The sequence below is a fragment of the Roseococcus sp. GW821-FHT12F05 genome (assembly GCF_058806835.1).
In genome coordinates this window covers 1-54,396 of record NZ_JBXAQB010000010.1, presented here as the reverse complement: position 1 = coordinate 54,396, position 54,396 = coordinate 1, and the positions used below count along the sequence as shown (strand labels likewise).

53 protein-coding genes (1 of these 53 only partly in view) are annotated in these 54,396 nt (G+C 70.5%); 22 read left to right on the top strand and 31 right to left on the bottom strand.

Features of this window, described 5'->3' with window-relative positions; all coding sequences use genetic code 11:
- Positions 1–938 carry the 5' portion of a Zn-dependent hydrolase gene (locus AC1ROY_RS22000; RefSeq protein WP_493151033.1) on the bottom strand. Its footprint begins 325 nt before the window's first position, so the window shows 938 of its 1,263 coding nt (coding positions 1–938); it begins with the start codon at positions 936–938; the stop codon falls past the left edge of the window.
- Positions 939–1,033: 95 nt separating this feature from the next.
- On the opposite strand from AC1ROY_RS22000, the gene AC1ROY_RS21995 reads away from it, so the two are divergent.
- Positions 1,034–2,611: an ABC transporter substrate-binding protein gene (locus AC1ROY_RS21995; protein WP_493151032.1), complete on the top strand. Its 1,578-nt coding sequence runs from the start codon at positions 1,034–1,036 to the stop codon at positions 2,609–2,611.
- Positions 2,611–3,585 (top strand): Bug family tripartite tricarboxylate transporter substrate binding protein, encoded by a 975-nt coding sequence (locus AC1ROY_RS21990; RefSeq protein ID WP_493151031.1) that lies wholly within the window; start codon positions 2,611–2,613, stop codon positions 3,583–3,585. Before AC1ROY_RS21995 ends, AC1ROY_RS21990 begins: the two co-directional genes overlap by 1 nt.
- 63 nt (positions 3,586–3,648) lie before the next feature.
- Here AC1ROY_RS21990 and AC1ROY_RS21985 read toward each other — a convergent pair whose 3' ends face one another.
- From AC1ROY_RS21985 to AC1ROY_RS21965, 5 genes are all read right to left on the bottom strand, one after another.
- Positions 3,649–5,250, bottom strand: coding sequence for a zinc-binding metallopeptidase family protein (locus tag AC1ROY_RS21985; RefSeq protein ID WP_493151030.1), 1,602 nt, complete (start codon positions 5,248–5,250; stop codon positions 3,649–3,651).
- Positions 5,251–5,279: 29 nt separating this feature from the next.
- Positions 5,280–6,860 (bottom strand): ABC transporter substrate-binding protein, encoded by a 1,581-nt coding sequence (locus tag AC1ROY_RS21980; RefSeq protein WP_493151029.1) that lies wholly within the window; start codon positions 6,858–6,860, stop codon positions 5,280–5,282.
- A gap of 208 nt (positions 6,861–7,068) precedes the next feature.
- A complete protein-coding gene (locus tag AC1ROY_RS21975; RefSeq protein WP_493151028.1) occupies positions 7,069–7,542 on the bottom strand; it encodes a VOC family protein in 474 nt (157 codons plus the stop codon).
- Positions 7,543–7,564: 22 nt separating this feature from the next.
- The gene (locus tag AC1ROY_RS21970) at positions 7,565–7,996 is read right to left on the bottom strand and encodes a VOC family protein (RefSeq protein WP_493151027.1); all 432 of its coding nucleotides are present in this window, start codon (positions 7,994–7,996) and stop codon (positions 7,565–7,567) included.
- A gap of 116 nt (positions 7,997–8,112) precedes the next feature.
- Positions 8,113–8,337, bottom strand: coding sequence for a DUF1127 domain-containing protein (locus AC1ROY_RS21965; RefSeq protein WP_493151026.1), 225 nt, complete (start codon positions 8,335–8,337; stop codon positions 8,113–8,115).
- 111 nt (positions 8,338–8,448) lie between these two features.
- Between AC1ROY_RS21965 and AC1ROY_RS21960 the strand changes: the two genes are divergently transcribed.
- Both AC1ROY_RS21960 and AC1ROY_RS21955 read left to right on the top strand, forming a co-directional pair.
- A complete protein-coding gene (locus tag AC1ROY_RS21960) occupies positions 8,449–9,126 on the top strand; it encodes a Crp/Fnr family transcriptional regulator (protein WP_493151025.1) in 678 nt (225 codons plus the stop codon).
- Positions 9,123–10,889 (top strand): CHASE2 domain-containing protein, encoded by a 1,767-nt coding sequence (locus tag AC1ROY_RS21955; protein ID WP_493151024.1) that lies wholly within the window; start codon positions 9,123–9,125, stop codon positions 10,887–10,889. Before AC1ROY_RS21960 ends, AC1ROY_RS21955 begins: the two co-directional genes overlap by 4 nt.
- On the opposite strand, the gene AC1ROY_RS21950 is transcribed toward AC1ROY_RS21955, so the two are convergent.
- Positions 10,882–11,496: a FecR domain-containing protein gene (locus AC1ROY_RS21950; RefSeq protein ID WP_493151023.1), complete on the bottom strand. Its 615-nt coding sequence runs from the start codon at positions 11,494–11,496 to the stop codon at positions 10,882–10,884. The two genes, AC1ROY_RS21955 and AC1ROY_RS21950, sit on opposite strands and share 8 nt — an antisense overlap.
- 249 nt (positions 11,497–11,745) lie before the next feature.
- Between AC1ROY_RS21950 and AC1ROY_RS21945 the strand changes: the two genes are divergently transcribed.
- Entirely contained in the window at positions 11,746–12,021 is a 276-nt protein-coding gene (locus AC1ROY_RS21945) for a hypothetical protein (protein ID WP_493151022.1), read from the top strand.
- Positions 12,022–12,028: 7 nt separating this feature from the next.
- On the opposite strand, the gene AC1ROY_RS21940 is transcribed toward AC1ROY_RS21945, so the two are convergent.
- Positions 12,029–13,420, bottom strand: coding sequence for an amidase (locus tag AC1ROY_RS21940; RefSeq protein ID WP_493151021.1), 1,392 nt, complete (start codon positions 13,418–13,420; stop codon positions 12,029–12,031).
- Positions 13,421–13,536: 116 nt separating this feature from the next.
- Here AC1ROY_RS21940 and AC1ROY_RS21935 point away from each other — a divergent pair, with 116 nt between their 5' ends.
- Together AC1ROY_RS21935 and AC1ROY_RS21930 are read left to right on the top strand one after the other, a co-directional pair.
- Complete coding sequence (locus AC1ROY_RS21935; protein WP_493151020.1) at positions 13,537–14,427, top strand: polysaccharide deacetylase family protein; 891 nt, start codon at positions 13,537–13,539, stop codon at positions 14,425–14,427.
- A 10-nt stretch (positions 14,428–14,437) separates the two neighbouring features.
- Complete coding sequence (locus AC1ROY_RS21930; protein ID WP_493151019.1) at positions 14,438–15,367, top strand: polysaccharide deacetylase family protein; 930 nt, start codon at positions 14,438–14,440, stop codon at positions 15,365–15,367.
- Between the two features lie 156 nt (positions 15,368–15,523).
- Here AC1ROY_RS21930 and AC1ROY_RS21925 read toward each other — a convergent pair whose 3' ends face one another.
- From AC1ROY_RS21925 to AC1ROY_RS21915, 3 genes are read right to left on the bottom strand one after another with little or no spacing between them, the layout of a single operon-like run.
- Positions 15,524–16,300: an SDR family NAD(P)-dependent oxidoreductase gene (locus AC1ROY_RS21925; RefSeq protein ID WP_493151018.1), complete on the bottom strand. Its 777-nt coding sequence runs from the start codon at positions 16,298–16,300 to the stop codon at positions 15,524–15,526.
- Positions 16,300–17,877 carry an ABC transporter substrate-binding protein gene (locus AC1ROY_RS21920; protein WP_493151017.1) on the bottom strand — a complete coding sequence of 526 codons (1,578 nt, stop codon included), beginning with the start codon at positions 17,875–17,877 and terminating at the stop codon, positions 16,300–16,302. Before AC1ROY_RS21920 ends, AC1ROY_RS21925 begins: the two co-directional genes overlap by 1 nt.
- A 14-nt stretch (positions 17,878–17,891) precedes the next feature.
- Entirely contained in the window at positions 17,892–18,638 is a 747-nt protein-coding gene (locus AC1ROY_RS21915; protein ID WP_493151016.1) for an SDR family NAD(P)-dependent oxidoreductase, read from the bottom strand.
- 185 nt (positions 18,639–18,823) lie between these two features.
- On the opposite strand from AC1ROY_RS21915, the gene AC1ROY_RS21910 reads away from it, so the two are divergent.
- The gene (locus tag AC1ROY_RS21910) at positions 18,824–19,660 is read left to right on the top strand and encodes a TauD/TfdA dioxygenase family protein (protein ID WP_493151015.1); all 837 of its coding nucleotides are present in this window, start codon (positions 18,824–18,826) and stop codon (positions 19,658–19,660) included.
- Here the strand turns inward: AC1ROY_RS21910 and AC1ROY_RS21905 are convergent.
- Genes AC1ROY_RS21905 through AC1ROY_RS21895 form a run of 3 tightly spaced genes read right to left on the bottom strand, consistent with a single transcriptional unit; the run spans position 19,657 to position 21,258 of the window.
- The gene (locus AC1ROY_RS21905) at positions 19,657–20,409 is read right to left on the bottom strand and encodes an alpha/beta fold hydrolase (protein WP_493151014.1); all 753 of its coding nucleotides are present in this window, start codon (positions 20,407–20,409) and stop codon (positions 19,657–19,659) included. The genes AC1ROY_RS21910 and AC1ROY_RS21905 overlap by 4 nt on opposite strands.
- 37 nt (positions 20,410–20,446) lie before the next feature.
- Positions 20,447–20,947, bottom strand: a complete 501-nt coding sequence (locus tag AC1ROY_RS21900; protein ID WP_493151013.1) for a cupin — start codon at positions 20,945–20,947, stop codon at positions 20,447–20,449.
- Positions 20,948–20,988: 41 nt separating this feature from the next.
- Positions 20,989–21,258 (bottom strand): hypothetical protein, encoded by a 270-nt coding sequence (locus AC1ROY_RS21895; RefSeq protein WP_493151012.1) that lies wholly within the window; start codon positions 21,256–21,258, stop codon positions 20,989–20,991.
- A 67-nt stretch (positions 21,259–21,325) separates the two neighbouring features.
- On the opposite strand from AC1ROY_RS21895, the gene AC1ROY_RS21890 reads away from it, so the two are divergent.
- Positions 21,326–21,859: a DUF5943 domain-containing protein gene (locus tag AC1ROY_RS21890; protein WP_493151011.1), complete on the top strand. Its 534-nt coding sequence runs from the start codon at positions 21,326–21,328 to the stop codon at positions 21,857–21,859.
- 206 nt (positions 21,860–22,065) lie between these two features.
- On the opposite strand, the gene htpG is transcribed toward AC1ROY_RS21890, so the two are convergent.
- The 3 genes from htpG to AC1ROY_RS21875 form a co-directional block, all read right to left on the bottom strand.
- Positions 22,066–23,895 carry a molecular chaperone HtpG gene (gene htpG, locus AC1ROY_RS21885; RefSeq protein ID WP_493151010.1) on the bottom strand — a complete coding sequence of 610 codons (1,830 nt, stop codon included), beginning with the start codon at positions 23,893–23,895 and terminating at the stop codon, positions 22,066–22,068.
- Between the two features lie 78 nt (positions 23,896–23,973).
- On the bottom strand, positions 23,974–24,555 hold the full coding sequence (locus AC1ROY_RS21880) for a transposase (protein WP_493151009.1): 582 nt from the start codon (positions 24,553–24,555) through the stop codon (positions 23,974–23,976).
- A gap of 129 nt (positions 24,556–24,684) precedes the next feature.
- Complete coding sequence (locus tag AC1ROY_RS21875; protein WP_493151008.1) at positions 24,685–25,521, bottom strand: serine hydrolase; 837 nt, start codon at positions 25,519–25,521, stop codon at positions 24,685–24,687.
- 169 nt (positions 25,522–25,690) lie between these two features.
- Between AC1ROY_RS21875 and AC1ROY_RS21870 the strand changes: the two genes are divergently transcribed.
- The gene (locus tag AC1ROY_RS21870) at positions 25,691–26,341 is read left to right on the top strand and encodes an LbetaH domain-containing protein (protein ID WP_493151007.1); all 651 of its coding nucleotides are present in this window, start codon (positions 25,691–25,693) and stop codon (positions 26,339–26,341) included.
- 17 nt (positions 26,342–26,358) lie between these two features.
- Here AC1ROY_RS21870 and hflX read toward each other — a convergent pair whose 3' ends face one another.
- From hflX to AC1ROY_RS21845, 5 genes are all read right to left on the bottom strand, one after another.
- The gene (hflX, locus tag AC1ROY_RS21865; RefSeq protein ID WP_493151006.1) at positions 26,359–27,711 is read right to left on the bottom strand and encodes a GTPase HflX; all 1,353 of its coding nucleotides are present in this window, start codon (positions 27,709–27,711) and stop codon (positions 26,359–26,361) included.
- A gap of 48 nt (positions 27,712–27,759) precedes the next feature.
- The gene (locus AC1ROY_RS21860) at positions 27,760–28,461 is read right to left on the bottom strand and encodes an SDR family oxidoreductase (protein ID WP_493151005.1); all 702 of its coding nucleotides are present in this window, start codon (positions 28,459–28,461) and stop codon (positions 27,760–27,762) included.
- A 129-nt stretch (positions 28,462–28,590) separates the two neighbouring features.
- A complete protein-coding gene (locus AC1ROY_RS21855) occupies positions 28,591–29,550 on the bottom strand; it encodes a tripartite tricarboxylate transporter substrate-binding protein (RefSeq protein WP_493151004.1) in 960 nt (319 codons plus the stop codon).
- On the bottom strand, positions 29,547–30,554 hold the full coding sequence (locus AC1ROY_RS21850; protein WP_493151003.1) for a Gfo/Idh/MocA family protein: 1,008 nt from the start codon (positions 30,552–30,554) through the stop codon (positions 29,547–29,549). Before AC1ROY_RS21850 ends, AC1ROY_RS21855 begins: the two co-directional genes overlap by 4 nt.
- 109 nt (positions 30,555–30,663) lie before the next feature.
- Positions 30,664–31,035 (bottom strand): hypothetical protein, encoded by a 372-nt coding sequence (locus AC1ROY_RS21845; RefSeq protein ID WP_493151002.1) that lies wholly within the window; start codon positions 31,033–31,035, stop codon positions 30,664–30,666.
- A 191-nt stretch (positions 31,036–31,226) separates the two neighbouring features.
- Between AC1ROY_RS21845 and AC1ROY_RS21840 the strand changes: the two genes are divergently transcribed.
- Positions 31,227–32,429 (top strand): MFS transporter, encoded by a 1,203-nt coding sequence (locus AC1ROY_RS21840; RefSeq protein ID WP_493151001.1) that lies wholly within the window; start codon positions 31,227–31,229, stop codon positions 32,427–32,429.
- Positions 32,430–32,576: 147 nt separating this feature from the next.
- On the opposite strand, the gene AC1ROY_RS21835 is transcribed toward AC1ROY_RS21840, so the two are convergent.
- The 3 genes from AC1ROY_RS21835 to AC1ROY_RS21825 form a co-directional block, all read right to left on the bottom strand.
- Positions 32,577–33,884, bottom strand: a complete 1,308-nt coding sequence (locus tag AC1ROY_RS21835; protein WP_493151000.1) for a hypothetical protein — start codon at positions 33,882–33,884, stop codon at positions 32,577–32,579.
- On the bottom strand, positions 33,871–34,959 hold the full coding sequence (locus AC1ROY_RS21830; RefSeq protein WP_493150999.1) for a nucleoid-associated protein: 1,089 nt from the start codon (positions 34,957–34,959) through the stop codon (positions 33,871–33,873). Before AC1ROY_RS21830 ends, AC1ROY_RS21835 begins: the two co-directional genes overlap by 14 nt.
- A 231-nt stretch (positions 34,960–35,190) precedes the next feature.
- Positions 35,191–36,180, bottom strand: a complete 990-nt coding sequence (locus AC1ROY_RS21825; RefSeq protein ID WP_493150998.1) for a Bug family tripartite tricarboxylate transporter substrate binding protein — start codon at positions 36,178–36,180, stop codon at positions 35,191–35,193.
- A 746-nt stretch (positions 36,181–36,926) separates the two neighbouring features.
- Between AC1ROY_RS21825 and AC1ROY_RS21820 the strand changes: the two genes are divergently transcribed.
- From AC1ROY_RS21820 to AC1ROY_RS21800, 5 genes are read left to right on the top strand one after another with little or no spacing between them, the layout of a single operon-like run.
- The gene (locus tag AC1ROY_RS21820; protein WP_493150997.1) at positions 36,927–37,139 is read left to right on the top strand and encodes a hypothetical protein; all 213 of its coding nucleotides are present in this window, start codon (positions 36,927–36,929) and stop codon (positions 37,137–37,139) included.
- 8 nt (positions 37,140–37,147) lie between these two features.
- Positions 37,148–38,320 (top strand): acyl-CoA dehydrogenase family protein, encoded by a 1,173-nt coding sequence (locus AC1ROY_RS21815; protein WP_493150996.1) that lies wholly within the window; start codon positions 37,148–37,150, stop codon positions 38,318–38,320.
- Positions 38,317–39,264, top strand: coding sequence for a Bug family tripartite tricarboxylate transporter substrate binding protein (locus AC1ROY_RS21810; protein WP_493150995.1), 948 nt, complete (start codon positions 38,317–38,319; stop codon positions 39,262–39,264). The genes AC1ROY_RS21815 and AC1ROY_RS21810 overlap by 4 nt, the downstream gene beginning before the upstream one ends.
- Positions 39,265–39,281: 17 nt before the next feature.
- Positions 39,282–40,400, top strand: coding sequence for an LLM class flavin-dependent oxidoreductase (locus tag AC1ROY_RS21805; protein ID WP_493150994.1), 1,119 nt, complete (start codon positions 39,282–39,284; stop codon positions 40,398–40,400).
- Positions 40,393–41,217, top strand: coding sequence for a CmcJ/NvfI family oxidoreductase (locus AC1ROY_RS21800; protein ID WP_493150993.1), 825 nt, complete (start codon positions 40,393–40,395; stop codon positions 41,215–41,217). The genes AC1ROY_RS21805 and AC1ROY_RS21800 overlap by 8 nt, the downstream gene beginning before the upstream one ends.
- A 22-nt stretch (positions 41,218–41,239) precedes the next feature.
- Here the strand turns inward: AC1ROY_RS21800 and AC1ROY_RS21795 are convergent, their stop codons facing one another.
- The gene (locus AC1ROY_RS21795; RefSeq protein ID WP_493150992.1) at positions 41,240–41,410 is read right to left on the bottom strand and encodes a hypothetical protein; all 171 of its coding nucleotides are present in this window, start codon (positions 41,408–41,410) and stop codon (positions 41,240–41,242) included.
- 100 nt (positions 41,411–41,510) lie between these two features.
- Positions 41,511–42,761, bottom strand: coding sequence for an aminopeptidase (locus AC1ROY_RS21790; protein WP_493150991.1), 1,251 nt, complete (start codon positions 42,759–42,761; stop codon positions 41,511–41,513).
- 211 nt (positions 42,762–42,972) lie between these two features.
- On the opposite strand from AC1ROY_RS21790, the gene AC1ROY_RS21785 reads away from it, so the two are divergent.
- The 5 genes from AC1ROY_RS21785 to AC1ROY_RS21765 all read left to right on the top strand — a co-directional run bounded on the left by AC1ROY_RS21785 (position 42,973) and on the right by AC1ROY_RS21765 (position 49,401).
- Positions 42,973–44,169: an efflux RND transporter periplasmic adaptor subunit gene (locus AC1ROY_RS21785; RefSeq protein ID WP_493150990.1), complete on the top strand. Its 1,197-nt coding sequence runs from the start codon at positions 42,973–42,975 to the stop codon at positions 44,167–44,169.
- Positions 44,166–47,294 (top strand): efflux RND transporter permease subunit, encoded by a 3,129-nt coding sequence (locus AC1ROY_RS21780; protein ID WP_493150989.1) that lies wholly within the window; start codon positions 44,166–44,168, stop codon positions 47,292–47,294. Before AC1ROY_RS21785 ends, AC1ROY_RS21780 begins: the two co-directional genes overlap by 4 nt.
- 17 nt (positions 47,295–47,311) lie before the next feature.
- Positions 47,312–47,452: a hypothetical protein gene (locus AC1ROY_RS21775; RefSeq protein ID WP_493150988.1), complete on the top strand. Its 141-nt coding sequence runs from the start codon at positions 47,312–47,314 to the stop codon at positions 47,450–47,452.
- A 337-nt stretch (positions 47,453–47,789) separates the two neighbouring features.
- A complete protein-coding gene (locus tag AC1ROY_RS21770; protein ID WP_493150987.1) occupies positions 47,790–48,728 on the top strand; it encodes a helix-turn-helix domain-containing protein in 939 nt (312 codons plus the stop codon).
- A 148-nt stretch (positions 48,729–48,876) separates the two neighbouring features.
- The gene (locus AC1ROY_RS21765; RefSeq protein WP_493150986.1) at positions 48,877–49,401 is read left to right on the top strand and encodes a Dps family protein; all 525 of its coding nucleotides are present in this window, start codon (positions 48,877–48,879) and stop codon (positions 49,399–49,401) included.
- A gap of 99 nt (positions 49,402–49,500) precedes the next feature.
- On the opposite strand, the gene AC1ROY_RS21760 is transcribed toward AC1ROY_RS21765, so the two are convergent.
- The 3 genes from AC1ROY_RS21760 to AC1ROY_RS21750 form a co-directional block, all read right to left on the bottom strand.
- Complete coding sequence (locus tag AC1ROY_RS21760) at positions 49,501–49,875, bottom strand: response regulator transcription factor (protein ID WP_493150985.1); 375 nt, start codon at positions 49,873–49,875, stop codon at positions 49,501–49,503.
- A 102-nt stretch (positions 49,876–49,977) separates the two neighbouring features.
- Positions 49,978–50,640, bottom strand: a complete 663-nt coding sequence (locus AC1ROY_RS21755) for a response regulator transcription factor (protein ID WP_493150984.1) — start codon at positions 50,638–50,640, stop codon at positions 49,978–49,980.
- Positions 50,637–52,097, bottom strand: a complete 1,461-nt coding sequence (locus tag AC1ROY_RS21750; protein ID WP_493150983.1) for a sensor histidine kinase — start codon at positions 52,095–52,097, stop codon at positions 50,637–50,639. The genes AC1ROY_RS21755 and AC1ROY_RS21750 overlap by 4 nt, the downstream gene beginning before the upstream one ends.
- A 183-nt stretch (positions 52,098–52,280) precedes the next feature.
- On the opposite strand from AC1ROY_RS21750, the gene AC1ROY_RS21745 reads away from it, so the two are divergent.
- Positions 52,281–53,027 carry an SDR family NAD(P)-dependent oxidoreductase gene (locus AC1ROY_RS21745; RefSeq protein WP_493150982.1) on the top strand — a complete coding sequence of 249 codons (747 nt, stop codon included), beginning with the start codon at positions 52,281–52,283 and terminating at the stop codon, positions 53,025–53,027.
- On the opposite strand, the gene AC1ROY_RS21740 is transcribed toward AC1ROY_RS21745, so the two are convergent.
- The gene (locus AC1ROY_RS21740; RefSeq protein ID WP_493150981.1) at positions 52,979–54,007 is read right to left on the bottom strand and encodes a tripartite tricarboxylate transporter substrate-binding protein; all 1,029 of its coding nucleotides are present in this window, start codon (positions 54,005–54,007) and stop codon (positions 52,979–52,981) included. The two genes, AC1ROY_RS21745 and AC1ROY_RS21740, sit on opposite strands and share 49 nt — an antisense overlap.
- Between the last annotated feature and the right edge of the window lie 389 nt (positions 54,008–54,396).

Sequence of the window (54,396 nt, the reverse complement as noted above, 5' to 3'; positions counted from 1 at the left end):
ATCTCGGCATAGATGCGGTCCAGCGTCGCGGGCTCGGGCGCGCGGACGTCAAGGCTGAAGCCGATCTCGCCGGGAACCTTGCCGAAGCCCGCCTGGTCGGAGGTCCCGACGGTGCAGAAGGTGACGACCGAGGGCACGCCGGTTGCCTCCAGCTCGCCCCAGAAGAGGTCGAGCCGATGGGCGAACTCGGCGAGCGCCAGGGCCGCGTCGTGGCGATAGGCGCGCGGCGTGGCGCCGGAATGGTTCCACTCGCCGGTCACCTTGCCGGCGCGGACGCGGCGGTTGCCGGGCAGGGCGGTGACGAGGCCCACCGGGATTTCCTCCGCATCCAGCACCGGCCCCTGCTCGATGTGCAGCTCCAGATAGGCGTGGACCTTCTTCGGCTCGAGATACCGCTTCCCCGTCCGCAGCGCCTCGGGATCGAAGCCGAGCTCGCGCATGTGGTGCTCCAGCGGGAGGCCGGTGTCGGGTCGCAGGATCGCCAGGTTCGCGGGAGGAAAACTGCCGAGCGCACCGCGGCTGCCGGGGAAGCCGGTGAACCAGGCGCCGCCCTCCTCGGCGCGGATGGCCATCACGGTGACGTCGCGCTTCGGCGCGAAGCCCGCCTGCTTCATGCCGGCGACCACGGCCATGCCGCAGATCACGCCCGCGGCGCCGTCGTAGTTGCCGCCCTGCGGCACGGAATCGAGATGGCTGCCGAGGATGATCTGCGGCAGCGTGCGGTCCGTGCCCGGCAGGGTCATGTACATGTTGCCGGCGAAGTCGACCTGGATCTCCAGGCCCAGCTTCTCGGCCTCCTCGCGGACCAGTGCGTGGGCGATCTCCTCGCCGCGGCCATAGGCCTCGCGGGTGACGCCGACGCCGTCGAAGGTCTTTTCCCTCAGCGTGTCGAAGAGGCGGGAGGCGAGGGCGATGTCGGGGCGGATGTTCGTGCTCATGTCGCAGCAGCCTAGCGTGCGGGTTGCCGCTGCCAAGCCGTCCTCATAATGTTCCCGCACGCCGGCACACGGTCCATGCACAAGGACCGCAAGTCATGAATCGTCGCCAGATGCTCGGCAGCGCCGCCGCGCTGCTCGCTGCCCCCTCGCTTGCGCAGGCCCAGGCCGCGCGCGCCCTCCGCTTCGTGCCCCAGGCCGACCTGTCGGGGATGGATCCCATCATCACCACGCGCCAGGTCGTGCGCAACGGCGCGTTCCTGGTCTGGGACATGCTCTATGGCGTCGGCGCCGACTTCGCCGCGAAGCCGCAGATGTGCGAGGGCCACGAGCTCAGCCAGGACGGCAAGACCTGGACCTTCACGCTCCGCCAGGGCCTGAAGTTCCATGACAACGAGCCGGTGCTGTCCAAGGACGCCGTCGCCAGCATCCAGCGCTGGATGGGCCAGGACGTGATGGGCCGCCGCATCCAGTCCGTGCTCGCCGCCATCGAGGTGGTGGACGACCGGAAGTTCCGCCTCCGGCTCAACCGGCCCTTCCCCAAGATGCTCCAGGCCTTCGGCAAGGTGACGACGAATACGCTCTTCGTGATGCCCGAGCGCATCGCGAAGACCGACCGCTCGCGCAACATCACGGAATACGTCGGCTCCGGCCCGATGGTCTTCAAGAAGGAGGAATGGGTGCCCGGCGCCAGCGCGGCCTTCGAGCGTTTCGCCGGCTATGCCCCGCGCGAGGAGGCGCCGGACTGGCTCGCTGGCGGCAAGCGCATGCTGGTGGACCGCATCGAGTGGATCACCATGCCCGACGCCAGCACCGCCGCCGCGGCGCTGCGGCGCGGCGAGATCGACTGGTGGGAGCAGCCCATCCCCGACCTCGCCGCCTCGCTGCGCTCGGCGCGCGACGTGCGCATCGACATCTCGGATCCGCTCGGCAATGTCGCGCTGCTGCGCTTCAACCAGCTCTTCACGCCCTTCAACGACGTGCGGATGCGCCGTGCGATCCAGGCGGTGGTGAACCAGGCGGACTACATGAGCGCCGTGGTCGGCGGCGACGCCGCGCTGTCGAAGCCCATGCCGAGCTTCTTCACGCCGGGCACGCCGCTCTACACCGAGGTGGGCAGCGAGCCGATGCTGGCGCCCCGCAACATGGATGCGGCGAAGCGCATGCTCGCCGCAGCGGGCTATTCGGGCGAGACGATCGTGCTTCCCGCCGCCACCGACGTGCCCGTGGTGAAGGCGCAGGCCGAGATCACCGCGGACCTGATGCAGCAGCTCGGCATGAAGGTGGACTTCCTTGCCATGGACTGGGGCGCGCATTCCACGCGCACCGCGAGCCGGCAGCCGCCTCAGAGCGGCGGCTGGAATGTCAGCCACACCTGGGTCGCCGGCGCCGAATGCGCGAGCCCTGCGGGCTACAAGGCGCTCGACGGCTCGGGCGAGGCAGCGATCAACGGCTGGGCGAAGTCCGAGGCGGTGCAGACGCAGGTCGACGCCTGGTTCGACGCCACCGACACCGCCGCCGAGCGCAGCGCCGTGGAGGCCGCCAACCGCGCGGCCATGGAGGCGGTGCTGTTCGTGCCGACGGGCTTCTTCCTCAACTACACGGCCTGGCGGCGCAACGTCTCCGGCATCGTGAAGGCGCCGTTCCCCTGCTTCTGGGGCGTGGGGAAGAGCTGATGATCCATCTGTCTCGACGCACTTTGGCCCTCGGCGCCGCCACGTTGCCGCTTGCGGCGCGGGCCCAGCCCGCCTGGCCCTCGCGCCCCGTTCGCACCGTCGTGGCCTTCGCCGCCGGCGGCCCCGTGGACCTCGTGACACGCATCATCGGCGTCAATTTCGAGCGGAGCTTCGGCCAGCCCTTCCCGGTGGACAACCGCCCCGGCGCGGGCGGCCAGATCGGCACGGATTTCGTCGCGAAGGCAGCGGGCGACGGCTACACGCTGCTCGTCACTTCCTCGGCCGCGCATGGCGTAGCGCCGGGGCTCTATCCGAATCAGCCCTATGACGCGGTGCGCGACTTCACGCATATCGGGCTGATCGCGGGCGGGCCGATCGCGCTCATGGTCAATGCGCAGTCGCCCTACCGCACGCTCGCCGACTTCATCGCGGCGGCGAAGGCCAAGGGCTCGCCGATGACCTTCGGTTCCGGCGGCACGGGCAGCCTCGGGCATCTGACGGGCGAGCTCGTCTATCGGCGCCTCGGCATCGAGATGACGCATGTGCCCTATCGCGGCAGCGCGCCGGCGCAGGCGGATCTGGTGGCGCGCAACATCGACGCGATCTCGGACAACCTGGCCGCGCATGCCGCGCTGATCCGCGCGGGCACGCTGCGGCTGCTGGCGGTGGCGTCGCGCACGCGCAGCCCGAGCTTTCCGGACGCGGCCACCTATGCGGAGCAGGGCTATCCGGACCTCATCGCCGCGGCCTGGTTCGGGCTGTGCGGGAGCCCGGGGATTCCCGTGCCGATCGTGGAGCGGCTGAACGTGGCTTTGCGCGAGATGACGCAGAAGCTGGAGGTGCAGCAGCAGATCGAGCAGCTCGGCCTGCGTGCGGAGGGCGGAATGTCGCCGGCGGAATACGGGGCCTTCGTCGCGAGCGAGGTGGCGCGGTGGCGCGAGGTGATCCGCATCGCCGGCGTGAAGATGGAATAGGAATGTGGGTCCAGGGAGCGTGCTCCCTGGCGGGTGAGCGCGAGAGGGCGGAGCCCTTTCGCTCTACAGCGGCTCTCCGGCGCCCGTCCCGGAATGCGGCGTCGGAATGCACCACTCCTCTCCACGCGCCGTCGACACGTATTCCGGCCAGCGTAGGTCCACCGGCGGATCGAAGTCGGCCGGCAGCAGCGGCCCGACCCATTTCGTGCCGCCCACGCCGCCGCCGGTGCGCTCCTTGAACTCGGCTTGCGCGGCGGCCAGCGCCTCGGGCAGCGTGGCGAGGTCCACCAGCGTCAGCGCCATGGTCTTCCCGGCCACGAACATCCCGGGATCGACCGCGGCCGGCAGCCCGCCGAGCGCGTTGTAGGCCCAGTTCGGATAGGCATAGCCGCCCGTGGGTGGACGCAGCCGCGGCCGTCCCGCGAGCAGCCGCACGGTCGGCGCGTGCCAGGAGTATTCCACGTAGTCGTCGGCGCTGAGATGCTTCTGCCAGGAGGGAAGGGAGGCCCGGGCGCGCGCCTCGTTCTCCTCCGGCGGCGTCAGCTTGCTGACGGTGGCGATGAAGGGATCCGCCATCGGCTCCAGCCCCAGGTTCTTCTGGATCGCGCGGCCGAACTCCAGCGCCTCCTCCGAGAACTTCGGCGCGCCCACCGCCTGGAGGTTCTTCCAGGTCAGGTCGGTCATCGCCTGGTTCGGCAGGCCGACGCGCGTCTTCGTCACCCAGCGCACATGGGCCTTGCAGCTCGTCATCGCGGCGACGTGCTTCGCGTTGTTCGCCAGCACGCGCCAGATCTGCTCCTGGATGCCGAGCGAGGAGGAACGCCAGGAATACTGGATCTGCGAGAACCGCGGCACGAGGTTGTCCGAGGTCGCGCCGCCGTCGCCGAGCACGAACTCGTTCAGCGTCCAGGAGCCGGCATGCGGGAACATCGCCTCCTTCGTGTACTTGGTCGTCGTGTACATGAGGCACAGCGCGTCCAGCGCGCCGGGCGGCCGCGCCTGGGCATGCGCGCCCTCGATGGGCATGAGCGAGGGGTCGATCCACTTTTCCGGCTCATGCGCCTCGAAGCTGATGACCGCGCTCCAATAGGCGCCGAAATGCGTCTCTGACGTGACGGTGTTGTAGGGCCAGGGATGCCAGACCACGGCGGCGTCGAGCCCGTCGAAATACCCCTTCGCCGCGTGGATGGGCTTGGAACCGCAGACTTTTTCCGCGGGCTCGCCGAACAGCTTCAGCGTGCCCGCGACGCCGTGCTTCGTCATCGCGGCCTTCGCGCCGAGGATCGCCGTCAGCGCGGCCGTGCCGAGCATGGAATGCGGATCGGTGTGGCCCGCGGCGTAGGGATGCAGCCCCGCGCGCGGGGCCTCATAGGGCACGACCTGCTGCGAGTTGCCGGGCACCGCGTCGTATTCGGAGAAGCTGGCGAGAACAGGCCCACCGCTGCCTTGGCTCCACTTCGCCGCGAAGGCCGTCGGCATGTTGCCGGAGCCTTCCTCCACCTCGAAACCCTCGGCGCGCAGCAGGTCGACATAGTCGCGGGCCGAGCGGTACTCGCGCCAGGCCGGCTCGGCATAGGACCAGATCTTCGCGTTGAAGTCGGAGAGCCGCGCTTCGTTCGCAGTGATGTAGTCGAGTGCGCTTTGGCGCACCGCGTCGTTGCTCATTTGTGTTCCCTCAGACTGGCGTTCTGGTCTTACGCCCGGCGGACGTTCCAGAAGGTCGCGAAACCCTCATTGACGTCGCGGATGTTCGAACGGAAGGCGGTCGGCTGCAAATACTGGCCGAGCGGATAGTAGGGCACCTCGCGCATCGCCTCGAGCTGGATGTCGCGGCAGATGGCCTGCTGCGCCGCGAGGTCCGGCGCCTGGAACCAGGCGTCGCGCAGCTCCTCGATCCTCGGCATGTTGGCCCAGCCGCCATAGCCCGCATCGCCGTTGCCGCGCAGCGCGATATGGCCCGCCGGGTTCAGCCAGTCCGTGCCGACCCAGTTGGTGACGAAGGCGCTCCAGCCGCCCTCGGCGATGGTGCCGCGGCGGTTGCGGCGCTGGAGCATCGCGTTGAACTCGACGGAATAGACCTCCACGTTCAGCCCGGCCTGCTTGAACATGTCCGTCACGACAGCGCCCATCAGCGAGTTGGGCTCCGAGGTGGAGGGGATCATGAGCAGCACCTGCTCGCCGTTGTAGCCGGCGGCGAGCAGGTCCGCGCGGGCCTTGCCGTAGTCGCGCGGCCCGGTCAGCGGCGCCAGCCCGGCGTCCGAGGCCATCGGCGTGCCGGGGCCGAAGAAGCCGAGCGGCGTGTGATACAGGCTGGTCTCCGCCGGCCCGACCAGCGCCTGCATGCAGGAGACCTGGTCGATCGCGCTCCACAGCGCGCGGCGGATCGCCGGGTTGTTGAAGGGCGGCTGGATGTGGTTCACGCGCACCATGCCGACGAAGCCCGACTTGTCGAGCACGCGCACCGTCACGTTGCGGTTCCGCCGCATGAGCGGAAGCAGGTTGTGATAGGCGTATTCCTGCCAGTCCGCCTCGCCGGCGAGCAGCGCGTTGGTGGCCGTCGCGCTGTCCGGCATCACCGTCCATTCGACGCGGTCGAAATGCACGACCTTCGGGCCCGAGGTCCATTCGCGCGGGCCGTCGCGGCGCGGCACGTAGCCGTCGAACTTGGTGTAGACGACGCGCGCGCCCGGCACGCGCTCATCCGCCTTGAAGCGGAAGGGGCCGCTGCCGATCAGCTCCGGCACCTGGCGGAAGGGATCGGTGTTGGCCAGCCGTTCCGGCATCATGGCGCAGACCGGCACCGAGGCCTTGCCCAGCGCGATCGGCAGCTGCGGGAAGGGGCGCTTGAGGCGGAAGCGGATGGTGCGGTCGTCGGGCGCCGAGAGCTCGTCCGTCGCCGCCATCAGCGTCTCGCCGAAGGGATCGCGCTTCGCCCAGCGCCGGATGCTGGCCACGCAGTCGCGCGCCGTCACCTTCTCGCCGTCGTGCCAGCGCAGGCCGTCTCGCAGCGTGAGGTTCCAGAGCTTGCCGTCGTCCTCGACCGTGTGGCCGTCCACCATCTGCGGCGTCGCCTGGTAGCTGGCGTCCATGCCGTAGAGCGTGTCGAAGACCATGTAGCCGTGGTTGCGGCTGATATAGGCGGTGGTGGTGACCGGATCGAGCGTGATCAGGTCCTGCTGCGGCGTGAACTTTAGCGTGGTCGCGGATTGCGCGCGGACGGCGGAGGGGGCGGCCATTGCGGCCCCGGTGGCCGCAAGCAGGCTGCGTCGATGCATGGTGGGATACTCCTCGTCCGTAACAGCGATTCGGGCCGGAGAATGCGCCGATCCTCCCCCCATGCAACCCGAACGCGGCCGGCTTGGGACGCCGGGAACAGCCGGTTTGCCCAATCGGCCGGCCGGGTGGGCATCTCCTGGGCAATGGACACATTGAAGAACGGGCGGGTGAAAGCCGGAACCCGCCGCCGGCCTCGCCACGGCGGGGTCAGCCGCGCCGCGCCGCCTGGATCGCCGCCACGTCGATCTTCTTCATGCCCATCATCGCGGCGAAGGCGCGCTTCGCCTCATCGCCGCCGGCCGCCATGGCCTCGGTCAGCACGCGCGGCGTGATCTGCCAGGAGATGCCCCATCTGTCCTTGCACCAGCCGCAGGCGCTCTCCTGGCCGCCATGGCCGACGATGGCGTTCCAGTAGCGGTCGGTCTCCTCCTGGTCGTCGGTGGCGATCTGGAACGAGAAGGCCTCGGTGTGCTTGAAGATGGGGCCACCGTTGAGGCCGATGCAGGGGATGCCGGCCACGGTGAATTCCACTGTCAGCACGTCGCCCGCCTTGCCGGACGGGTAATCGCCGGGCGCGCGGTGGACGGCGCCCACCGCGCTGTCGGGAAAGACCTCCGCGTAGAAGCGGGCGGCGGCCTCGGCGTCCTTGTCGTACCAGACGCAGATCGTGTTCTTCGCCATGACGTGTCCTCTCGCGTTGGATTCAGGCCGCCTGGCCGGCGGTGGCCTGCTGGAAGGCGGCCATGTCCATCCACATGACCTCCCAGATATGCCCGTCCGGGTCCTCGTAGCTGCGGCCGTACATGAAGCCATGATCCTGCTTCGGGCAGGGATCGGCCGTTCCGCCGCCGGCGACGGCCTTCGAGACCAGCCCGTCCACCGCGTCGCGGCTCTCCGAGGAGATGCAGAGCAGCACCTCGCTGACGGCCTTGGCATCGGCAATGGGCTTCGGCGAGAACTGGCGGAACTTCTCATGCGTCAGCAGCATGACGAAGATGCTCTCCGACAGGACCATGCAGTTCGCGGTCGTGTCGTCGCAGAACATCGGGTTCTTCGCGAAGCCGGTGGCCTCGTAGAAGGCGGTGGCCCGCGCCAGGTCGGCGACGGGGAGGTTGACGAAGATCATCTGGGCCATGTCCGTTCCTCTCGTTGGGGACTGCCCCAAGGAACGAAGCGGTCCGGCGCGATCCTACACGCCGGCGGAAAAAACTTCGCCGGGCGGGAGGAACGCCGTCCCTCCCTCCCAGGGCGTCACGATCCGATCATCGGAAAGCGCGGCGGCCGAGACGGCCCGGGCGGCAGGCCGAGATCCTGCCGGATGTGGTCGTCCATCTGCGCCAGGGCCTGCGCCTCGGCCGAGCGCTGCTGCCAGGCGCGGATCGTCTCCTGGGTCCGCCGCGCGGCGTTCATCAGCATCTCCACCAGGGCCGCGCCGTTGGCGGAGGGCTGGGTCAGGGCGGAGGTCATCTTACTCATCATCGTGTCTCCTTCGGTATGCCGCGTGGTCATCTCGCGTGGCGGCCTGATGCCCCCGATGGCCGGGCCTTGCGTGTTCCGTCCGGAACAGCGCGATGGCATGCTGCCGACGTGGCCGAACCCCTGGACATCCGCCGCGCGATCGACCGGTCGCCGCTGCTCGCCGACGTGCCCGAGACCGCCAAGGCGCGGCTGGCCGCGGCCGCGCGCCCGGTGCGCTATGCCGTGGGCGCGCCGATCTTCCGCCGGGGCGACCCGGGCGAGGGGATGCTGCTGGTGCTGGACGGGCTGGTCCGCCTGCACCTCTCCACCTCGGCCGGGCGCGAGATGACCATCGGCCTCGCCGGCGCGGGCGAGCCGGTGGGCGAGATCGCGCTGATCGACGGCGGCCCGCGCAGCGCCGACGCCACCGCGCTCACCCCCGTCTCCGCCCTGCTGCTGCGCCATGCCGAGGCGAAGGCGATCATCACCGAGGAACCGGAGCTGGCGCTGGCCCTGCTGCGCACCCTCGCGGCCCGGATGCGCCGCACCACGGACCAGGCGGAGGCGGTGGCGCTGCAGCCTCTGCCGCAACGACTCGCGGCCGCCCTGCTGCGGCTCGCGGCGGTGGACCCGAGCGGTCTGGTCCGCCAGTCGCAGAGCCAGATCGCGGCCCTGGTGGCGGCCAGCCGGCCCAAGGTGAACCTCGCACTCTCCGAGCTGCGCGAGCGGGGCCTGGTCGAGCAGGCCCGGGTCGGGCTGCGGCTGGCCGATCCGGACGGGCTGCGCGCGCTCGCCGAGCACGGATGAGGTTCGGCGCGCTGGCCGCGGCCCTGGTGGCCGGCGCGGGGCTGTTCTTCGCCGGCACCGCCGGAGAGCTGCGCGAGGCGGGCACGGACGCGCTGATCCGCGCCTGGCCGCGGCCGGATGCCGCGGCGCCCGTCCTCGCCGTCGCGATCGGCGAGGAGGACCTGGCCGAGCTCGGCCCCTGGCCCTGGCCGCGCGCGACCCTGGCCCGGCTGGCGATGCGCCTCGCGGAGAGCGGCGCGGCGGCGGTGGCGCTGGACGTCTCGCTGGTCGATCCTGCCGAGGGCGACGAGGCCCTGCGCGAGGCGCTCTCCACCGTCCCCGGCGTTGTCGCCGTGCTGGAGGGCCCGCTGCCGGAGCCGCGCAGCATCCCCGTCGCCACGCTGGGTGCGCCGGATCTCGCCGGGCTGCCCGTGCTGGGCGGCGTCGAGCCGCAGCCCCTGCCGGACATCCCCGGCGGGCTCGACGCGCTGCCCGGCGGCACCGTCCGCGCCGTGCCCATGCTGGCCCGACTCGCTTCGCCCGGCGAGCCGCTGCTGCCCGGCCTGGCCCTCGCCTCGATCGCGGCCGCGCTGCGCGTGGAGACGCTGCTGCTGCGCAACGGATCGCCCGCGCTGATCCAGCTCGGCGAGGTGGGCCTGCCGCTGCCGCCGGACGGGCTGCTCCGCCTCGATCCGCCGCGCCGGCCGGTCCCGCGCGTCAGCGCCGCCGCCGTGCTGCGCGGCGACGCGCGAGAGGCGGCGCGCGGGCGCATCGCTGTCATCGGCGTGACGGCCGCCGAGGTGGCGCCGCTGCGTCCCTCGCCGCTCGGCCCCTTCACGCCGGCGCTCTACATCCAGGCCGAGGCGGTGGCGCAGCTCGCGGGCGGCTGGGTGCCGCTGCGCCTGCGCGGAGGCGCCTGGGCCGAGGCGGCGATCGGCCTTCTGCTCGGCCTGCTCGCCGCCTTCGCCGTGAGCCGCGCGCCGGGCCCCGGCTTCCTGCTGACCTTGCTGCTGACCCTCGCCTGGCCCGTCGCCGCGGTGGCGTCGCTGCGGCTGGGCGCGACGCTCGCCGACCCGGTCCTGCCGGCCGCCATCGCGCTGGCCGGCGGGCTCGCCGAGGCGGCGGCCACCGCCCGTCGCCTCGCGCGGGAGCGGTCCCGGCTGATGTCGCGCTTCGCGCATCGCCTGCCGACGGGCGTGGCCGACCAGCTCCTCGCCATGCCCGAGGCGGAGCGCCTCCGGCCGGAGCTCTGCCAGGTCGCCGTCGTCATGACCGACCTCGCCGGCTTCTCCGCCATGGTCCGCGCGGGCGAGCCGGCCGCGATCGTGGCCACGCTCAACGCCTATCTCGCCGGCATCGAGGCGGCGGTCCTGGCCCAGGGCGGCACGCTGGAGCGGCTGATCGGCGACAGCGTGCTCGCGGTCTTCGGCGCGCCCGTGCCGCATGACGACGATGCCGCCCGCGCGCTGGCCGCCGCCCGCGCCATCGACACCTTCGCCGAGGCCTTCCGGCAGCGGCCCGAGGCGCGCGCGCTCGGCTGGGGCGAGACGCGCATCGGCGTCACGGCCGGCGAGGTGCTGGCCGGCGAGGTCGGCGGCTCGCGCCTTACCTGGTCGGTCTGCGGCGACGCGGCCAACGTCGCCGCGCGGCTGCAGGAGCTGGGGAAAAGCCTCGGCCGTCGCGCGCTGGTCGCCGGCATCGAGGATTCGTCGCTGCCCGGGCCCCTGGGACGCTTCGAGCTGCGCGGCCTCGATGGCGAAGTGGAAGTCAGGCCGCTTAGCTGACCAGCGCCATCGCCCGGGCGATCCGCGGCGCGCCCCAGCGCACCACCGGTCCGAGCGGCCCGCCCGGCTCCGCCTGATCCACGCCCTCGCCGGGGCCGACCTCGGCCGTCGTGCCGCCCGCCTGCACCACCACGCGTCCATGCTCCACGAAGACGGCGCGCCGCCCGTCCAGCGGTCCTGCGAAGAAGCGGGTGCCGCGCACGCCGATGCGGGCCCAGGGCATCCGGACCTCCATCGGCGAGGTGCCGGCCTGCGGCGCGCGATCGACCAGCAGCGGGCCGTCGAAGACGCGCAGCAGCGTGCCGGGGCGCGGTCCCCCCAGGGTCATGGCGTCGACTCGCAGGCTGGCCTTCTCGCCCAGCCGGATCTCGATCCCGCCTTCCAGCCGGCAGGCCAGCCGCGCCGCCAGGCCGGTGCTGAGCGTGTCGTTCAGCAGCAGCGCATCCTGCACCGCCAGCATCCGCGTCGGCATGCCGGTGTAGTCCGCGCGCGCCTCGCCCGTGACGGAGGCGACCTCGCCGATGCGCGGACGGTCGGCCGCCCGGGCTTCGCGCAGGTCCAGGCCGAGCAGCACCGGGGCCGCCAGCGCGCGCCGTGGGATGGACATGGGAACCCTCCAGGAACTGTCAGTCCGCGCCCCACTACAGGCTGCGGCGCAGGGCGCGCAAATTCGATCGCGCCGGCCTTCGTCAGCATCGGCTACGAATGCAAAGCAAAGCTTTGAAAAGTCGTGAAAATCTGCCGGCCTGCTTACAGGCGGTTACACTTTGCCCCAGGAAAAAGGCACATCCGCCGCGACCTTGCCCGATCGAAACAGTTGGATGTGCATGTGGAAATCCTGAAGGAGGACACTACCATGCGCAGTCTTCTCATCGCTTCCGCGCTCGGCCTCGGCATCCTGTCGGCGGGCGTGGCCGTCCAGCCGGCGGATGCCGCGCCGTTCAACCCGGGCCAGATGGAGTTCGGCGCCGGCACGACGCCGGTCCAGTACTACCGCCACGGCTATTACGCCCGGCCCTATTACGGCCCGCGGCGCTACTACGGGCCGCCGCGCCGCTACGGCTACTACGCGCCGCCGCCCCCGCCGCGCTACTACCGGTACCACCCCCGCCCCTATTACGGCTGGCGGTAACGGCCGATCAGGCGACCGCCGGCTCGATGGTCTCGACCATCCACCGCGCGATCGCCGTGACGGCCGCGTCCGTGTGCGGCTGGCCCATGAGCTGGACGCCCATGGGCAGGCCGCCGACCGCGGTCATCGGCGAGGTCACCACCGGCGCGCCGAGCGCGGAGCTCGGCGTGTTGTAAACCGCGTCGCCCGTGGGACGCGGCGCCAGGGGCTCGCCCTGCCGGTCGCCCGGCCAGAGCGGCGCCGGACCCGGCGAGGAGGGGGCGATGAACGCATCCACCAAGGGTGCCATGGCGGCGTGACGCAGGCGGATCTCCTCGCGCCGCAGGATGAGCGACCGGTAGTCCGCGGGCGTCAGCTTCTCCGCCGCGGCGAGGGTGTTCTTGATGCGCTGGCTCACCCCGTCCGGATTGGTGTTGACGAGGTTGCGGTGGCCCCAATGGTTCTCCCAGCCCGTGATGGAATTGGTGAGGACCTGCACGCCCTGCAGCGACTCCTCGAAGGAGTCGAGCATGGGATGGTCGCCGCGGCGCAGCACGGTGACGCCCTGGGCGCGGATGCGCTCGATCAGCGTCTCGAAAGCCGCCTTGCTGGCGTCGTCCAGCAGGCGCCAGCCCTCCGCCTCCATCACCGCCAATGTCATGGGCTTGCGCGCCTCCGGCACCGTCGGGGGACCGAAGAGGCCCAGCCGGCCGGGATCGCCGCCCGCGCGCGTCGCGATCTCGATGGCCACCTGCCACATGTCCTCGATGCTGCCGGCATGCGGCCCATGGGTGCTCATGCTGGTCGCCTGGCGCTCGCCGCGGTTGATGCCGCCCTGCGTCGGCTTGAGGGCGAAATTCCCGCAATAGCCCGCGGGGCGGATGATCGAGCCGCCCACCTGGGAGCCGATGGCCGCCGGCACCATCCGCGCGCCCACCGCGGCCGCCGAGCCGGAGGAGGAGCCGCCGGGCGTGTGATCCGGATTGAACGGATTGGTCGTGGACGGGGGATGCGAGCCGCCGAGCTCCGCCGTCGTCGTCTTGCCGAGGATCACGGCACCGGCCTCGCGCAGCGCCAGGACCGCGGCGTTGTCGCGCTTCGGGAAATTGCCCTCATAGGCCTTGCAGCCCATCTGGGTCGGCATGTCCTTCGTCTCGAGCAGATCCTTGATGCCGATGGGCATGCCGTCGATCGGCGAGAGCGGCCTGCCGTCCTTCCAGCGCGCCGTGCTGGCATCGGCGGCCTCGCGCGCGCCGGCCTCGTTCATGACGACCCAGGCCTGCACCACCGGCTCGCGCTCGGCGATGGTGGCGAGGCAGCGCTCCAGATAGGCGCGAGGCGAATCCGCGCCCGTGGCGAAGGCCGGCGTGGCGTCGTGCCAGGTCAGCGCGCGGAATTCCTTGGGAGAGTAGTTCGGCATGCTGGGCGCCCTCCATCGGCGTCATGATAAGGAGTCGGATTGTCCCGCCGCGGCCTCTTGCATGCCGCGCGCTGCTGGCGGAGCATCCCCGCGAAACGTCGAATGGGGAAGCGGCCTTGGCGGAAAATCTCGACGCGGAGCTGGACGGGCTGGAGGCGGCAGCGAAGGGCTACCTCGCTCGTCACGAAGCGATCACCGATCCGAAATGGCCGGATGGCGCGCGCATCGCGGTGAACCTCACCGCCGATTTCGACGCCATGCTGCTGCGCCGCCTGAAGAACGAGCCGCCGATGCAGCTCGCCAAGGGCGAGTTCGGCGGGCGCGTCGGCATCTGGCGGCTGATCGAGCTCTTCGACAGTCACGGGATCAAGGGAACCTTCTTCACGCCGGGTCGCATCTGCGAGCTCTATCCGCAGTCCCTCGCCGCCGCAGCCAAGAGCGGCCACGAGATCACCGACCACATGTGGGAGCATCACGTCCCCAAGGATCCGGAGCTGGAGCGCGACCATCTCACCCGCTCCACCGAGGCGCTCGCGAAGATCGCGGGCTATCGCGGCGTCGGCACGCGGAGCGGGCACAGCCCGGCGTTGCTGCGCGAGCTCGGCTACATCTACCGCTCCAGCGGTTCGGCCAGCCACATGCCGCATTATGTGCGCGACGCGGACGGGCCGGGCGTGCTGATCAACCTGCCCTTCCACTACGCCATCGACGACGCGATGTTTTATTCCTTCGCCTGGCTGGGGACGCCGACCTCGGCGCAGCGGATCAGCGATCCGGAGCGCGTCATGGATATGTGGTGGGAAGCCTTCCTGCAGCAGCATGCGACGGGAAACGGCTACCTCAACATCTGCATGCACCCCTTCGTCTCCGGCCGTGCGCTGCGGACGCTGATGATGGACAAGCTCATCGCCCGGATGAAGGAGAAGGGCGGCGTGTGGTTCGACACCTGCGAGGCCACGGCGCGGCACTGCATCGCGGCGCAGCCCCCCAGCGGCGGCTGGAACTGAGGAGAGCGCCATGCCCTGGAAAGACAACTACACCGTCTCCAACGAGCGCACGATTCCCGATGCGGAGCTGCGCTGGCCCGATGGGAAGACCTGCTGCGTCAGCATCACCGTGGACCTCAGTCTCGCCCAGACCGCCGAGGGGCTGAAGGCGGCGGAGCTGACCACGCCGGTCGGGCGCTTCGCGATGGCGGAAGGGCTCGACAACCTGCTCGGTCTTCTGAAGAAGCACGGGCTGAAGGCCACCTTCGCCACGCCGGCGGCGATGGCGAAGGTCTACGGGCCGAAGCTGGGCGAGATCCTGGCGGAAGGCCATGAGATCGCGGCCGAGGCGCTGCTGCACGAGGATATCTCGGGCCTGCCGCGCGAGATCGAGAAGGCGCGGCTGGAGCGGACCACGGCCATCCTCTCGGAGGCGATCGGCAAGGCGCCGGCGGGATGGTTCATGCTCTCGCGCCAGGGCGACGATTTCGCGGGCGGCACCATCAGCAGGAACACGATCGACCTGCTGATCGAGGCCGGCTATCGCTACTACGGCAACGGCCTCGCCGACGATGCGCCCTACTGGACGGCGGTGGATTTCGCGAGCGAACGCGCGCTGCCGACGATGCCTTACTACTACCACTTCGACGACCAGTATTTCTGCATGTTCCCGATGAAGGGCACGGGGCTCGAGAACCCCGACATGTTCATCCGCAACCTGCGCTGGGAGTTCGAGGCGCAGCACAAGCGCGGCCGTCACTTCCATATGACGCTGCATCCGCAGCACATGGGCTTCGCGCATCGGCTGAAGATGCTGGATGATTTTCTTGCGTGGATGAAGGGTCACGCGGGTCTGTGGAATCCGGCAGCGGAGCAGTGCATCGCACATTGGGTGTCGGCCACCCCGGCTCTCAAGCTGGAGCCTTCCATCTGGAAGGACTATCCGGGCAGCCTCAGTTGAGGGGTCCAGGGCATAAAGCCCTGGCGGGGAGCGCGAGGGGCAGGGCCCCTCGCTAAAGCGTGATGACCGAAGGCGCCAAGGCGCCGGAGGTCTGAATCACGCGCCAAAACAAAAGGCTAGACCATGATGCCTGAGCGAATGCGAACGCATCATGGTCTAGAGGAACCCGCCGTCCACGGGCAGCCCCACGCCCGTGACATAGGACGCGGCTTCCGAGCACAGGAAGCCGATCACCGCTGCCACCTCATGCGCCTCGCCCGCGCGTCCTGTCGGGAAGTCGCGCAGCATGCCCTCCTTGTGCTCGGGCGAGAGCGCCTCGAAGCGGTCGCGGATGCGGCTGCCCTGCTCGGCCAGGATCAGCGAGGGCATCACCGCGTTCACCGTGATCCCATTGATAGCCTCGTCCTTCGCGAGCTGCGCCGTGAAGCCCAGCAGTGCGGCCTTGGAGGTGGAATAGGCGAGGCGCGCGCCCTGCGTCGTCACCGGCCCCTTCCGGCCGCGCGCCAGCGTCGAGGAGGTGTTCACGATGCGGCCGAATTTCCGCGCACGCATGCCCGGCACGAAGGCACGGGAGAAGCGGAAGGCGCTGGTGAGGTTCAGAGCCATCACATGGTCCCAAATCTCGTCATCCATCTCCTCGATGGTACGGATCGGCCGCGGGCCGGAACCGCCGGCGAGGTTCACCAGCACATCCGTCCGTCCCAGCGTCTCGGCCTTCACCAGCGCCGCGGCCGGCGCCTTCGGGTCGAGCACGTCCAGCACCATGGCCTCGGCGCGCCCGCCGGCCGCGCGCACGCGCTCCGCCGAGGCCGCGAGCGGACCCTCCTGCACATCCAGCATCAGCACGCCGAGGCCCTGCTGCGCGAGCTGCAGGCAGACCGCCGTGCCGATGCCGCCCGCCGCCCCGGTGACGGCGGCCCAGCGCTCCGTCATCAGCGCCGCTCCCGGCGGATGTTCCACAGCACCGGAAAGCCCACGTCGAGCAGGCCGCGCAGATCCGCGCGGTACACCGCGGGCCCCGCGAACTGCCCGAGCAGGATGACGTTGACGTTCTCATGCGCGAGCGCCTGGAGCTGGGCCGCGATCTCGCGCCGGCGCGCCATGTCCGGCTCCTCGGAGAACTGCCGCAGCAGCGGCACCTGCCGCTGGTCGCACCACCAGCCCGGATAGACGTTGGCGCAGTTGTAGACCATCGCCGGATTGACGATGGGGTCGGGCATGTCGAAGCCCGTCCAGACCAGCGGCACGACGTTCCAGCCGCCCTGCGCGACGGGGCTGCGGTTGTTGCGCCGCGTGGCCACGCTGCTCCAGTCGGTCGAGACGAAGTCGATGTTGAAGCCGGCGCGGCGCAGCTGGTCCACGGCGACGAGCGAGACCGGGTCGATCAGCGCGGAATCGCGCGAATGCAGCACGGTGATGGGCTCGTTGTTGTACCCGGCCTCGCGCAGCAGGGCGCGGGCCCGCTCGAGGCTGTGGCTGCGCAGCGCTTCCGTGCCGGCCTCGGTCGCATAGGGGCCGCCGCACATGAAGAAGGTGTAGCAGTGCTGATGCACCATATCGGGCGGCAGGCCGGTCGCCGCGACGACGTCGGACTGCTCGATGGCCTGCTGCGCCGCGCGCCGCACGAGGACGTTGTCGAAAGGCGGGATGGTATGGTTGAGCGTCAGCGCGCCCACCACCTCGCCGCCGCCGAGCCCGGGCGTGACGACCACGCGGCGGTCGCGCCGGAGGCTCGCGATGAAGTCGAGCGGAGCGCGCTCGATATAGTCGATCTCGCCCTGCTGCAGCGCGCCGACCTTGGTCGCGTGGTCGGGGATGCTGACGAATTCCGTGCGCTCGAAGTGCACGACCTTGCCGCCGGCGAGCCCGTCCGCGGGCTCGGAGCGAGGGCGGTAGCGCGCGTTGCGATAGAAGACCACGCGGTCGCCGGGGCGCCATTCCTCGCGGCGGAAGACGAAGGGGCCGGAGCCCACGATCTCGGCGATCTGCTGCGTGCCGGGCGTGTTCGCGAGGCGCGCGGGCATCATGTAGGGCACCAGCGTCGCCGTCTTGCCGAGCGCCTCCAGCACCAGGGCGAAGGGCCGGTTGAGCCGCATCACGAAGGTGTCGGGCGCCGTCGCGTCGAGGCTCGCCGTCGCGCCCATGAGCTGCCGGCCGAGCCCGTCGCGCGCGCCCCAGCGGCGGATCGAGGCCACGCAGTCCTCGGCCGTGACAGGCGTGCCGTCGGTCCATTCGAGGCCGGGGCGGAGCTTGAAGGTCCAGGTGAGGCGGTCGGGGCTGATCTCCCAGCCCTCTAGCATCTGCGGCCGCAAGACGCCCCGGCTGTCTGGCGCGACCAGCGTGTCCCAGACCATCGAGCCGAAGGCGCGCGTGACGACCGAAGGCGAGACGATCGGGTCGAGCGTCTGCAACTCGTTGTTCATCACGAGGCGCAGCGGCTGCTGCGGCTGCGCATGCGCGCCGGCCGCGCCGAGCATCGCGAGGCCGGCCAGAAGGGCTTTCGTCTTCATCGCGTATCCTTTCGCTAGATCTGGACCCGGCCGCCATCGACCTCGATGACCGCGCCCGTGGTGAAGGAAGATTCCGCACAGCTGAGGAAGAGGATGGCCTTGGCCACCTCCTCCGCCGTGCCCAGCCGCCGCATGCCGACGCGGGCCAGGAATTCCTGCATCTTCGCCTCCCGGTCCGGCACGCGGGAGAGCGTGCGCTCCAGCATGGGCGTGTGGATAGGCCCTGGCGCCACCGCATTCACGCGGATGTTCTCCCCCGCGAACTCCAGCGCCAGCGCCCGGCTCAGCATGACAAGCCCGGCCTTGGCCGAGCAATAGGCGCCGAGATTGGGCAGTGGCCGCATTCCCGCGCCCGAGGCCAGGTTCACGATGGTCCCGCCGCCGGCCGCGCGCAGCAGCGGCAGCGCGGCGCGGGTGACGAGGAAGGGCCCGTCGAGATCGATGGAATGGACGCGCCGCCAGTCCTCGTAGGAGGTCTCGGCCAGCGGGCGCCAGAGGCTCACGCCGGCCGAGTTCACCAGCCCGTCCACGCCGCCGAGCGCCTGTCCGGCAGCCTCGACCGCCTTCTGCACGGAGGCTTCGTCGGTGACGTCACAGGCGAAGCCGGTCGCACCCTCGCCCAGGGAGGCCGCTGCGGCCTGGCCGCCGTCGAGATCCAGCAACGCCACGCGCGCACCTTCGGCGAGGAAGAGGCGCGCCGTCTCCAGGCCGATCCCGGAGGAGCCGCCGGTGATGATGACGCGCCGATCTGGCAGCCGCATGTGAGCGGATTCCTCCCGATGATAGCAATGATCGAAGCCTTTCACGCTCTGATAGTCACGCAAAGAGGTATCGACAGGCGAGGCGGAGAAAATTACCGTGAACGGCGGCGATGAGTATCATGATAATGACCTCGCTGCGGTGCCGGAACGGATGCCGCGCGCGCAGGCCGAAGAGGGAGACGACGATGGAAGGGCTATCCAACCCGGTCGCAGGGCTCGACCTGCATCCCCTCAACCCGCATTTCGGCGTCGAGGTGCGCAGCCTCGATCTGCGTGAGGATCCGAGCGAGGCCACGCGCGCCGCGCTGCGCGCCGCCTTCCGGCAGCATCGCCTTCTGCTGCTGCGCGACCAGGACATCACCACCGAGCAGCAGACCCGCTTCGCCGAGATCTTCGGCCCGGTCCAGCTGCGCGAGAGGAACCGCGTCAAGAGCGTGGAGGCGACCGCGCAGCACGTGTCCAACGTCCGCAAGGACGGCGTCTTCGGCAAGGGCGACCTCGATTTCCATTCCGACCAGCTCTTCCAGAAGGAGCCGCTCTCGGCGCTGATCCTCTATGCCCTCGAGGTGCCGACGAATGCCGGCGGCGACACGCGCTTCTCGGATTCCATGACGGTGCTGGACCGCATGCCGGAAGCGCTGCGCGAGCGCGCCGAGACGCTGCATGTCCGGCAGGACTACACCTACCGAAGCACGCTCGCGAAGGACTGGAACGTGGATGACGCGGCGGAGCAGACGGCGCTGACGGCGGTGCATCCCATGGTCTGGCGCGCGGCGCCGGAGGATCGCGGCGCGCTCTGGGTGAACAAGCTCTCCAGCGTCGAGGTGGTCGAGCTGCCCGGCGAGGAGGGCAAGGCGCTGATGACCCGGCTGCGCGAGTATCTCTACGATCCCGCGATCATCTACGACCATGTCTGGAGGCCGGGCGACCTGGTCCTCTGGGACAACCGGCGCCTCCAGCACGCGCGCACGCCCTATGACGAGACGCAGCCGCGCACGCTGCGGCGCAGCCCCATCCTCTAGCTCCCGGGCGTATGGGCCTTGAGGAAGGCCACCACGCGCTTCTCCTGCTCGGCGAGGTGATCGGGGCCGCGCCATTGGGTCAGCACCTCCACGCCGGGCAGCAGCTCCGCGAGCTCCGAGCTGGTCGTGGCCGGATGCGGGATGTCGGTGCCGGGCAGCAGGAAGGTCGGCACCGGGCAGTTGCGCGCGAATTCGCGGTCCACGCAGAAGACGAAGTCGCGCGCCCACATGTTGCGGCCGAAGCCGGCCAGCGCCTCCTCGGTGATCGCCGGACGCTCGGCGCGCTGCGCGGCGCCCCATTCGGCGTGGCTCTCGGGGAAGTACTCGGGGTGCTCCGGGTTGAGGCCGATCGGGTTCTGCAGCACCGCGGCCGCGACGCGCTTCGGCGCCTCCTGGACGGCCTTCAGGCAGAAGCTGCCGCCGATGCAGCCGCCGAGGACGTGGAACTTCTCGAAGCCGAGATGGTCCATCAGCGCCAGGTGATCGGCCGCATAGGTGTGCCAGCCATGGTCGGCCTCGATGTCGGCGCTCGACTGGCCGGCGTTGCGCTGGTCCATGGCGATGGCGGTGAAGCCGGCAGCGGGCAGGGCCTTGGTCCAGTCCACCCAGGGGCGCGGCGGTCCCTCGGCCGGGGCGGACCACATCTCCAGCCGCGAGCGCAGGCCGCCGGGCGCGAAGAGCAGGACGGGAAAGCCTGAGCCATGGGTCTCGTAGCGGATCTCGCCGTCCGGGCGGGTCAGTACGGGCATCGCTTCCTCCTTGCGGGGGCGGGAGCATGCGGGCGCATCAGGCCGCGCGCCAGAGGGTGCGGAAGGCCTCCTTCGTGCCGAGCACCGGGTCGGTCTCGGGGAAGGGCAGGGCGGCGATGCGCTCCAGCATGGCGGGTGTCGGCGCGTGCCTGACGATGTCGCCCTCCTGGCCCGGCGGATAGGCGCCGATCACCAGGAACTCCGGGCTCGATCGGATCTTGAGGTGGCCTGTCCCGGCAGGCAGCAACGCGACGTCGCCGGCCTTCACCTCGACCTCGATGCCGTCGGGGCCACCGAGCTTCAGCAGCGCCCGGCCGGCCGCGAAGCCGAGCACCTCGTGCCCCTTCGTGTGGTAGTGGTGGTAGGTGTAGACGCCGTTGCGCCATTGCGGCGGCCAGCCGTTGCGCGCGAACAGCGCCTCCATCGCCGCGGCCGGATCGCCGGACGCCGGCACCGCCGCGCGGTACAGCAGCACCGGCAGGCGCGGATTGTTCGGCACCCAGTCGCTGCGGCCGAAATGCAGGACCTCTGGCTTCATTGAAACCTCCGCGCAGGACAACGCGCGCCGCCGCCCTTCGGCTACAGCGCCGCGGCGATCTCCGCCCACTCCGCCTCCAGCGTCCCCGCTGGACGCCGGCGGCCGGCGCGGCGGTACCAGTAGTCGGCGTTGGAGAGGTCGCCCTCCTTGCGGTGCAGATAGGCATGCACCCAGGCGCCATCCGCGGTGTCGACGGATTGCGCGGCCTCGTGCGCCCGCGCCCAGTCGCCGCGGGCGTCCCACCAGAGGGCGGCAAGCGGCGCCGGCAGGTCGGTTGCCGTCTCGCGATCCATCAGTGCTTTCGGTTCCATCGCACGGTCCTCCCGGTTGCGACGCTAGCCCGGATCGCCCAGCATCGCGACGTTTCAGGAGATGCGCATGGCCCAGCCCCAGGTTCCGATCGACGTGGATGCCGACACCGGCATCTGGACCACCGACGGCCTGCCGATGGTCTATCTGCCGCGCCACTTCCTGGTGAACATGCAAAAGGGCATCGAGAACGCCATCGGGCCCGAGGCCTACCGGAAGATCCTCTACGGATCGAGCGACCTCTCGGCGCTGCAGTGGTGCCGGGCCGAGGCGAAGACGCACGGCCTCTCGCCGATCGACACCTTCCGCCACTACCTGAAGCGCCTTTCGCAGCGCGGCTACGGCCAGCTGGAGATCACCGCGCTCGACGAGGCGGCCGGCACCGGCGCGGTGACGGTGCGGCACTCCGCCTTCGCGCTGGGCTACGGGCCGCAGACGGGACGGAAGGTCTGCTACATGTTCGAGGGCAGCTTCGCCGGCGGGATGCGCTACGTGCTGGAGATGGCCGGCCGCAAAGGCGAGCCGATGTGCCGCGAGGTGGCCTGCGCGGCGGAGGGGCATCCGGAGTGCCGGTTCGAGCTGCGCTGCGACGCGGTGGCGTAGCGAGAGGGGCTTTGCTCCCCTCGCGCTCCCCCCACCAAAGGCCGAGTGGCCTTTGGAAACCAATACTTTATGGGGATTTGGGTGAGGGGCGCGGAGCGACCGCCTAGCCCAGCGGTTCTGCTTCGCCCCTCTCCCAAATCCCCATAGTGCTCGGGTCCAGGGGCCCACTGGCCCCTGGTGGGGGAGTGTGAGGGGGCAAAGCCCCCTCACGACGACGCCAGCGCCGCCGCGACCTGCTTCGCGAAGCCCGCGGGATCCCGCGGCACGTCGCCGTCCTGCACGCGCGCCAGGTCCAGCAGCAGCCCGGCCTTCTCGAAGAGCGCGGTGTCGCTCGACGCGCTTTCGGCCAGCTTGCGGATGAGGGGGTGGCGCGGGTTCACCTCCAGCACGGGCAGGCCGCCGCCTCCGCCGCGGCCGGCGCGGCGCAGCATGCGCTGCATCTGGAGGTCGGGCCCGTGCTCCGGCGCGGCCAGCACCACGGCGCTGTCGACGAGGCGGTCGGTGGCGCGGACCTCGGAGACCTCCTCCTTCAGCGCGTCCTTCAGCAGCGGCAGCAGCAGGGTGACGTCGGCCGCCTCCGCGGCCTCGGCGCCGCCGGCCACCTTGGAGAGGTCCACCGTGCCCTGGGTGATGCTGCGGATGGGCTTCTCCTCGAAGGTCGAGAGCCGCTCCGGCCAGAAGGCGTCGATGCCGTCGGAGAGCAGCAGCACCTCGACGCCCTTGGCGCGGAAACCCTCCAGCTGCGGCGACTTCGCCAGCGCGGCGGTGTCGTCGCCGAGCAGGATGTAGATCGCCTCCTGCCCCTCCTTCATGCGGGAGACGTAGTCGGCCAGCGAGGTCCAGCCTTCGACCGCGGAGGAGCGGAAGCGCAGCAGCGCGGCGACGTCCTTGCGGTGCTCGGCATCCTCCCAGACGCCCTCCTTCAGCACCGGGCCGAAATTGTCCCAGAACTTCTCGTACTTCGCGGAATCCTTGGCCTGGGTCTTGAGCTCCGACAGCACGCGGTTGGTGACCGCCTTGCGGATGCGGGCCAGCACCGGCGTGGACTGCAGCATCTCGCGCGAGACGTTGAGCGGCAGGTCCTCGGTGTCCACCACGCCCTGCACGAAGCGCAGCCAGGAGGGCAGCAGGTTCGCCTGGTCGGTGATGAACATGCGGCGGACATGCAGGCGGACGCGGCTCTCGCGCTCGCCCTCCACGGCCTGGAAGGGCTTCATCCCCGGCACGAAGAGCAGCGCCGCAAACTCCATCGAGCCCTCGGCGCGCCAGTGCAGCGTGGCCCAGGGCTCGTCGAAGGCGTGCGCGACGTGGCGATAGAAGTCGGCGTACTGCTCCTCCGTCACCTCGGATTTCGGCTTCCGCCAGAGCGCCGTGCCCTCGTTGGCCGGCTCGTCCTTGCCCTCGCGCGCGACGGTGATGGGGATGGCGATGTGATCCGCCCACTTCCGGATGATCGCCTGGAGGCGGTAGGGCTCCAGGAACTCCTCGGCGTCGGACTTGATGTGCAGGACGATGTCGGTCCCGGCCTCCTCGCGCGTGGCCGGGGCGAGGGTGTAGTCGCCCTTGCCCTCGGAGGCCCAGGTCCAGGCCTCCTCGGTGCCGGCGCGGCGCGAGGTGACCTCGACGCGGTCGGCCACCATGAAGGCGGAATAGAAGCCTACGCCGAACTGGCCGATGAGGCTCGGCTTGTCGCCGGCGGGCGCGTCGGCGAGCGACTTCGCAAAGGCCGCCGTGCCGGAGCGCGCGATGGTGCCGAGATGCTGCGCGAGCTCGGCCTTGGTCATGCCGATGCCGGGATCGGTGATGGTGAGCGTGCGGGCTTCCTTGTCCGGCAGGATGCGGAGTTTGGCCTCCTCGGGCAGGCCGAGGGCGTGGTCGGTCAGGGATTCGAAGCGGCGGCGGTCCACGGCATCGGCGGCGTTGGCCACCAGCTCGCGGAGAAAAATCTCGCGCTCGGAATAGAGCGCGTGCACGACCAGATCCAGGAGGCGCCCGACCTCGGCGCCGAATTCATGCCGCTCCAGGGTCTCACCCATTCGTCTTCTCCCTCCGGGGTTCAAGTTCAGCCGCGGGCGATATGCGGGGAGGGCGCGAATGTTTCAACTGGTTGCGCCTCACGGCCAGCACGCCTTGAGGGCGCGGGGGATGTATCGGCGGCCCGCCACGACGGTGAGAAGCTTGCGGATGGTGCGGAGGTACCAGATGGCGGCGTCGCGCTCGCGTCGGTTTCGCGGGAGTCGCTGCGGAAGCGGCAGGGCGAAGATCTTTTCGGACAAATCCGGATCGGGGCACATCCAGGGCGGGGCCGGCAGGGCGCGCTTCAGTTCGAGGCGGCGGGCGAGGAGGATGATGCGCAGGCCGCGCAGGCGGATGGCGCGGCGGGCGGCGCGGCAGATGGGGCCGAGGAGGCCGCGGAGCGGGTGGCCCTCGGGCGCGGCGGCGAGGGCGAGCAGGAGGTGCTCCCACAACCCTTCATGGGTCAGGCGGCGGAAGTAGCGGGAGACGGTGTCGGGCTTGCCGTAGGTTTCAGGAAGGTCGGCCCAGGGACCGTCGGTGGCGGCGACGCGGAAGATGGCGTCGAAGCGGGCGCGGTGGTCGCAGGGGCGGCCGCGGAAGCGCCGGAGGATGTGGGGAAGGAGGGCCTGCCATTCCGCATCGGAGAGGGGGTTGTGGGGGATGCGGAGAGGAGAGGCCATCCAGCTAATATAGGAAGAAAATCAGGAACACATCAAGAAAATTCAGCCGGAAGGAGCGGGGCGCCGCCCCGCACCCCGCCGGGGCGCCACGGGCTCCCCGGACCCCTGCGGCGACTTCAGGTTCGGCCTCTAGCCCAGCTCCTCCCAGGCCGCGCGGGCCAGCTTCGCGATGGAGAGATAGGCCCCGGACTGGCCGGGCAGGCCATCGGGCAGCGTGTCCGGCACCCAGTCGGCATAGGCGGCCATGGCGAAGAGCGGCTTGCCGTCCTTCCACACCACGCCCACGTCGCTCCGGCCGCGCCGGCTGCGGCCGGTCTTGTTGTCGATCCGGGTGCCGAAGGGCAGCAGGAACGGAATCATCCCCCTCAGCCGCTGCCAGCTCATGATCTCGAGACCCTGGATGCAATCCTCCGGCGCCACGCCGAGCGCCCTGGCCTCGGCCTCGTCCGTCATGCCCGCGACGATGCGGCGCAGCAGGAGGGCCTGGTCGGCGGGGCAGGTGACGGCCACCTCCTCCGGCGCGTGATCCCAGGCCAGCGCCGGGTTCGGCACCAGGCCCTTCAGCTGCGTGCCGGCCATGCCGATGCCCTTCGCCCAGGCCGTGACCTTGTCCGCGCCGCCCACCTCCGTCAGCACCAGCTGCGTGCTGACATTGTCGCTGGTGATGATCATGTTCACGATCGCGTCGCGCAGCGAATACTCCGTGCCCGGCGACATGTACTGGTAGGTGCCGCTGGTGATCCCCGCCTGAAGCTCGGCGGTGATGGTGAGCTTCTTCGACAGGTCGATGCGCCCGGCACGCGCCGCGCCCAGCGCGTGGATCATGATCCCGACCTTGCGCGTGCTGGCCGAGGGCTGCACCACATCCGCGCCCTTGCCCCAGACGCGGCCGCTGCCGTCCAGCGCCTCGATCCGATAGGTGAGCGTGAAGGGCTGTGCGTGAGCGATGCTCTCGAAGCGGTCCATGGACTGGTTTCCTGCCTGTCGGATTCGGATGGCTCGCAGGGAGGCGAGACGCCGGAAGAATGAACGCATCCGCGGCCCAGTCCAGGGACCGTGCGCCGGCCTGCGACGATATTGGGCTTCCGCCGCGAGCGGATATAAGCGCGCTGCCGTCGGAAGAAGGTCGAGCGAGATGGACGCGGTAAAATCAGGCCCGAAGATCGCGGCGACGGTGATCCACCCGACAGCCCGTCTGCGGGAGGCACAGATCGGCCGGTGCTGCGAGGTGCTGGAGGATTGCCGGATCTCCTATTCCGAGATCGGCGACTACAGCTACCTCGCCCCGAACTGCCAGGTGGCGGATGCGCAGATCGGCCGGTTCTGCGCCATCGCCGCCTCGGTGCGCATCGGTCCGCCGAACCATCCCATGGACCGGCCCTCGCTGCACCGCTTCACCTATTGCCCGGAATACTACGACGCGGAGAAGACGCGCGACCACGCCTTCTTCCGGGACCGGCGGAACGACCGGGTGGTGATCGGCCACGACGTCTGGATCGGCCATGGCGTGATCGTCCTGGCGGGCGTGACCGTGGGGAATGGCGCGGTGCTGGCCGCCGGGGCCGTGGTGAGCCGCGAAGTGCCGCCCTACACCATCGTCGGCGGCGTGCCCGCGCGGACCATCCGGCCGCGCTTCCCGGCTGACATCGCGGCGCGGCTGGCCCGCATCGCCTGGTGGGACTGGCCCTTCGAGACCATCATGGCGCGTCTCGGCGACTTCCAGTCCGACGACATCGCCGCCTTCTGCGAGAAGTGGGACGTCGCCGCGCCGGCCGTGGCCGGCTGAGCCGTCCGCCGGAAGGCTCAGTGCGCGGCCAGGCTCCGCTGCAGCCGCACGATCGCGCCGGGCAGGCCGCGCACCTTCAGCACGCGGCCCGTCTCGCTGTACTCCTCGGACAGCACCCGCGCGCTTTCATAGACCTCGCCGATCAGCCCCTGCTTCGCATAGGGCAGCACCAGCACGTCCTCCACCATCGCCGCCTCGAAGAAGGCGACGATGGTGTCCCTGAGAGCGCTCACATCCTCGGGCGCATGCGCGGAGAGCAGGATCGCGTCCGGATGCTTCTCCATCAGCGCCGCACGTCCCTCCGCGCCCACCCGGTCCAGCTTGTTGAGGACCAGGCGGGACGGCACCGCATCCGCCCCGATCTCGCGCAGCGCGGTCCGGCTCACCTCCAGCTGCGCCTCGTAGGTGGGGTCCGAGGCGTCGACCACGAAGAGCAGCAGCGAGGCCTCCAGCGCCTCCGCGAGGGTGGAGCGGAAGGATGCGACCAGGTCGTGCGGCAGCTGCTTGATGAAGCCGACCGTGTCGGAGACCAGCACGCGGGGCCGGGTCTCCGGCTGCAGGATGCGCACGGTGGTGTCGAGGGTGGCGAAGAGCTTGTCCTCCACCAGCACCTGGCTGCCGGTCAGCGCCCGCATCAGCGAGGATTTTCCGGCATTGGTGTAGCCGACCAGCGCCACGCGCAACTGGTCGCGCCGGGCGGAGCGGCGGTTGTCGCCGTCGCGCTGCACCGCCTCCAGCTGGGTCTTCAGCTCCGAGATGCGGTCGCGGACCTTGCGGCGGTCGAGGTCCAGGTTGCTTTCGCCGGCGCCCGGGCCCTGCTGGCGGCCCCCGCCGGTGGTGGATTCCCGCATGCGGGGGGCGACGTATTTCAGGCGGGCCATCTCCACCTGGAGCTTCGCCTCGCGGGTGTTGGCGTGGCGGTGGAAGATCTCGACGATGACGCCGGTGCGGTCCAGCACCTGGGCCCCGGTGGCGCGCTCGAGGTTGCGGAGCTGGCTGGGCGAAAGCTCGTGGTCGACGATGACGAAGTCGGGCTTGCGGGCGGCATCCGGTTCGGGCCGGGCCGCGTCGGCAGGCTCGGCCGCGCCTTCGAAGCGCTGCCGGGCCTTGGACTTCGCGGCCGGCGCCATCGAGCCGACCACGCCGGTGCCGCCGGTCAGCGCCGCCAGCTCCGCGAGCTTGCCGCTGCCGAGCAGCGATGCGGCGCCGGTGCCCTCGCGCTTCTGCGAGACCGTGCCGACCACCTCGTAGCCGAGGGTCTTCACCAGGCGCCCCAGCTCCTCGAGGCTGGCTTCGTGGGCGACGTCGTCGATGTCAGGCGTCTGGATGCCGACGAGGACAGCCAGTGGGATCGGGGCTCTAGTCTCCATGACAGGGGAGTAGCACGGACGCGCCGAAGCTCCGACAGGCCGTGCGGCTCACTCCTCGTAGATCATCTTCCGGGTCATGCCGCCGTCGATGACGAACTCCGAGCCGGTGACGAAGCCGCTCTCCGGCCCGAGCAGCCAGGCGATCATCGCCGCGGTGTCCTCGGGCCGGCCGACGCGGCCGACGGGATGCTGGGCGTGGTCCTCGGGCCGCAGCGCCTCGCCCCTGGTGTCGATCCAGCCGGGGCTGATGCCGTTCACGCGGATATCGGGTCCGAGGCTGATGGCCAGCGCATGCGTGAGCGCCAGCAGCCCGCCCTTGCTGGCGGCGTAGCTTTCCGTATCCGGCTCGGACTGGTGGGCGCGGGTGGAGGCCACCGTCACCACGCTGCCCTTGGCGGCGCGCAGCAGGTCCTCAGCCGCCTTCACGAGCAGAAAGGTGCTGGTGAGGTTCGTGGCCAGAACGGACGACCATTCGGCCAGGCTCAGTTCGCGGATCGGCTTGCGGATCATGAAGCCGGCATTGCAGACGAGGCCGTCCAGCCGGCCTTCCTCGCGCCGGAGGCCCTCGATGAGCGATCGGACCGCGGCCTCGTCGGCGACGTCCGCGCGCACGTAGCGCGCGGGGAGGGCGGGCGCTTCCTCCGCACGGTCGGCGATGACGACGTGCCAGCCGTCGCGCAGCAGGCGCTCCGCGGCGGCGAGGCCGATGCCATGGGCTGCGCCCGTGATGAGCGCCACTTGCTGTTCCATGCTGTTCCTCCCGATCCGCGTCAGAGCGGCAACGCCGTGGGGGCGGCCCGGCTTCCGGTCACTCCCCGCGGCAGGTCTTCGTCACGGTGCGCGGCGGCGAAGGGGTCTGGGGAACCCGTGGCTCCCAATCTACCGCGCCGTGTTGACCCGCCGCCCGATCTCCTGCGCGATCCGCGCCTGCTCCGCGACGAAGGGGGCGAAGCGGTCGGGCGGCATCGCGACGCCCTCCAGCCCGAGGCCGTCGAACTGCTGCTTCACCTCGGGCTCGTTGACCGCGGCGGCCACCGCCGCGTGCACCTTGCGCAGGATCGCGTCGGGCGCGCCGGCGGGCATCCAGAGGCCGAACCAGTTCACCACCTCGAAGCCGGGCAGCCCGGCCTCCTCCATGGTGGGCGTGGCCGGCATGCCGCTCCAGCGGCGGGCGCCGGTCAGCGCGAGCGCCCGCAGCGCGCCGCTCTCCACATGCTGCCGCGCGATCTGCGTGCCGACGAAGAACATGTCCACGCGGCCGGCCAGCAGGTCGGTGGTCGCCTCGGCCACGCCGCGATAGGGGATGGAGAGGATGTCCGTGCCGGTCATGGTCTTCATGAGCTCGGCGGGGATGTGGCTGGCCGTGCCGTTGCCGGCATTGGCGTAGGTGAGCTTGCCCGGCTCGGCCTTCGCCAGGGCGATGAGCTCCTGGAGGCTCGTCGCCCGCACCGAGGGATGCACGACCAGCGCCTGGCCGAAGTTCTGGGCGGCGAGGGTGACGTGCGAGAAGTCGCGCACGGGGTCGTAGGTGACGTTGTCGTTGAAGGGCGGGATGTTGGTGTGCGAGGCCGTGGTGAAGAGCCACGTGTATCCGTCGGCCGGCAGGCGCGCGACATAGGCCGTGCCGACGAGGCCGCCGCCGCCCGCGCGGTTCTCCAGCACCACCGGCTGGCCGAGCGTGGCGGAGACCCTGGGCAGGATGGCGCGCAGGATCAGGTCCGGCGGGCCGCCAGGGGTGGAGGGCACGACCACGCGGATCGGGCGGCTGGGCCAGTCCTGCTGCGCGAGCGCGGCGGCGGGGGCGAACGCGGCGAGGCCCAGTGTGCGGCGGGTGATCACAGCCGCACCGTCGTCTGCGTCTCGATGGAGCGGAGGATGGCGCCGAGCACCTCGACATTGTGCACGGCGTCGCCGCCCGGCAGGGCCAGCGGCTGCTTCGCCGCGGCATGGCGGGCGAAGTGCTCCAGCTCGGCACGCTCGGTGCTGGTCTTGGGGAAGGTCAGGGTCTCGGGTCGCTGCTTCGCGCCGATGTTCGCGCGGTCGATGCGGCAGAGCCGGAGGTCCCAGGTGGTGAGGTGCTCGACATCGCCGACCTCGACCCAGGCGTTGCTGCCGAAGACCTGCATTCGCCAGGTTTCCGCAGTTGCGATGACGGTGGCGAGGGTGCCCGTCGCGCCGCCGGCGAAGCGGAAGAGCATGGAGGTCGTGTCGTCCATGCCGAAATCCTGCACGAGCCGGAAGCTCTGCGCGGTGACCTGGGCGATGGGGCCGGCGAGGTGGAGCATCGCATCCACGACGTGCACGCCGCGGCCGGTCATGCCGCCGGCGGGGCCTTCGGTGCGGTCGTGGCGCCAGTGGCCTTCGGGGAAGCGGTAGACGCTGGGGCCGCAGAAATTGCCCTCCAGATGCAGGACGCGGCCGAGCGTGCCGTCGTCGATCAGGCTGCGGATCTTCTGCAGCGCCGGCTGGAAGCGCCAGTTGTAGCCGACGCCGAGCGTGACGCCGGCCTCGGCGCAGGCTTTCGCCGCGCGGGCGGCGCTGGCGGCGTCCACGCCGAGGGGCTTTTCCGTGAAGACGGGCTTTCCCGCACGCGCGGCGGCGACGATCTGGTCGGTGTGCTGGGTGTGCGGCGTGGCCAGCACGACGGCGTCGACGTCGGGGTCGGCGAGCGCGGCCTCGTAGCTCGCGAGCATGCGCAGCCCGTGCTCCCCGGCGAAGGCCTGCGCCTTGGCGGGCGTGCGGGTGGCGGCGGCGGTGAAGCGGATGTCAGGGCTGTCGGGCCCCACGCAGCGGACGAGGTGCTGGCCCCAGGTCCCGAGCCCGATGATGGCGGCGCGAATCATGCCGTGATGCTCTCCGTCCTGGGCGCGGCGTCCGATTCGCGCGCGCTCCCCGTGTCAGGGAGCGCGGAGTGAAGCGGGACCGGTCAGGACGGGCAAGCCGGCGTGGCGCTCAGTGCGAGACCTGCACGAGGAAAGCCGACGCGCCGGCCGGCGGCTGGCTCTGGGCCGTCCGGAGATCGCCCGTCTCGCGGTCGAACATGGTCAATGCCGTCAGCTCCCAGGAATCCTCCAGGTTGCCCTGGGCGTCGAGGCTGACCTCGCGCGGGTCGCCGTTGCGGGAGGCACGGCCATGCCAGAGGCCGCGCTCGTCGCGGCGGAGTTCGCCGACCTGGGTGTAGCCGGTCTCCTCGATGCGGCTCCGGGCCTGGTCTTCGGAGAGCTGCGCGGGGGCGGAGGGCGGCGGGGCGGAGAGCGTCTCGGCCCGGGCCGAGGACAAGGCGAGGGCCGCGAAAAGCGCCATGGCCAGGGGACTGGGTCGCATGGGATTCTCCTTCTTCCCGCGCGTGCGGATCGCACGCCGCTTCTCCCCTAAATCCGCGAAGGCCCGCCGGGTTGATCCGGATCGGAAATATCCCGTCACGGGCCGTCATCACGGTGCGATCACGCCGGCGAATTAAACCCACGAAGCAACACAGGCCGTGGCATGGTGTCACGGGACGCAGGAGCCTTCCGATGACGGACCTCGCGAGCCGCCCGTCCTATCGCTGGATCGTCGTGGCCTCCGCCGCGGCGATGCTCGCCATCGTGATGGGACAGCTGGTCAACGGCCTCTCGGTCTTCTTCATCCCGCTGGAGCAGGAGTTTGGCTGGTCGCGCGGGTCCATCGCGCTGATCAACACGGTGGGGCTGGTCGGCGTCGCGCTGGGCGGGATCGTCATGGGCACGGTGGCGGATCGCGCCGGCATCCGGATCGTCTGCCTCGTCGCCGCCCTCTCGGTCGGGCTCTGCGTGGCCCTGGCCTCCCGGGCGGACCAGCTCTGGCAGTTCTACCTCCTCTTCTTCCTCGCCGGGGCCTTCGGGGCGGGCGCGATCTTCGCGCCGGTCATCGCCGCGGTCGGCGGATGGTTTCCGACCGGGGCGGGGATCGCGATCGGCATCGCCTCGGCCGGCCAGGCGATCGGGCAGGGCGGCGTGCCCTTCGTCGCCGCCTTCCTCATCGATGCCCTGGGATGGCGCGGCGCGATGCTGGCCATGGGGCTGGTCTCGCTGGCCGCGCTCGTCCCGCTGGCCCTGGTGATGCGCGAGGCGCCGCCGCTGCGGCCGGTCATGGCCGCGACGCGGGCCGAGGCGGCGCCGCTGCTGCCGCCGGCGCTGGTCGTCGTCGGCCTGAGCGCCGCCGTGCTCTTCTGCTGCACCTGCATGGCGGTGCCGCTGATGCACCTGGTCCCGCTGATCCAGGGCTACTGCATCTCGGCGCCCGATGCCGGCGGCGTGCTCTTCGTCATGCTGATCGCGGCCATCGCCGGCCGCGTCGCCTTCGGCAAGCTGGCCGACATGATCGGGCCCATCCCGGCCTACATGACCGCCTCGCTCTGGCAGACGGTGGGCGTCTTCGCCTTCACGCAGATCGGCGACCTCTCGCTCTTCTACGTCTTCGCGCCGGTCTACGGCTTCGGCTATGCGGGGGTCATGACCAGCCTGCTGGTGACGGCGCGCGTGCTCACGCCGGCCCGCCGGCGCGCGACGATGATGGGCGTCATCCTCGCCTTCGCCTGGCTGGGGCATGGGCTGGGCGGCTGGCAGGGCGGGGCCTTCTACGACCTCACGGGCAGCTACACCGTGAGCTTCGCGAATGCCGCGGCGGCGGGAATCCTGAACCTGATGATCGTGGGGACGCTGTTCGTGATGCTGCGCAGGCGGGTGGTGATGGCGTAGCGGGCATTCTGTGTGCAGCGACCGCTCGCGGCCGATAGCTGACAGGCGGGTTTCGGCCTCGATGCTGAGTAGCGGACGCCAATCGCGCCGTAGAGCCACTGACTCTCAATCTACATGCCCGTTAGGGATCTCGGTCGATAGATGGCGTCAATGGCTGGGAGTCGGGGCGGGCAGTGGCTCAGACGCGGCAACCGGCGCTGGAATGGGGCTGGGGACTGACGGCGAGGTGCTGGCCGACGGGGACGCGCCGACCGGCTGAGCGCCTCTGGAGGCGATGCAGTAGCCGGCTTCGATGGTAGTGAGGCGGAAAAACAGGAAGGTCGCGAATGCAACGCCGACGATACCAATGCCGGCAATCACCGAAAGCCACAACTTATGACAGAAAATTCTCTTCACCAGACCATCGTAGACCGCAACGAACTGATCGCTGATCGCCGCGTAATCGCTCTTCAGCTTGCTCTGCTGGCGATCAATATCGGCGCGAATGGCTGACAATGTCGCCCACTGATTTCCGATCGCAATCAAGAGCAAGATCAGGAAGATCGCTGCGCCTGCCACGATGGCGACGTTGGCCCAGTATTCAATTCCGCATCCCTCTGTAGCCTTGAGCTGCGAACCGACGATGACGGTTGCCACCGGAATTCCTAGCAGCTGACCTTGGATATCGACGATCGTCTTGTGGATTTTACCAATGTATTCGAGTCGCGCGGTTTCGACATCGTTCCGGATCTTGCTGTAAGAAAAGCTCGACGCAAACAGCTTGTATCCATTCCCCACTTCTTCCCGCACGAAATCGAGGTTCGCGAGCACGTGGGCAAAGGCCGTCCTGCTGGACTGAGGCTGTGCGACGTGCAGGACGGCCTCCGCCAAGATCGATAGCTTTTGATCCTGATGCACATCGGCCGTGAGGTCTCCCAGCAAACCATCGGCTGCTTCAATCGACAGTCGACGCAGCGCCGCGACATCGTAGATGATAGGGATCGTGATCTTCCGATCCCGGATGAAGACGAGCTCTTGACGGCTGCTATCCAAATAGCTTGCGGCTTTCCCGAGCAAATTCGCGATCTCCAACGCTTTCCGATAGCGTACGAGATCGTCCGGGGCCGGCTCGGTATTACGTTCGAGTGCGCCCTCTTTGATGAAGTATGCGACGGGTTCACGCAGACGGGCATCACTCGAAACGAGCAGGTCATCCAACTTCTCGACGAGCTGGCCGAGCGCAGTCCGCGGTGCGCCCGCCCTAATCCGAACCCGCTGCCCAATCACAAGCGCTTCGGGTCTATCCGTCAGAACGATGAAATTCGAGTCTTCCATCGCCCGTTCGTTGCCATCGATGAAGAGAAGGTCGTCTAGGACGCTCTGATCGGCGAGCAGCAGTTCACCCTCATCACCCTGCTGATCGAAGGCAATGTGGCGGTAGAGGTTCAGCAGCTGCCCGAACTTAAGTCGGGTCATCCAGGCCTCGATCGTCTCGAAGCTCCGACAGCAGGTGGTCGGGCAGGCCGGTCAGCGTCAATGTCTTCTCATCCGGGTCGAAGCGAACTTGATTGCTCCTCAACGCCTCGCGATCGAATTCTAACGACCACAATGGCGTTACGGCCTTAAATTTGACGAGACGGTTGAGCGCCCCGCGGTGGGGTACGAAACCATCGCTCAGTTTCAGCGCCGGATCACCAAGAGCCGCCATCAGCTTCTCTGGCTCAGTCGGGAATAGCTCGTTCGAAAGTGTCGTGAAATCGATGGGCTCTTTGGCTACGGCAGATCGCTCACAAATGCGTTTGGCTGTCTCCAGGAAAGCGTCCCGCGCCTCTGGTTTCATCTCCTCCGCGTCGGCGAAGCGCTTGATCGTCTCGACGAGAGTGTTGGTATCCTGGCGGTTCTGCAGGGTGGTGTCGCAGCCAAGGAACTCCTTGAAGTATTCCGATACCTCGCCCTTGCCCTTCAGAAAGCCGATATACCGCGGGTCATTCTTGGCCCAGGCATCAAGGTCAATACGGCCTGCAAAACGAAAGCCGTCCATATCAAGATGGACCACGTCCTGCACATCGTAGGTTTTGGTCAACGCAGCGCCGAGCTTGTCGGTCAGAATGGCCACCATCAAATAGCTACCCTCTCTTTCACCGCTGAAGTGCACGAAAAAGACGTGACCTGCTCCAGCGGCGGCGCGCGCACTCGCACGCACTCTGAGGGTCTCCATCATCTTTTCGGTCAGTGACGCGAAGTCAGGTTTCGTGGCTGAAAGGTACTCTTCCAAATGGACGCGGGTAGGTCCTGCGTTAGGGCTGTCCGAGAACCTTCCATAAGCCTTTGACGGCCGCCGATTGTACAGGTTGTGCAAGTCATCGAGTACGCGCTGAATGGGTCCTTTAATGGGCAAGTGATCATTGCCCAGCACGACTTTGAAGCCAGCTTCCGCACGCTGGAGGTCATGGATCGCGGCATGGTGAATTGTATTTGTCATTGAGTCCCCCGCCCTGACGATCTCTGCCGAGTCGCTTTGGTTGAGGGGAAGCTTCGCAAACCGCGCCATGAAGCGCCACACATGCCTCGGGATCGATCCCCTGGCTAGGCTGTCGGTCGCGGCCGTAAAGCGGGCGGCTAGGGCAGACTGCCGACCTGCTCGCGACATTGACAACCCAGCCTCGCTGAACTGGCGGCTTCTCCTGAGCGCCTGCCGAGTTTGCCCCGGAATGTTATTGGAGATGCAAGAACCTGAGGTTCTTGCTGGGGGAGCTTGAGGGGGCAAAGCCCCCTCAAAGGCCTACCCCTCCACCGGCCCGATCTCCCGCGCAAACGCCCGCCGCGACTCCAGCTCGCGCTCCAGCCGCGCCGTCACGTCAGCGCCGGTCTGCAGCACCGCGCGGTTGCCGTTGCCGTCGGTCACGGCCCGGAAGGCCTCGCTGCGCGTGGCGAGCGCGAGCCCCTCGCGCAGGCGCTCCACGATATCAGCGGGCGTGGCGGCCGGCGCGAAGAAGCCGTTCCAGACGGTGAAGTCCGGCTCCGTCAGCCCGAGCTCGGCGGTGGTCGGGACATCCGGCAGCTCCGGCAGGCGCCGGCGGCCGATCACCAGCAGCGGCTTGATCCGGCCGTCGCGGAAATGCGGGCCGGCGGTGGGGAAGTCGGCGGCGCCGATCTGCACATGGCCGGCGATCAGGTCCGTCACCTGCGGCGCCGTGCCGCGATAGGGCACCTTCACCAGGTCGAGCCGGAAGTGCCGCGCGAGCTGCTCGACCGACTGCTCGGAGACCGAGCCGCTGCCGGTGGTGCCGAAGGCCAGCCGCGGCTTCTGCGAGTCCCGAGCGCGGGCGAGCAGCGCGTCGAAGCTCGTCACGCCGAGGGCCGGATGCGCCCAGAGGATGCTGGAGGATTCGACGAAGATGCCGATGGGCGTGAAGTCGCGGATCGGGTCGAACTGCACGGCGTCGCCCAGGGCCACGACGCTGCCGATGAAGGCGGTGAGGTTGGGCACCAGCAGCGTGTAGCCGTCCGGCGCGCTGCGCGCCGCGGCCTGGATGCCGATGGTGCCGGTGGCTCCGGTGCGGTTGTCCACCACGAAGGGCTGGCCGAACTGCGCCGAGAGCTCGCGCGCCAGGGCGCGGCCGTAGGTGTCGGTCGGGCCGCCGGCGGGCCAGGGGACGATGAGCTTCACGGGACGGTCGGGCCAGGCGCCGCCCTGGGCCAGGGCGGGTGCGGCGGCGGCGAAGGGGAGAAGCGAGGCGAGGCGCAGGGCGTCGCGGCGGGAATGCGTCATGGAACAAGGCTCCGGAAGGGAAGGGGGGCGGGCAGGGTCGGAAGCGGGAAGCTTCGACAGGGCTCGCCGGGCCGGGCGGAGACGGAGAAGCGGCGGATCGGGCCGGACATGGCGGGCTCCAGGGGAACGGGCTTTTCGGGACGGGCGGGTCGGGCGTCGGCCGGACGCGAGGGGCGGATCAGCGGGCGCTGCGACAGCGCGGCAGGCGGGGTGTCCTCACGCGGAGGCGGATGGTGGTTCGCACGGGACCTCGGATCGGCAGGTGCCGGATGGGCGGCAGGGCTGGAGCCTATAAAACCATATATGATAGTGCAATGTGGATTTTACGTATTTTATCACGAATCTCTGACGCCATCCCCTGGGGCTGGCGCGAAGGGGCGGGCGATACGCGCCGAGGTGGATCGGATGGCCGTTCGAGCATGCTCTTTATATTATTGATTGATAAGCGTTTTTAAATCCAAAGATGTGGATTTGCGATTTCCGCGCATCGCGCCGTTGAAATCTCCGTAGCAGATCGTATAATCCTCAAACTACGGTTTTCTGGAGAACAATCAGCCGCTCGCATCCTGCGGGCGGGCCGGTCGGACCCAGACGACGAGGAACCGAGATGGCCCGAATCTCCCCGTCCGTCCCCTTCCGCACCCTCCCTGCCAGGGCGGCGTCGCGCTGTCGGATCTCGTGTCGCGGCTGAGCCGCACCGATCCGCCGACCCCACGACACCCGAAACGCCGCCCCCGGAGACTCCCATGCGCCTGTCCAATCCCATCATCGAGGATGGTGCCCTCATCGCCGTCGCCGCCCAGGGCGATGCCGGCTGGTTCCTGATCGCCATCGACATGCGGCTCGAGGAGCTCGACCGCGCCGATTTCCCGAGCGCGGCGGCGGTGGAGCAGGCCGCGCGCGGCTACCTGCGCCGCAACCACCCGGCCGTCGGCTCGTGGGCCGGCGCGTGGAAGTGACGCACGCCATGTCGCTCTCGGCCCTCCTCCCGCCGCTGCCGCGGCGCTTCCCCGACGCCCCCGAGCTGATCGCCGCCATCGCCGCCAATGGCGCGCGCGACGACCGCGATGCGAGCTTCCCCTTCGACAGCCTGGAGCGTCTGCGTCAGGCCGGCGTGCTGGCGCTGACGGTGCCGACCGGGCTCGGCGGCGGCGGCGCGGGCATCGGCCTCGCCGCCGAGGCGGTGCGCCAGGTCGGCACGGCCTGCCCCGCGACGGCGCTCATCCTTGCGATGCAGCTCGCCAAGCAGGCGGCGCTGGCCCGCAGCCCCGCCTGGCCGGGCGCGTTGCGCGAGCGGCTGGGCCGCCTCGCCGTGACCGAGGGCGCGCTGATCAATTCCGCCCGCGTGGAGCCGGAGCTGGGCTCGCCCACGCGCGGCGGCCTGCCGGGCACGGTCGCGCGCCGCACCGACACCGGCTGGGCGCTGACCGGCCACAAGCGCTACGTCACCGGCCTGCCCGGGCTGCGCTTCATCGAGGTGCTGGCGCGCACCGACGAGGACGAGCCGCGCATCGGCCATTTCCTCGTCACCGCCGGCACGCCGGGGCTGGGGGTCCGCGAGACCTGGAACCATCTCGGCCTGCGCGCCTCGGGCAGCCACGACCTGCTGCTCCACGACGTCGCGGTGCCCGAGAGCCATGCCATCGGCCTTGTCCCCGCCGGCGCCTGGGTGAGCAACGACGCGGTCCAGTCGGCCTGGAACGCGCTGCTGGTCACCGCCGTCTACACGGGCGTGGCCCAGGCGGCGCGCGACTGGGTGGTCGGCTTCCTGCGCCACCGCCGTCCCTCGGGCCTGAGCCAGCCGCTCGCCGCCCTGCCGACGGTGCAGCAGGCGGTGGGCGCGATCGAGGCGCAGCTCATCGCGAGCCGGCGGATCGCGGCCTCGCTGGCCGCCGATATCGAGGCCGGGCGCGTGCCGCCCGCCGCCGAGACCGGCGCCGTGAAGGCGCTGCTCTCCAGCCAGGCGATCCGGGCGGTGGAGTTGTCGGTGTCGCTGGCCGGCAACCATGCGCTGGACCGCGCCAACCCGCTGGAGCGCCACTGGCGCGACGTGCAGTGCGCGCGCGTCCACGTGCCGACCGAGGACGCCGCGCACCAGAATGCCGGCCGCGCCGCGCTGGCCGAGGGTGTTGCGGCATGAGGCGCCGCATCCTCCTCGCCGGTCTGCTCGCTGCGCCGGCCGTCGTCCGCGCCGAGACGCCCTTCAGCCGGCCGATCCGCTACATCTGCCCCTTCCCGCCGGGCGCCACCAACGACAACGTCTCGCGCACCATGACGCGCGCGCTCACCACGCGGCTGGGCGTGCCCGTCGTGGTGGAGAACCGCGCGGGCGCCGGCGGCGCCGTGGGCGCGCGTCTGGTCGCCGAGAGCCGGCCGGACGGGACGACGCTGCTCAACGCCTCGGCCGGCAACCTCACCATCGCGCCGCATCTCGGCCCCGTGGGCTACGACCCGCTGCGCGATTTCTCCCCCGTCGCCATCGCGGGCGAGGCCTTCAGCCTGATCGCGGTGAATCCCACCCTTCCGGTGCGGACGCTGCCGGAGCTGATCGCCTACGGCAGGCGCCATCCGGGCGTGCTGAACTACAGCTCGGCCGGGATCGGCTCGGCGGGGCACCTCCGCGGCGCGCTCCTGGCCGATGCCGGCGGCTTCGAGGCGGTGCACATCCCCTTCCCGGGGTCGGCACCCGCGGCCAATGCGCTGGCCGCCGGCGACGTGCACTTCATGATCGACCCGATCGTGGCGCCGCATGTCCAGGCGGAGCGTGCTCGCGCGGTGGCCTCCATCGGCAGCGGCCGCTGGCCGGCCTTCGCCGAGGTCCCGAACGTCACCGAGCTCGGGATCGGCGCGGACTGGCCCTCCGGCGGCTGGTTCGGCCTCTTCGCGCCGGCGCGCACGCCGCCGGAGATCGTCGCGCGGCTCAACCGCGACTTCAACGCCAGCCTGGACGAGCCCGAGGTGGACGCGGCGCTGCGCCGCTTCGGCCTCAGCCCGGAAAAGCTCTCGCCCGAGGAACTCGGCGCGCGCCTGGCGCGCGACCACGCCGCCACCGGCCAGGCGCTGCGGCGCCTCCACATCGCCTGAAGGATTCTTTCGCCGCCATGACCCACCCCCTCCAGTTCATCGGCATGATCTCGCATCGGGCCTCGTCCGAGATCCATCCGCCGAGCGGGCCTGTCCTCGATCCCGCCTATGTCCTCCGCTTCGCCCAGGCCCATGAGCAGGCGGGCTTCGACCGCATCCTCGTGGCCTGGCATTCCACGAGTCCGGACGCGCTGCTCGTCGCGGGCCATGCGGCCGCGAACACGAAGCGCATCGGCTTCATGGTCGCGCACCGGCCGGGCTTCATCGCGCCCACTCTGGCTGCGCGGCTGTTCGCCACCTTCGACCATCTGAGCGGCGGGCGGGCCGCGATCCACATCATCACCGGCGGCAATCCCGCCGAGCAGAAGCAGGACGGCGACTTCCTCGACCACGCCCAGCGCTATGCCCGCACCGATGAGTATGTCGGCCTGCTGCGGCGGGTCTGGACGAGCGAGCAGCCCTTCGACCACGAGGGCACCTACTACCGCTTCGAGCGCGCCTTCTCCGAGATCAAGCCGGTGCAGAAGCCGCATATCCCGATCTTCTTCGGCGGCTCCTCGGATGCGGCGGTCGAGAGCGCCGGACGTCACGCCGACACCTACGCCTTCTGGGGCGAGACGCTGGACCAGGCGCGCGACACCATCGCCCGCGTGCGCGAGAGCGCGGCGCGGGCCGGGCGCGATCCGGCTTCGATCCGCTTCAGCCTCTCGGTGCGCCCCGTCCTCGCCGACACGGAGGAGCGCGCTTGGGCCCGGGCGCGCGACATCCTGGAACGCATCCGCGCGCTGCGCGGCGAGAATTTCGGCAAGGGCAGCCCGAAGCCCGAGAGCATCGGCAGCAAGCGCCTGCTGGAGGCGGCCGCCGCGGGTCCCGTGCGCGACAAGCGCCTCTGGACCGAGGTGGCGGCGGCGGTGGGCGCCGGCGCCAACACCACCGCGCTCGTCGGCACGCCGGAGCAGGTGGCGGAATCGCTCGCCGAATACGCCGCGCTCGGCGTCTCGACCTTCCTCATCCGCGGCTTCGATCCGCTGGAGGACGCCCTGGACTACGGCCGGACCCTGCTGCCGGCCACGCGCCGCGCCGTGGCGGCGCTCGAACCCGTGCCCGATCGCAAGAAGGAGATCGAACATGCCTGACGGCTACATCAGCCCGCCGCTGCTGCAGACGGCGCCGATCAACTACCTGCGCGACGGGATCGAGCATCCCACGCGCTACATCACCACGCCGCCGCCGGGCGTGCCGGTGAACACCATCGAGGTCGAGACGCGCGCCGTCCTGGTGGAGAACGGCCGCTTCCGGCAGCACGAGTTCACGCTCGACCGCCACGGCTTCGCGCTGATCGACGCGCCGACCCGGGTGGCCGACCTCTACGACGAGGCCGCGATCCGGCGGGACTACTATCCGGAGGTGGAGGGCATCCTCCGCGCGCATCTTGGCGCGTCGCGCGTGGTGGTCTTCGACCACAACATCCGTAACGCCGGCCGCGCCGCCGGCGACACGAAGCTGCGCGAGCCGGCCAAGCGCGTGCACAACGACTACACCTACGCCTCCGCCCCGCAGCGCGTGCGCGACCTCCTGCCGGAGGAGGCCGACCGCCTGCTTGCCGGGCGCTTCGCGATCGTGAACCTGTGGCGGCCCATCAAGCCGGTGCAGGAGAGCCCGCTCGCGCTGGCGGAATGGCCGAGCATCGCCGAGGAGGACCTGGTGCCGACCTCGCTCGTCTATGCGGACCGCGTGGGCGAGACCTTCAGCGTGCGCCACAGCCCGCGCCACGCCTGGGTCTACTTCCCGAACCAGCTCCCGAACGAGGCGCTGCTGATCAAGGGCTACGACAGCGCGACGGACGGGCGGGCGCGGCTGTCCTTCCACGGCGCCTTCGACGACCCGTCCTCGCCGCCGGATGCGCCGCCGCGCGAGAGCATCGAGGTGCGGACGCTGGTCTTCTGGGACTGAGGGGGCCTCGCCCCCGGCGCAATCAGATCACGGCCGCCAGGCTGACGATCAGCAGGCCCGCGAACAGGGCGGTGAAGGCGCGCATGACCACCAGCCATCCGTCGAAGCCCATGCCCTTCGGCTCCTCCGGCATCTCGTCCTGGGCATGCTGGGCATAGACCCCGTGGGCGCTGCTCGTCGGTATCTCGCGCATGGCGGCTCATCCTCGGCTGATGACCGGAGGATGGCCCGCGCCTGTCGCCGGATGATCGCGCGGGGCCAGCGCTGTGTCGCGTTTGTCGCCCGGCGGCCGCTCAGGCGGCCCATTCCCCCGCGCGCATGACCGGCTCGGCCGTTCCGTCGGCCTGGACGCCGTCCACGTCGATCTCGGCCGAGCCGATCATCCAGTCCACGTGGATGAGGCTGCTGTTGCCGCCGCGGGCGGTGAAGTCCTCCTGGCTCAGCGTGTCGCCGTCGACGAAGCACTTCTTGTAGGCCTGGCCGAGCGCGATGTGGCTCGCCGCGTTCTCGTCGAAGAGCGTGTTCAGGAAGAGCAGCCCGCTGCGCGAGATCGGCGAGGAGGCCGGCACCAGCGCCACCTCGCCGAGGCGCCGGGCGCCCTCGTCGCTGCCGATCATGCGCTCCAGCACCTCCTGGCCGGTGCTCGCATGGGCCTCGACGATCACGCCGCCCTCGAAGCGCACGCGGATGTCGCGGATGACGGTGCCCTGGTAGGCCAGCGGCTTGGTCGCGGAGACGTGGCCCTGCGTGCGGGCCGCATGCGGGGTGGTGAAGACCTCCTCGGTCGGGATGTTCGGGTTGCCCGTGATGCCGTTCAGCGCGGTGGACTGCCCGCCCATCCAGGCATGGTTGTCCGCGAGCCCGACGGTGAGGTCCGTGCCCGGCCCGCGGAAGCGCAGCGCGGCGTAGCGCCGGTCGGTCAGGCGCTGGCGGCGGGCCATCAGGACGGCGTTGTGCTCGGCCCAGGCGGCGACGGGATCGGGGCGGTCCACGCGGGTCGCGGCGAAGATCGCGGCCCAGAGCTTCTCCACGGCCTCCGCCTCCGGCAGCTCCGGGAACATGGCCCGCGCCCAGGCCGGCGAGGCGTAGGGCACCAGGCTCCAGTTGATGGCCGAGGCGGTGATGAGCTCCAGTGCCGGCCGGTAGGCCTGCGCCCGGGCGCGGTTGGCGCGGGCCACCAGCCCGGCATCCTGCGCCGCCAGGAGGCCCGGATCCTCGCCCACGATGGCCAGGCGCGCGGCACCGCGCCGGAAGGCCTCGGCCATGCCGTCGAAGAGCCAGCCGGGCGCGGTGTCGAAGCTCTCGGGCGAGGCGTGCCGGAAGCGCGACAGGGTCTGCTGGTCGTCGGAGAAGAGCGTCGTGACGAGGCTGGCGCCGGCCTTGTAGGCCGCGTCGGTGATGAGGCGCGCGAGCGGCAGGGCGTCGATGGAGGCGGTCATGAGCACCTCCTGGCCGGCGCGCAGGTTCAGCCCGACGCGGACGGCGACGTCCGCCAGCCGGGCGAGCGAGTCCTGGGTGCGGGAGGGGGGAACGATCTGGTCCATGGCCGGCGTACTCCGCGATGCAGCTTTCGGCGGAGGGTAGCTTCCAGGCCCTCCGCCGGCCAGGGCACCCCAACCAAGGTATAGGTGCCCCATACCAACACGTGGCCGCTCCGTACCTGGGTAGAATGGAGCGGCGCACCATCTGGGACCTAGCTTCCGGTCGTCGGGATCGAGGCCTCGCCCGCCCCCGGCAGCAGCGAAGGACAAGCCCATGACCGACATCGCGGGGAGCCCCCTGCGGGCCCCGATCCTCGCCCATCGCGCCCGGCCAGGGCTTCGCCGATGGGCCGGCCTGCTCCCGTGCTTCCTCCTTCTCCTGGCCGTCGCCGCCTCGCCCGCATCGGCCCAGCCCGTGGGCGTGCAGGTGACCACCGTCCGCAACGCCGACGTCCCCTTCACGCTGCAGGGCATCGGCACGGTGCAGGCCTTCAACACCGTCACGCTGCGGGCGCAGGTCGACGGCATCCTGGAGCAGATCCGCTTCACCGAGGGCCAGGCGGTCCATGCCGGCGACGTGCTGGCGCAGATCGATGCACGCCCCTTCCAGGCGGCGCTGGACGAGGCGATCGCCAAGCGCGACCAGGACCAGGCGCAGCTGGTGAACGCGCGGCTGAACCTGCAGCGCTTCCAGGGCGTGGGCGACTTCGCCTCGCGCCAGCAGGTCGCGACGCAGCAGGCGTTGGTCGACCAGCTCCAGGCGCAGATCCGCAGCGACGAGGCCGCCATCGTGAACGCCCGGACGCAGCTCAGCTACACCAGCATCACCGCGCCGATGGATGGGATCACCGGCATCCGCCTGGTCGACCAGGGCAACCTGCTGCGCGCCACGGATGCGACCGGCATCGTGGTGCTGACGCAGGTCCAGCCGATCTCGGTGCTCTTCACCCTGCCGGCCGACAACTTCGCCGAGCTCCGCCAGGCCATGGCGGCCGGCCCGCTCACCGTGACCGCCCTGGAGCGCGTGGGCCAGCGCCCGCTGGGCGAAGGCACGCTGGCGCTGATCGACAACCAGATCGACCCCACCACCGGCTCGATCCGCCTGAAGGCGACGCTGCCCAACCGGGACACCGCCCTCTGGCCGGGCCAGTTCGTGAACGCGCGGGTGCTGCTGCGCACCGAGCACGACGTGCCCACCCTGCCGTCCACCGCCATCCAGCGCGGCCCGGACGGGACCTTCGTCTACGTACTGCAGGCCGACGGCACGGTCGCGGTCCGGCCCGTCACCGTGCGCCGCTTCGACGGCGGCGTAGCCGCGCTCGCCCCCGGGCTCGATCCGGCGGCGCGCGTGGTCACCACCGGGCAGTACCGCCTCTCGCCGGGCGCCCATGCCGAGGTGATCCCGCCCCAGGCGGCCGCGCCCCAAGGGGCCACGCCGCAGGGAGCCACCCCTCGGGGGGCCACGCCATGAACATCTCCGCGCCCTTCATCGCCCGGCCGGTGGCGACCATCCTGCTGATGGCCGCGCTGCTCGGCCTGGGCGTGGCCGCCTATCCGCTGCTGCCGGTCGCGCCGCTGCCGCAGGTGGACTTCCCGACGATCCAGGTCACGACACAGCTGCCGGGCGCGAGCCCGGACACGGTCGCGACCTCCGTGACGGCGCCGCTGGAGCGGCAGTTCGGGCAGATCCCCGGCATCACCCAGATGACCTCGACCAGCATCCTGGGCACCAGCTCGATCACGGTGCAGTTCGACCTGTCGCGCAACATCGACGGCGCCGCGCTCGACATCCAGTCCGCCATCAACCAGGCCGCGGGCCAGCTGCCGACGACCCTTCCCTCGCCGCCGCAGTTCCGGAAGGTGAACCCGGCCGACGCGCCGATCCTGGTGCTGGCCGTGCAGTCCGACGTCATGCCGCTGACGGAGGTGGACGAATATGCCGAGACGATCCTGGCCCAGCATCTGGGCCAGCTCTCGGGCGTCGCGCAGGTCGGCGTCGGCGGGCAGCAGAAGCCGGCGATCCGCGTCCAGGTGGACCCCGCGAAGGTCTCCTCGCTGGGCCTCCAGCTGGAGGACGTCCGCACCGCCATCGCCGCGCTGACCACGGACGCGCCGCAGGGCTCGATCGAGCGCGCGACGCGCTCCTTCACCATCTACGACAACAGCCAGCTGCTGACGGCCGATGCCTGGAACGACGCCATCATCGCCTATCGCGCCGGCGCGCCCGTGCGTCTCCGCGACATCGGCCAGGCCGTGGCGGCGCCGGAGAATGCCCGGCTGGCCGCCTTCGCCAACGGCAGGCCGGTGATCCTGCTCACCATCGTGCGGGTGCCGGGCGCGAACGTGATCGCGACGGTGGACCGGGTGATGGCGGCGCTGCCGGCGCTGCGCGCGGCGATCCCGCCCTCGGTGCACATCACCGTGCTGAGCGACCGCACGGAGACCATCCGCGCCTCGGTCAAGGACGTGCAGTTCACGCTGCTGCTGACGATCATCCTGGTCGTCGTGGTGATCTTCGTGTTCCTCCGCAACGTCAGGGCCACGATCATCCCTTCGGTGACGGTGCCGGTCGCGCTCATCGCCACCCTCGCGGTCATGTACGCGCTGGGCTACAGCCTGGACAACCTGTCGCTCATGGCGCTGGCCATCGCGGTGGGCTTCGTGGTCGACGACGCCATCGTCATGCTCGAGAACATCGAGCGCCACATCGAGGGCGGCATGAGGCCGATGGAGGCCGCGCTGCGCGGCTCGGGCGAGGTCGGCTTCACCATCGTCACCATCGGCGTCTCGCTGATCGCGGTGTTCATCCCGCTCTTCCTGATGTCGGGGCTGGTCGGGCGGCTGTTCCGCGAATTCGCGGTGACGGTCAGCGCGACCATCGTGGTCTCGATCCTCGTCTCGCTGACGCTGACGCCCATGATGGCCTCGCGCATGCTGCGCTCCCACGAGGCCACGCATCACGGGCTGCTCTACCGCATCTCCGAGCGGGGCTTCGAGGCCCTGCAGAACGGCTACCGGCGCAGCCTCGACGTGGCGCTGCGCTTCCGCTTCGTCACGCTCATGGTCTTCCTGGCGACGCTGGTGGCCACGGGCTTCGTCTTCGTCCGCATGCCCAAGGGGTTCTTTCCGCAGCAGGACACCGGGCTGATCCTCGGCACGATCCAGGCGCCGCCCGACATCTCCTTCGAGCAGATGGGGCGCACGGCCCATGCGCTAGAGCGGATCGCGCGGGCCGATCCGGGCGTGGCGGCGACGGGCATGATCATCGGCGCGGCCGCGGGCCTGCCGGAGAACCAGGGGCGGCTCTTCCTCGCCCTGAAGCCGCGCGACCAGCGCGCCGATTCCGCCGGGCAGATCATCAACCGGCTGGGCCCGCAGCTGCGGCGGGTGCCCGACGCCGTGCTGTTCCTGCAGTCGCTGCAGGACATCAATGTCGGCGGCCGGCTCTCCAGCACGCAGTTCCAGTTCACCATGCAGGACGCCGATCCGGCCGAGCTCGACGCCTGGGCGCCGCGCATCCTGGCCGCGCTCCGCCCCCTGCCGCTGCTGGCCGACGTGGCCTCCGACCAGCAGACCGGGGGCACGACGCTGACGGTGGAGATCGACCGCGACGCGGCCGGCCGCTACGGCATCACGCCGCAGATGATCAACGACACGCTCTACGACGCCTTCGGCCAGCGGCAGGTCGCGCAGTACTTCACCCAGGCGAACGCCTATCACGTGGTGCTGGAGATCCTGCCGGCCATGCAGCCCGACCCCACGGTGCTGCAGCAGATCTTCATCCGCTCGCCGCTGACCGGGACGCAGGTGCCGATGGCCTCCTTCGCGCATTGGAGCACGGCTCCGACGCGCTCGCTGACCATCAACCACCAGAGCCTGTTCCCCTCGGTCACCATCAGCTTCAACCTGGCGCCAGGTGCGGCACTGGGCGACGCGGTCGCCTCCATCCAGGCGACCCTGCGGCAGCTGGGCGCCCCCGGCGGCCTGCAGACCAGCTTCCAGGGCAATGCGCAGGCCTTCCAGGACTCGCTCTCCAGCGTGCCGCTGCTCGTCCTGGCGGCGCTGGTGGTCGTCTACATCGTGCTGGGGATGCTCTACGAGAGCTTCATCCACCCGCTGACCATCCTGTCCACGCTGCCCTCGGCGGGCTTCGGCGCGCTGCTGACGCTCTGGGTCTTCGGCTTCGACTTCAGCATCGTGGCGATGATCGGCGTGATGCTGCTGATCGGCATCGTGAAGAAGAACGGCATCATGCTCGTCGACTTCGCCCTCCATGCGGAGCGGAACGAGGGCAAGTCGCCGGAGGAGGCGATCCGCGAGGCCTGCCTGCTGCGCTTCCGCCCGATCCTGATGACGACGGCCGCGGCCTTGCTGGGCGGCGTGCCGCTCATGCTCGGCCACGGCACGGGGTCGGAGATCCGCCAGCCGCTCGGCTACGCCATCGTGGGCGGGCTGGCCTTCAGCCAGGCCTTCACGCTGTACACGACGCCCGTGATCTTCCTCTACCTCTCGCGCCTCCAGGGCAAGGCGGCCCCGCGTCCGGGCCCGGCGGCCGCTCCGGCGCCCGAAGCGCCCGCCAGGCAAGAAACCGCCTGACCCGAAGGATAGGCACCATGTCGCAGACCGAATCGAAGAAGCCCCTGGACCGCGAGGCGAGGCCACCCTCGCCGGAGCTCGAGCGCATGCTCGACGAGGCGCTGAAGCAGAGCTTCCCCGCCAGCGATCCCGTCGCCATCAGCATCACCGGCCGGTAGGGCCTTCCGGGTCGGGCGGCATCGCCCGGCCGCCCGCCGGATGCGCCGGCGACGGGGAGCCGGCGCCGCCGTCTACGCCCATGAGCCCCTGCGCCTCCCCCGGAGGCGCAGGGGCTTCGCATGTCCGGGGGCTGGCGCCCGGGTTCCGGCTCCGCCGGCGGGCTCCGGCCTAAACCTTCGTATGGTCGGGCTACCCGAAGAGCCGGCAGCATCAAACCTCCGTTGAATGGCGAGCAGGACGCCGCGCTGACACGCTTCTCCCCATCGAAGGCCGGATCGCCGCCCCATCGAGGCAGCCTCCGGAACGCGATTGGACCCGAACGGAGGAGTGGATTTCATGCTCGATCAGTCTGCGCAGCCCGCCTTCAACCCGCTCCCCTCCCTGGCGGGCGGCCTCTCCCCGGTGCCGTCCGGCATGGCCTACCGCCGTGGCCTGGGCGAGCCCTTCATCCCCATGTCCCGCCGGCAGCCGCCGCAGGACCACGCCCCCACCTCGATCTGGCTCAACGCCTCGGCGCTCCCGGCCGACGCCGTGCTGCGCGGGGCGGGCATCTCGGTGCTTCACCTCGACCACCAGCGGAACGGGACGCCGCTCATGCTGCACCACGTGCCGGACGAGGCCTGGCTGGTCGTGCTGGACCTCTCCGGCGGCACCGTCGGCATCCACGACCTGGCCCAGGGCTGGCAGGACGAGATGGCCGCGCCCTTCGACCGCCTCTACATGAACCTGCCGCGCCGGGTGCTGGGCGACGCCGGCCTGCGCGAGGTGCCCCGGCCGGGCCCCGTCGACGCGGTGGCCCTGGCGCTGGGCACCGCGCTGGCCGGCCAGCCGAAGGGGGCCCAGGTGGACAGCCTGCTCCTCGCCATGCAGGCCCATCTCCTGAAGGCCTATGCCCCGGTCGCACAGGCCCCGGCCGTGAGCCGCGGCGGGCTGGCGCCCTGGCAGCTCCGCAAGGCCAAGGCGATGATCGAGGCGCGGGTCGAGTCCGGCGTCTGCGTGGAGGAGATCGCGCGGGAATGCCGCCTGTCGCGCAGCTACTTCTCGCGGGCCTTCAAGCACAGCACGGGCGTGCCGCCGCATGGCTGGCTGGCCGCGCGCCGCGTCGAGAAGGCGAAGCAGCTGCTGGCGGAGGGCGACGTGCGGATCGCCGACGTCGCCGCCGAATGCGGCTTCGCCGACCAGAGCCACCTGACGCGCAGCTTCTCGGCGCATCTCGGCATCACGCCGGCGGCCTGGCGCCGCCACGCGCAGTCCGGCGGCGAGGCTCTCGCCTGAGCCGCCGCACGATCATCCAAGCCGCCGGCGCCCTTTGCTGTATGGCGGCGCCATACGAAGGTCTGACTGTTCCGGCATCGCGACAGGGCGCATCTTCCATGCGCTCACCCCGGTCTCCGGGGCGGTGCAACGACAAGGAGAAGCTGCCATGGACAAAACCGCCACACGTGCCCTCCGGAAGGCGCCGCTCGCCACGCCGGCCGGCTATTCCGACAATGCGATCAAGGACCTCTCGGCGGCGCTGAATCTGGCGCTGGCCGACATGTTCGCCCTCTACCTGAAGACGAAGAACTTCCACTGGCACATGTCGGGCCCGCATTTCCGCGACTACCACCTCATGCTGGACGAGCAGGGCGAGCAGATCTTCGCCACCACCGACGACCTGGCGGAGCGGGTGCGCAAGGTGGGCGGGACGACGCTGCGCTCCATCGGCCACATCGCGCGCACGCAGCGCCTCTCCGACAACGACGCCGACTTCGTCACGCCGAAGGACATGCTGGCCGAGCTGCAGCAGGACAACACGCAGCTCGTCAAGTACCTGAAGGCGGCGCACGACGTCTGCGACGAGCATGGCGACGTCGCCAGCGCCAGCCTGCTGGAGAACTGGATCGACGAGGCCGAGCGGCGCGCCTGGTTCCTCTACGAGGCGACCCGCGGCGCCGACAACGCCTGATGGCATGAGGCAGCGCCGCCTGGCGGCGCTGCCGACGCGAGGCCGGGCGCCTTCCCCATGCGGGGAAGGCGCCCGGCTTTTTCGCTTTTGTGGTCCGACCTAGCCGGGATGCCCCAGCGCGGCCTCGACGCAGTCGATGATGGCCTGGCCCTCGAAGGGCTTGCTCAGGAAGCCGAAGGCGCCGGCGTCCGCGGCCTGGCGGCGCACGCGCTCCTCGGGGAAGGCGGTGATGAAGATCACGGGCATCGGACGCCCCGTGGCGACCAGCCTCTGCTGCAGCTCGATGCCGGTCATGCCGGGCATCTGCACGTCGGTGATGAGGCAGTCTGCGTCCCGCAGCCGGTCCGAGCGCAGGAAGTCCTGCGCCGAGGCGAAGCTGAAGGCCGTGTAGCCCAGGGAGCGCATCAGGCTCTCCGTCGCGATGCGAACGGAAGGGTCGTCATCGACGATGGCGATCACGGGGACACGGGACACGACATGTTCCTTGAGCGGCGGCGCGGGTGGCCGCGGATCGGTCCGGCACGCCATGCGGGAGAAAATGACCCCTCCGGCCGCCCCTGAGAATCATACACAGGTTTAGTCGGCGGATTTCCCGGCGGGCTGGTGCAGCCCGAGGCCCTCGGCCATGCGGACCAGCTCGGCGAAGGTCCGCGCGTTCATCTTCCGCATGACGCTGCCCCGGTGGATCTTCACGGTGATCTCGCTGAGGCCGATCTCGCCGGCGATCTGCTTGTTCAGCAGCCCCCGGGTGACCAGCGTCATGATCTGGCGCTCGCGCGGCGACAGGGCCTGGAACAGGGCCTGCAGCTCCGCGGCCGTGCGCTCGCTCTCCCGGCGCTCGGCGTCGCGCTGGATGGCGGTGGAGACGGCGTCGAGCATGGACTGGTCGCGGAAGGGCTTGGCCAGGAAATCCACGGCCCCCGCCTTCATCGCCTGCACCGTCATGGGGATGTCGCCATGGCCCGTCATGAAGATGATGGGCACCGACATCCGGGACTGGGCGAGCTGGGCCTGGAAGTCCAGCCCGCTGAGGCCGGGCAGCCGCACGTCGAGCACCAGGCAGGAGGCCTCCCCCGCCACGCCGCTCTGCAGCAGGGCGGCGGCCGAGCCGAAGGCCGCGACGCGCCAGCCGACCGAGCGGAACAGGCTGTCCAGCGCCTCGCGCAGCGACGTGTCGTCGTCCACCACCGCGACGAGCGGCGCCTCCGGTTCCGCGGGGACGGCGGCGGGGCGCTTCATGCCGCGCCGGCCCCGGCCACCGGCAGGGCGATGCGGAAGCTCGCGCCCCCGCCGTCGCCGGTGCCGGCGGAGATGCGGCCGCCGTGGGCCTCGATGATCGAGCGGCAGATGGAGAGGCCCATGCCCATCCCGTCCGGCTTGGTGCTGTAGAAGGCGTCGAAGAGCTGATCCAGCCGGTCCGCGGCGATGCCCGGGCCGGTGTCCCGCACCTCGATCGCGATATGCTCCCCGGCCTCCGGCCTCGCCGCGATCGTCAGGGCGCGGGGCCCGTCCGCGACGGAGGCCATGGCCTGGATCCCGTTCATCACGAGGTTGATGAGCACCTGCTGCAGCTGCACCTTGTCGCCGATCACCGGCGGCAGCTCGGTGAGTTCCAGCCGCAGCCTGACGCGGTGATGCCGGATCTCCGGCTGCACCAGGGGCAGGGTCTCGCCGATCAGCGCCCGCAGGTCCAGCGGGACGCGGCGGAGGTCGCCCTTGCGGGCCATGGCGCGCAGCCGCTGGATCACCTCGGCGGCGCGGCGGCCGTCGCCGATCATGCGCTCCAGCCCGACGCGCACCTCCTCCAGCTCCGGCACGGGGCGCTTCAGCCAGCGCAGCGCGGCCTCGCCATGCGCCACGATGGCGGCGAGCGGCTGGTTCACCTCATGGGCGATGGAGGCGGTCAGCTCGCCCATCGTGGCCACGCGGCCGACATGCGCGAGGTCGGCCTGGGCGCGGCGGGTCTGGTCCTCGGCGCGCCGGCGGGCGGTGATGTCGACATTGGTCTCCAGCACGACGAAGCCGGAGCCGCGCTTCTGCAGGGACCAGCGGCTCGCCACGATCACCTGCGAGCCGTCGCGCCGGTGGTGGGTCAGCTCGCCCTCCCAGCGGCCGTCGCGGCGCAGCTCGGCCATGATGGCGGGCAAGGGGGATGGGAACTCGGTCCGCAGCAGGCTGTGGGTGTCCTGCCCGAGCGCGTCCTCGCGCGGCCAGCCGTAGAGCTCCTCCGCGCCGCGGTTCCAGTAGGTGATGCGCTCCGCGGCGTCGCGCACGAAGACGGTGTCGTGCGTGAGGTCCAGCAGCTGCGCCTGCTCGAGCAGCGTCAGCATGGTCGTCTTCATGCGGACGGCGAGGAGGGTCGTCACGACGATGGCCGAGAGGCTCACCACGCAGCGCGCCACCGCGCCGGCGGAGGGCTGCATCCCATGGGTGACGAGGAAGCTGGCCAGCGTCGCCAGGATGCAGGCGGCACCGATCAGCAGCAGCTGCCGGCGCGTCGCGAATTCGACCGTCAGCAGGACGACGGTGCCGTACATGACGGCGATGGCGACATCCAGCGTCGTCAGCGTGTCGATGGCGAAGGTCGCCAGCGCGATGACGGTCGCGCCGATGCGGGAGGCCAGGGCCGGGATCCGCGGCGGCGCTGCGTCGGCCTTGGTCGCGCGCGGTCCCGATTCCTGCGGCAAGGCGTCCAAGTGGTGGTTACTCCGGAGGATCCGTCATGGAGGCGTGGGAGGCTTGGCGGCGAAACTAGCTTAAAGCTGGCCGCTGCCAATCCGTCTGTCGCGCTGCCCTGATGCGCCCGCCCCGCGCGATTCCCAGCCCTCCGGGCCGATGCTAGGAGGGAGGGCGAAACGAACGCCGGAGGCGACCCAGGAATGACCCCAGAAGCCCGCAAGGCCGCGCTGATCACCGGCGCCGGACGCAACATCGGCCGCGCCGTCGCCATCGGGCTCGCGCAGGACGGCTTCGACGTCGCCGTCAACGGCTCGTCCGACCGTGCCGCGGCGGAGGCGGTGGCGGGCGAGGTGCGCGCGCAGGGCCGGCAGGCCCTCGTCCTGATGGGCGATGTCGGCAGCCGCGGGGAATGCCTCCGCATCGCCGCGGAGGCGCTGGCCGCCTTCGGGACCATCGACGTGCTGGTGAACAACGCCGCGCTGCGGCCGGAGAAGCCCTTCCTGGAGATCACGCCGGAGGAGTGGGCGCGCGTGATGACGGTGGACCTGGAGGCGGCCGTGTGGCTGTCGCAGGCGCTGCTCCCGGGCATGATCGCGCAGGGCTGGGGCCGGATCGTGAACTTCACGGGGATGAACGCGATGCAGGGCTATACCGGCCGCGCGCCGGTCTCGGTCGCCAAGCACGGCGCCTGGGGCCTGACCAAGGCGCTGGCGAAGGAATTCGCGGCGCAGGGCGTCACGGTGAACGCCATCTCGCCCGGGCCGATTGCGGCCGACGACGATGTGCCCGGCGTGAAGACGGACCGCCACGGCTATGTGGTGAAGGTCCCGTCCGGCCGCATGGGCACGCCGGCCGAGATCGCGGCGGTGGTGCGCATGCTGGCCGGTGAGGGCGGCGCCTATGTCAACGGCCAGATGCTGCAGGTGAACGGCGGCGCGGCGACCTGACCTTCAGTTCGTGGAGGCCTCGAGCAGCGGCCGCCAGCGGGCGATCTCGGCGCGCCAGAAGGCCTGGCCGCCGGCCGGCGCCGTGCGCTCGTCCGTGGCGGGGATGCGCCGAGCTCGACCATGCGGCGCAGCACGTTCTCGTCGCGCAGCGCCGACAGCAGCGCGCGGTTCAGCCGCTCCACCGCGGGCCGCGGCGTGCCCGCCGGCGCAAAGAGCATGTTCCAGCCGGACATGCGCATCGCCGGCAGGCCGCCCTCTTCCGTGGTCGGCACGCCGGGCAGGGCAGGGGCGCGGGCCGGCGTCGTGATCGCATAGGCGCGGATGGAGCCGGAACGGATGTGCTCGGCATTGTTCGTCGTCTGGTCGCAGCCCAGGTCGAGATTGCCGGCCATCAGGTCGTTCATCACGAGCGCGTTGCCGCGATAGGGCACCAGCGTCACCGGCGTGCCGATGGAGGCGAGCAGCAGCAGGCTGCACAGGTGGCTCGTGGAGCCCACGCCGGCATTGCCGAGGTTCAGGCCCATCCCTTCGCGGCGCACGGCCGCCACCAGGCCGGCGAGGTCGGGCGCGGGAAAGTCGCGGCGCGCGATGATGGCCATCGGCACCTCGTTCACCATGCCGATCGCCTCCAGCGCCAGCGGGTCGAAGGGGAGGCTGCGGAGGAGGGTGGGGATCGTCGCCTGGGCCAGGCTGCCGAAGAGGATCGTGTGGCCGTCGGGCCGCGCGGCCGCGACGCGGCCCTGCCCCAGCGAGCCCCCGGCGCCCCCGGCGTTCTCCACCACCACGGGCTGGCCGAGATCCGCGGACAGGGCGGGGACGATGAGGCGCGCCACGACATCGGCCGGGCCGCCCGGCGCGAAGCCCACGACCATGGTGACGGGGCGCGCCGGGAAGGCAGGCGGCGCTCCCTGGGCCATCGCGTGGCTCGCGAGGACCGCCGCGAGGGCGGCGCCGAGCAGGCTCCGGCGGATGATCTTCAACGGCTTCTCTCCCGGCTTCATCCCCCGGGGCGGACACCGGCCGCGCGTCCCCAGGACGGCGCGCCGGATCCGCGGCCGGAATGGCGGTGAATCCTGCGCCCCGACGCGGCGCGCGTCGAGGGAGGGCCGGCCTTGCCGCTTCCCACGATCGCATCCGGAAGGCACGGCGCGGCGCGGCACCGGCGGCCGCACCTTCCAAACGTTCAATCGCCGGTCCTCCCCGATCGGCGAAACAGGCGGGCAGGCGCAACCACCCCACACAGGAGTCATCGCCATGATGAATCGCCGTCTCTTCGCCTCCACCCTGGCGGCCGGGGGGGGGGGGGGGGGGGGGGGGGGGGGGGGGGGGGGGGGGGGGGGGGGGGGGGGGGGGGGGGGGGGGGGGGGGG

What these genes read in the sequence shown, in the direction of transcription:
- AC1ROY_RS21995 (WP_493151032.1), top strand. Translation starts at nt 1,034, where the DNA reads ATGAATCGTCGCCAGATGCTCGGCAGCGCCGCCGCGCTGCTCGCTGCC.
- AC1ROY_RS21990 (WP_493151031.1), top strand. Translation starts at nt 2,611, where the DNA reads ATGATCCATCTGTCTCGACGCACTTTGGCCCTCGGCGCCGCCACGTTG.
- AC1ROY_RS21985 (WP_493151030.1), bottom strand. Translation starts at nt 5,250, where the DNA reads ATGAGCAACGACGCGGTGCGCCAAAGCGCACTCGACTACATCACTGCG.
- AC1ROY_RS21980 (WP_493151029.1), bottom strand. Translation starts at nt 6,860, where the DNA reads ATGCATCGACGCAGCCTGCTTGCGGCCACCGGGGCCGCAATGGCCGCC.
- AC1ROY_RS21975 (WP_493151028.1), bottom strand. Translation starts at nt 7,542, where the DNA reads ATGGCGAAGAACACGATCTGCGTCTGGTACGACAAGGACGCCGAGGCC.
- AC1ROY_RS21970 (WP_493151027.1), bottom strand. Translation starts at nt 7,996, where the DNA reads ATGGCCCAGATGATCTTCGTCAACCTCCCCGTCGCCGACCTGGCGCGG.
- AC1ROY_RS21965 (WP_493151026.1), bottom strand. Translation starts at nt 8,337, where the DNA reads ATGAGTAAGATGACCTCCGCCCTGACCCAGCCCTCCGCCAACGGCGCG.
- AC1ROY_RS21955 (WP_493151024.1), top strand. Translation starts at nt 9,123, where the DNA reads ATGAGGTTCGGCGCGCTGGCCGCGGCCCTGGTGGCCGGCGCGGGGCTG.
- AC1ROY_RS21950 (WP_493151023.1), bottom strand. Translation starts at nt 11,496, where the DNA reads ATGTCCATCCCACGGCGCGCGCTGGCGGCCCCGGTGCTGCTCGGCCTG.
- AC1ROY_RS21945 (WP_493151022.1), top strand. Translation starts at nt 11,746, where the DNA reads ATGCGCAGTCTTCTCATCGCTTCCGCGCTCGGCCTCGGCATCCTGTCG.
- AC1ROY_RS21940 (WP_493151021.1), bottom strand. Translation starts at nt 13,420, where the DNA reads ATGCCGAACTACTCTCCCAAGGAATTCCGCGCGCTGACCTGGCACGAC.
- AC1ROY_RS21930 (WP_493151019.1), top strand. Translation starts at nt 14,438, where the DNA reads ATGCCCTGGAAAGACAACTACACCGTCTCCAACGAGCGCACGATTCCC.
- AC1ROY_RS21925 (WP_493151018.1), bottom strand. Translation starts at nt 16,300, where the DNA reads ATGACGGAGCGCTGGGCCGCCGTCACCGGGGCGGCGGGCGGCATCGGC.
- AC1ROY_RS21920 (WP_493151017.1), bottom strand. Translation starts at nt 17,877, where the DNA reads ATGAAGACGAAAGCCCTTCTGGCCGGCCTCGCGATGCTCGGCGCGGCC.
- AC1ROY_RS21915 (WP_493151016.1), bottom strand. Translation starts at nt 18,638, where the DNA reads ATGCGGCTGCCAGATCGGCGCGTCATCATCACCGGCGGCTCCTCCGGG.
- AC1ROY_RS21910 (WP_493151015.1), top strand. Translation starts at nt 18,824, where the DNA reads ATGGAAGGGCTATCCAACCCGGTCGCAGGGCTCGACCTGCATCCCCTC.
- AC1ROY_RS21905 (WP_493151014.1), bottom strand. Translation starts at nt 20,409, where the DNA reads ATGCCCGTACTGACCCGCCCGGACGGCGAGATCCGCTACGAGACCCAT.
- AC1ROY_RS21900 (WP_493151013.1), bottom strand. Translation starts at nt 20,947, where the DNA reads ATGAAGCCAGAGGTCCTGCATTTCGGCCGCAGCGACTGGGTGCCGAAC.
- AC1ROY_RS21895 (WP_493151012.1), bottom strand. Translation starts at nt 21,258, where the DNA reads ATGGAACCGAAAGCACTGATGGATCGCGAGACGGCAACCGACCTGCCG.
- AC1ROY_RS21890 (WP_493151011.1), top strand. Translation starts at nt 21,326, where the DNA reads ATGGCCCAGCCCCAGGTTCCGATCGACGTGGATGCCGACACCGGCATC.
- htpG (WP_493151010.1), bottom strand. Translation starts at nt 23,895, where the DNA reads ATGGGTGAGACCCTGGAGCGGCATGAATTCGGCGCCGAGGTCGGGCGC.
- AC1ROY_RS21880 (WP_493151009.1), bottom strand. Translation starts at nt 24,555, where the DNA reads ATGGCCTCTCCTCTCCGCATCCCCCACAACCCCCTCTCCGATGCGGAA.
- AC1ROY_RS21875 (WP_493151008.1), bottom strand. Translation starts at nt 25,521, where the DNA reads ATGGACCGCTTCGAGAGCATCGCTCACGCACAGCCCTTCACGCTCACC.
- AC1ROY_RS21870 (WP_493151007.1), top strand. Translation starts at nt 25,691, where the DNA reads ATGGACGCGGTAAAATCAGGCCCGAAGATCGCGGCGACGGTGATCCAC.
- hflX (WP_493151006.1), bottom strand. Translation starts at nt 27,711, where the DNA reads ATGGAGACTAGAGCCCCGATCCCACTGGCTGTCCTCGTCGGCATCCAG.
- AC1ROY_RS21860 (WP_493151005.1), bottom strand. Translation starts at nt 28,461, where the DNA reads ATGGAACAGCAAGTGGCGCTCATCACGGGCGCAGCCCATGGCATCGGC.
- AC1ROY_RS21850 (WP_493151003.1), bottom strand. Translation starts at nt 30,554, where the DNA reads ATGATTCGCGCCGCCATCATCGGGCTCGGGACCTGGGGCCAGCACCTC.
- AC1ROY_RS21845 (WP_493151002.1), bottom strand. Translation starts at nt 31,035, where the DNA reads ATGCGACCCAGTCCCCTGGCCATGGCGCTTTTCGCGGCCCTCGCCTTG.
- AC1ROY_RS21840 (WP_493151001.1), top strand. Translation starts at nt 31,227, where the DNA reads ATGACGGACCTCGCGAGCCGCCCGTCCTATCGCTGGATCGTCGTGGCC.
- AC1ROY_RS21835 (WP_493151000.1), bottom strand. Translation starts at nt 33,884, where the DNA reads ATGACCCGACTTAAGTTCGGGCAGCTGCTGAACCTCTACCGCCACATT.
- AC1ROY_RS21830 (WP_493150999.1), bottom strand. Translation starts at nt 34,959, where the DNA reads ATGGCGCGGTTTGCGAAGCTTCCCCTCAACCAAAGCGACTCGGCAGAG.
- AC1ROY_RS21825 (WP_493150998.1), bottom strand. Translation starts at nt 36,180, where the DNA reads ATGACGCATTCCCGCCGCGACGCCCTGCGCCTCGCCTCGCTTCTCCCC.
- AC1ROY_RS21820 (WP_493150997.1), top strand. Translation starts at nt 36,927, where the DNA reads ATGCGCCTGTCCAATCCCATCATCGAGGATGGTGCCCTCATCGCCGTC.
- AC1ROY_RS21815 (WP_493150996.1), top strand. Translation starts at nt 37,148, where the DNA reads ATGTCGCTCTCGGCCCTCCTCCCGCCGCTGCCGCGGCGCTTCCCCGAC.
- AC1ROY_RS21810 (WP_493150995.1), top strand. Translation starts at nt 38,317, where the DNA reads ATGAGGCGCCGCATCCTCCTCGCCGGTCTGCTCGCTGCGCCGGCCGTC.
- AC1ROY_RS21805 (WP_493150994.1), top strand. Translation starts at nt 39,282, where the DNA reads ATGACCCACCCCCTCCAGTTCATCGGCATGATCTCGCATCGGGCCTCG.
- AC1ROY_RS21800 (WP_493150993.1), top strand. Translation starts at nt 40,393, where the DNA reads ATGCCTGACGGCTACATCAGCCCGCCGCTGCTGCAGACGGCGCCGATC.
- AC1ROY_RS21795 (WP_493150992.1), bottom strand. Translation starts at nt 41,410, where the DNA reads ATGCGCGAGATACCGACGAGCAGCGCCCACGGGGTCTATGCCCAGCAT.
- AC1ROY_RS21790 (WP_493150991.1), bottom strand. Translation starts at nt 42,761, where the DNA reads ATGGACCAGATCGTTCCCCCCTCCCGCACCCAGGACTCGCTCGCCCGG.
- AC1ROY_RS21785 (WP_493150990.1), top strand. Translation starts at nt 42,973, where the DNA reads ATGACCGACATCGCGGGGAGCCCCCTGCGGGCCCCGATCCTCGCCCAT.
- AC1ROY_RS21780 (WP_493150989.1), top strand. Translation starts at nt 44,166, where the DNA reads ATGAACATCTCCGCGCCCTTCATCGCCCGGCCGGTGGCGACCATCCTG.
- AC1ROY_RS21775 (WP_493150988.1), top strand. Translation starts at nt 47,312, where the DNA reads ATGTCGCAGACCGAATCGAAGAAGCCCCTGGACCGCGAGGCGAGGCCA.
- AC1ROY_RS21770 (WP_493150987.1), top strand. Translation starts at nt 47,790, where the DNA reads ATGCTCGATCAGTCTGCGCAGCCCGCCTTCAACCCGCTCCCCTCCCTG.
- AC1ROY_RS21765 (WP_493150986.1), top strand. Translation starts at nt 48,877, where the DNA reads ATGGACAAAACCGCCACACGTGCCCTCCGGAAGGCGCCGCTCGCCACG.
- AC1ROY_RS21755 (WP_493150984.1), bottom strand. Translation starts at nt 50,640, where the DNA reads ATGAAGCGCCCCGCCGCCGTCCCCGCGGAACCGGAGGCGCCGCTCGTC.
- AC1ROY_RS21745 (WP_493150982.1), top strand. Translation starts at nt 52,281, where the DNA reads ATGACCCCAGAAGCCCGCAAGGCCGCGCTGATCACCGGCGCCGGACGC.